The sequence below is a fragment of the Vibrio sp. 10N.261.55.A7 genome (assembly GCF_002877365.1).
Classification (GTDB): domain Bacteria; phylum Pseudomonadota; class Gammaproteobacteria; order Enterobacterales; family Vibrionaceae; genus Vibrio.
This window is the reverse complement of sequence record NZ_MCWZ01000278.1, coordinates 1-48,569: the sequence shown is the minus strand read 5'-3', so window position 1 is coordinate 48,569 and position 48,569 is coordinate 1. Positions and strand designations below refer to the sequence as shown.

Annotated in this window: 52 protein-coding genes and 1 pseudogene; 16 read left to right on the top strand and 37 right to left on the bottom strand. The window is 44.2% G+C overall.

The window, feature by feature from the left end:
- The first annotated feature begins 163 nt into the window (after nucleotides 1-163).
- On the top strand, nucleotides 164-1,021 hold the full coding sequence (locus BCU12_RS13120; protein WP_102404696.1) for a MurR/RpiR family transcriptional regulator: 858 nt from the start codon (nucleotides 164-166) through the stop codon (nucleotides 1,019-1,021).
- A 50-nt stretch (nucleotides 1,022-1,071) separates the two neighbouring features.
- Here the strand turns inward: BCU12_RS13120 and BCU12_RS13115 are convergent, their stop codons facing one another.
- Together BCU12_RS13115 and BCU12_RS13110 are read right to left on the bottom strand one after the other, a co-directional pair.
- Nucleotides 1,072-2,304, bottom strand: coding sequence for an iron-containing alcohol dehydrogenase (locus BCU12_RS13115; RefSeq protein ID WP_102404695.1), 1,233 nt, complete (start codon nucleotides 2,302-2,304; stop codon nucleotides 1,072-1,074).
- A gap of 929 nt (nucleotides 2,305-3,233) precedes the next feature.
- Nucleotides 3,234-3,476 (bottom strand): annotated as a pseudogene (locus BCU12_RS13110) (hypothetical protein); the annotation flags it as partial.
- Nucleotides 3,477-3,652: 176 nt separating this feature from the next.
- Here BCU12_RS13110 and BCU12_RS13105 point away from each other — a divergent pair.
- Entirely contained in the window at nucleotides 3,653-4,159 is a 507-nt protein-coding gene (locus tag BCU12_RS13105; protein ID WP_102404694.1) for a hypothetical protein, read from the top strand.
- Nucleotides 4,160-4,198: 39 nt separating this feature from the next.
- Here BCU12_RS13105 and BCU12_RS13100 read toward each other — a convergent pair whose 3' ends face one another.
- The 23 genes from BCU12_RS13100 to BCU12_RS12990 form a co-directional block, all read right to left on the bottom strand.
- Nucleotides 4,199-5,842, bottom strand: a complete 1,644-nt coding sequence (locus tag BCU12_RS13100) for a hypothetical protein (protein WP_102404693.1) — start codon at nucleotides 5,840-5,842, stop codon at nucleotides 4,199-4,201.
- A gap of 12 nt (nucleotides 5,843-5,854) precedes the next feature.
- Entirely contained in the window at nucleotides 5,855-6,334 is a 480-nt protein-coding gene (locus tag BCU12_RS13095; protein ID WP_241909831.1) for a DNA-binding protein, read from the bottom strand.
- The gene (locus BCU12_RS13090; RefSeq protein ID WP_102404692.1) at nucleotides 6,334-7,218 is read right to left on the bottom strand and encodes a hypothetical protein; all 885 of its coding nucleotides are present in this window, start codon (nucleotides 7,216-7,218) and stop codon (nucleotides 6,334-6,336) included. Before BCU12_RS13090 ends, BCU12_RS13095 begins: the two co-directional genes overlap by 1 nt.
- Nucleotides 7,219-7,228: 10 nt before the next feature.
- Nucleotides 7,229-7,555, bottom strand: coding sequence for a hypothetical protein (locus tag BCU12_RS13085; RefSeq protein ID WP_102404691.1), 327 nt, complete (start codon nucleotides 7,553-7,555; stop codon nucleotides 7,229-7,231).
- Nucleotides 7,555-9,084: a phage tail protein gene (locus BCU12_RS13080; RefSeq protein WP_102404690.1), complete on the bottom strand. Its 1,530-nt coding sequence runs from the start codon at nucleotides 9,082-9,084 to the stop codon at nucleotides 7,555-7,557. The genes BCU12_RS13085 and BCU12_RS13080 overlap by 1 nt, the downstream gene beginning before the upstream one ends.
- The gene (locus BCU12_RS13075; protein ID WP_102404689.1) at nucleotides 9,081-9,746 is read right to left on the bottom strand and encodes a phage tail protein; all 666 of its coding nucleotides are present in this window, start codon (nucleotides 9,744-9,746) and stop codon (nucleotides 9,081-9,083) included. Before BCU12_RS13075 ends, BCU12_RS13080 begins: the two co-directional genes overlap by 4 nt.
- Nucleotides 9,743-10,945 (bottom strand): baseplate J/gp47 family protein, encoded by a 1,203-nt coding sequence (locus tag BCU12_RS13070; RefSeq protein WP_102404688.1) that lies wholly within the window; start codon nucleotides 10,943-10,945, stop codon nucleotides 9,743-9,745. The genes BCU12_RS13075 and BCU12_RS13070 overlap by 4 nt, the downstream gene beginning before the upstream one ends.
- Nucleotides 10,942-11,289 carry a DUF2590 family protein gene (locus tag BCU12_RS13065; RefSeq protein ID WP_102404687.1) on the bottom strand — a complete coding sequence of 116 codons (348 nt, stop codon included), beginning with the start codon at nucleotides 11,287-11,289 and terminating at the stop codon, nucleotides 10,942-10,944. Before BCU12_RS13065 ends, BCU12_RS13070 begins: the two co-directional genes overlap by 4 nt.
- Nucleotides 11,279-13,048 carry a phage tail tape measure protein gene (locus tag BCU12_RS13060; RefSeq protein WP_102404686.1) on the bottom strand — a complete coding sequence of 590 codons (1,770 nt, stop codon included), beginning with the start codon at nucleotides 13,046-13,048 and terminating at the stop codon, nucleotides 11,279-11,281. Before BCU12_RS13060 ends, BCU12_RS13065 begins: the two co-directional genes overlap by 11 nt.
- Before the next feature lie 198 nt (nucleotides 13,049-13,246).
- The gene (locus BCU12_RS13055; RefSeq protein WP_102404685.1) at nucleotides 13,247-13,531 is read right to left on the bottom strand and encodes a putative phage tail assembly chaperone; all 285 of its coding nucleotides are present in this window, start codon (nucleotides 13,529-13,531) and stop codon (nucleotides 13,247-13,249) included.
- The gene (locus BCU12_RS13050; RefSeq protein ID WP_241909830.1) at nucleotides 13,524-13,742 is read right to left on the bottom strand and encodes a hypothetical protein; all 219 of its coding nucleotides are present in this window, start codon (nucleotides 13,740-13,742) and stop codon (nucleotides 13,524-13,526) included. Before BCU12_RS13050 ends, BCU12_RS13055 begins: the two co-directional genes overlap by 8 nt.
- Before the next feature lie 22 nt (nucleotides 13,743-13,764).
- Nucleotides 13,765-14,106, bottom strand: a complete 342-nt coding sequence (locus tag BCU12_RS13045) for a hypothetical protein (protein WP_102404683.1) — start codon at nucleotides 14,104-14,106, stop codon at nucleotides 13,765-13,767.
- Nucleotides 14,081-14,659, bottom strand: a complete 579-nt coding sequence (locus BCU12_RS13040) for a lysozyme (protein ID WP_102404682.1) — start codon at nucleotides 14,657-14,659, stop codon at nucleotides 14,081-14,083. The genes BCU12_RS13045 and BCU12_RS13040 overlap by 26 nt, the downstream gene beginning before the upstream one ends.
- A complete protein-coding gene (locus BCU12_RS13035; protein WP_102404681.1) occupies nucleotides 14,646-14,858 on the bottom strand; it encodes a hypothetical protein in 213 nt (70 codons plus the stop codon). The genes BCU12_RS13040 and BCU12_RS13035 overlap by 14 nt, the downstream gene beginning before the upstream one ends.
- Nucleotides 14,855-15,073: a TraR/DksA C4-type zinc finger protein gene (locus BCU12_RS13030; protein ID WP_102404680.1), complete on the bottom strand. Its 219-nt coding sequence runs from the start codon at nucleotides 15,071-15,073 to the stop codon at nucleotides 14,855-14,857. Before BCU12_RS13030 ends, BCU12_RS13035 begins: the two co-directional genes overlap by 4 nt.
- Nucleotides 15,074-15,099: 26 nt before the next feature.
- On the bottom strand, nucleotides 15,100-15,549 hold the full coding sequence (locus BCU12_RS13025) for a phage protein (RefSeq protein WP_102404679.1): 450 nt from the start codon (nucleotides 15,547-15,549) through the stop codon (nucleotides 15,100-15,102).
- On the bottom strand, nucleotides 15,549-16,661 hold the full coding sequence (locus BCU12_RS13020; RefSeq protein WP_102404678.1) for a DUF2586 domain-containing protein: 1,113 nt from the start codon (nucleotides 16,659-16,661) through the stop codon (nucleotides 15,549-15,551). The genes BCU12_RS13025 and BCU12_RS13020 overlap by 1 nt, the downstream gene beginning before the upstream one ends.
- A 1-nt stretch (nucleotide 16,662) precedes the next feature.
- The gene (locus BCU12_RS13015; RefSeq protein ID WP_102404677.1) at nucleotides 16,663-17,322 is read right to left on the bottom strand and encodes a phage virion morphogenesis protein; all 660 of its coding nucleotides are present in this window, start codon (nucleotides 17,320-17,322) and stop codon (nucleotides 16,663-16,665) included.
- On the bottom strand, nucleotides 17,309-17,860 hold the full coding sequence (locus BCU12_RS13010; RefSeq protein ID WP_102404676.1) for a phage tail protein: 552 nt from the start codon (nucleotides 17,858-17,860) through the stop codon (nucleotides 17,309-17,311). The genes BCU12_RS13015 and BCU12_RS13010 overlap by 14 nt, the downstream gene beginning before the upstream one ends.
- Complete coding sequence (locus tag BCU12_RS13005) at nucleotides 17,857-18,318, bottom strand: head completion/stabilization protein (RefSeq protein WP_102404675.1); 462 nt, start codon at nucleotides 18,316-18,318, stop codon at nucleotides 17,857-17,859. The genes BCU12_RS13010 and BCU12_RS13005 overlap by 4 nt, the downstream gene beginning before the upstream one ends.
- Nucleotides 18,319-18,444: 126 nt before the next feature.
- A complete protein-coding gene (gene gpM / locus BCU12_RS13000) occupies nucleotides 18,445-19,185 on the bottom strand; it encodes a phage terminase small subunit (protein WP_102404674.1) in 741 nt (246 codons plus the stop codon).
- Between the two features lie 47 nt (nucleotides 19,186-19,232).
- On the bottom strand, nucleotides 19,233-20,246 hold the full coding sequence (locus tag BCU12_RS12995; protein ID WP_102404673.1) for a phage major capsid protein, P2 family: 1,014 nt from the start codon (nucleotides 20,244-20,246) through the stop codon (nucleotides 19,233-19,235).
- A complete protein-coding gene (locus BCU12_RS12990; protein ID WP_102404672.1) occupies nucleotides 20,246-21,118 on the bottom strand; it encodes a GPO family capsid scaffolding protein in 873 nt (290 codons plus the stop codon). Before BCU12_RS12990 ends, BCU12_RS12995 begins: the two co-directional genes overlap by 1 nt.
- A 218-nt stretch (nucleotides 21,119-21,336) precedes the next feature.
- On the opposite strand from BCU12_RS12990, the gene BCU12_RS12985 reads away from it, so the two are divergent.
- The 3 genes from BCU12_RS12985 to BCU12_RS12975 all read left to right on the top strand — a co-directional run bounded on the left by BCU12_RS12985 (nucleotide 21,337) and on the right by BCU12_RS12975 (nucleotide 26,215).
- A complete protein-coding gene (locus BCU12_RS12985) occupies nucleotides 21,337-23,130 on the top strand; it encodes a terminase family protein (protein WP_102404671.1) in 1,794 nt (597 codons plus the stop codon).
- Between the two features lie 14 nt (nucleotides 23,131-23,144).
- Nucleotides 23,145-24,191 (top strand): phage portal protein, encoded by a 1,047-nt coding sequence (locus tag BCU12_RS12980; RefSeq protein ID WP_198599327.1) that lies wholly within the window; start codon nucleotides 23,145-23,147, stop codon nucleotides 24,189-24,191.
- 218 nt (nucleotides 24,192-24,409) lie between these two features.
- Entirely contained in the window at nucleotides 24,410-26,215 is a 1,806-nt protein-coding gene (locus BCU12_RS12975) for an acyltransferase (protein ID WP_102404670.1), read from the top strand.
- Nucleotides 26,216-26,366: 151 nt separating this feature from the next.
- On the opposite strand, the gene BCU12_RS12970 is transcribed toward BCU12_RS12975, so the two are convergent.
- Nucleotides 26,367-26,633 carry a hypothetical protein gene (locus BCU12_RS12970; protein ID WP_133153883.1) on the bottom strand — a complete coding sequence of 89 codons (267 nt, stop codon included), beginning with the start codon at nucleotides 26,631-26,633 and terminating at the stop codon, nucleotides 26,367-26,369.
- Nucleotides 26,634-26,793: 160 nt separating this feature from the next.
- On the opposite strand from BCU12_RS12970, the gene BCU12_RS12965 reads away from it, so the two are divergent.
- A complete protein-coding gene (locus tag BCU12_RS12965) occupies nucleotides 26,794-27,045 on the top strand; it encodes an ogr/Delta-like zinc finger family protein (protein WP_102404668.1) in 252 nt (83 codons plus the stop codon).
- A gap of 6 nt (nucleotides 27,046-27,051) precedes the next feature.
- Here BCU12_RS12965 and BCU12_RS12960 read toward each other — a convergent pair whose 3' ends face one another.
- Nucleotides 27,052-27,720, bottom strand: a complete 669-nt coding sequence (locus tag BCU12_RS12960) for a BRO family protein (protein WP_241909829.1) — start codon at nucleotides 27,718-27,720, stop codon at nucleotides 27,052-27,054.
- A 498-nt stretch (nucleotides 27,721-28,218) separates the two neighbouring features.
- Here BCU12_RS12960 and BCU12_RS12955 point away from each other — a divergent pair, with 498 nt between their 5' ends.
- Both BCU12_RS12955 and BCU12_RS12950 read left to right on the top strand, forming a co-directional pair.
- Nucleotides 28,219-29,025, top strand: a complete 807-nt coding sequence (locus BCU12_RS12955; protein ID WP_102404666.1) for a hypothetical protein — start codon at nucleotides 28,219-28,221, stop codon at nucleotides 29,023-29,025.
- A 1-nt stretch (nucleotide 29,026) separates the two neighbouring features.
- On the top strand, nucleotides 29,027-29,416 hold the full coding sequence (locus BCU12_RS12950; protein WP_102404665.1) for a hypothetical protein: 390 nt from the start codon (nucleotides 29,027-29,029) through the stop codon (nucleotides 29,414-29,416).
- A 59-nt stretch (nucleotides 29,417-29,475) separates the two neighbouring features.
- On the opposite strand, the gene BCU12_RS12945 is transcribed toward BCU12_RS12950, so the two are convergent.
- From BCU12_RS12945 to BCU12_RS12925, 5 genes are all read right to left on the bottom strand, one after another.
- Nucleotides 29,476-32,088: a replication endonuclease gene (locus tag BCU12_RS12945; RefSeq protein ID WP_102404664.1), complete on the bottom strand. Its 2,613-nt coding sequence runs from the start codon at nucleotides 32,086-32,088 to the stop codon at nucleotides 29,476-29,478.
- Complete coding sequence (locus BCU12_RS12940; RefSeq protein ID WP_102404663.1) at nucleotides 32,085-32,327, bottom strand: hypothetical protein; 243 nt, start codon at nucleotides 32,325-32,327, stop codon at nucleotides 32,085-32,087. Before BCU12_RS12940 ends, BCU12_RS12945 begins: the two co-directional genes overlap by 4 nt.
- A complete protein-coding gene (locus tag BCU12_RS12935) occupies nucleotides 32,324-32,548 on the bottom strand; it encodes a hypothetical protein (RefSeq protein WP_102404662.1) in 225 nt (74 codons plus the stop codon). The genes BCU12_RS12940 and BCU12_RS12935 overlap by 4 nt, the downstream gene beginning before the upstream one ends.
- Nucleotides 32,545-32,928, bottom strand: coding sequence for a hypothetical protein (locus tag BCU12_RS12930; RefSeq protein WP_241909828.1), 384 nt, complete (start codon nucleotides 32,926-32,928; stop codon nucleotides 32,545-32,547). Before BCU12_RS12930 ends, BCU12_RS12935 begins: the two co-directional genes overlap by 4 nt.
- A 94-nt stretch (nucleotides 32,929-33,022) precedes the next feature.
- On the bottom strand, nucleotides 33,023-33,298 hold the full coding sequence (locus BCU12_RS12925) for a hypothetical protein (protein WP_102404661.1): 276 nt from the start codon (nucleotides 33,296-33,298) through the stop codon (nucleotides 33,023-33,025).
- 204 nt (nucleotides 33,299-33,502) lie between these two features.
- Here BCU12_RS12925 and BCU12_RS12920 point away from each other — a divergent pair, with 204 nt between their 5' ends.
- Nucleotides 33,503-33,967 carry a hypothetical protein gene (locus BCU12_RS12920; RefSeq protein WP_102404660.1) on the top strand — a complete coding sequence of 155 codons (465 nt, stop codon included), beginning with the start codon at nucleotides 33,503-33,505 and terminating at the stop codon, nucleotides 33,965-33,967.
- Nucleotides 33,968-33,980: 13 nt separating this feature from the next.
- Here BCU12_RS12920 and BCU12_RS12915 read toward each other — a convergent pair whose 3' ends face one another.
- Both BCU12_RS12915 and BCU12_RS12910 read right to left on the bottom strand, forming a co-directional pair.
- A complete protein-coding gene (locus BCU12_RS12915; RefSeq protein WP_102404659.1) occupies nucleotides 33,981-34,520 on the bottom strand; it encodes a phage regulatory CII family protein in 540 nt (179 codons plus the stop codon).
- Nucleotides 34,521-34,629: 109 nt separating this feature from the next.
- Nucleotides 34,630-34,842: a hypothetical protein gene (locus BCU12_RS12910; RefSeq protein ID WP_102404658.1), complete on the bottom strand. Its 213-nt coding sequence runs from the start codon at nucleotides 34,840-34,842 to the stop codon at nucleotides 34,630-34,632.
- Nucleotides 34,843-35,006: 164 nt separating this feature from the next.
- Here BCU12_RS12910 and BCU12_RS12905 point away from each other — a divergent pair, with 164 nt between their 5' ends.
- The 7 genes from BCU12_RS12905 (at nucleotide 35,007) to BCU12_RS12875 (ending at nucleotide 43,596) form a co-directional block, all read left to right on the top strand.
- Complete coding sequence (locus tag BCU12_RS12905) at nucleotides 35,007-35,675, top strand: phage repressor protein CI (protein WP_102404697.1); 669 nt, start codon at nucleotides 35,007-35,009, stop codon at nucleotides 35,673-35,675.
- Between the two features lie 16 nt (nucleotides 35,676-35,691).
- The gene (locus BCU12_RS12900) at nucleotides 35,692-37,026 is read left to right on the top strand and encodes a hypothetical protein (protein ID WP_102404657.1); all 1,335 of its coding nucleotides are present in this window, start codon (nucleotides 35,692-35,694) and stop codon (nucleotides 37,024-37,026) included.
- A gap of 57 nt (nucleotides 37,027-37,083) precedes the next feature.
- Nucleotides 37,084-37,854 (top strand): hypothetical protein, encoded by a 771-nt coding sequence (locus BCU12_RS23620; RefSeq protein WP_241909827.1) that lies wholly within the window; start codon nucleotides 37,084-37,086, stop codon nucleotides 37,852-37,854.
- 62 nt (nucleotides 37,855-37,916) lie between these two features.
- Nucleotides 37,917-39,908 (top strand): AAA family ATPase, encoded by a 1,992-nt coding sequence (locus BCU12_RS12890; protein WP_102404656.1) that lies wholly within the window; start codon nucleotides 37,917-37,919, stop codon nucleotides 39,906-39,908.
- Between the two features lie 138 nt (nucleotides 39,909-40,046).
- Nucleotides 40,047-41,069, top strand: coding sequence for a tyrosine-type recombinase/integrase (locus tag BCU12_RS12885; protein ID WP_102404655.1), 1,023 nt, complete (start codon nucleotides 40,047-40,049; stop codon nucleotides 41,067-41,069).
- Nucleotides 41,070-41,482: 413 nt separating this feature from the next.
- Entirely contained in the window at nucleotides 41,483-41,746 is a 264-nt protein-coding gene (locus BCU12_RS12880) for a GrxA family glutaredoxin (protein WP_102404654.1), read from the top strand.
- 167 nt (nucleotides 41,747-41,913) lie between these two features.
- Nucleotides 41,914-43,596, top strand: coding sequence for an aspartate:alanine antiporter (locus tag BCU12_RS12875; RefSeq protein WP_102404653.1), 1,683 nt, complete (start codon nucleotides 41,914-41,916; stop codon nucleotides 43,594-43,596).
- Nucleotides 43,597-43,711: 115 nt separating this feature from the next.
- Here the strand turns inward: BCU12_RS12875 and fabV are convergent, their stop codons facing one another.
- From fabV to BCU12_RS12860, 3 genes are all read right to left on the bottom strand, one after another.
- Nucleotides 43,712-44,914, bottom strand: coding sequence for an enoyl-ACP reductase FabV (gene fabV / locus BCU12_RS12870; RefSeq protein WP_102404652.1), 1,203 nt, complete (start codon nucleotides 44,912-44,914; stop codon nucleotides 43,712-43,714).
- Between the two features lie 278 nt (nucleotides 44,915-45,192).
- A complete protein-coding gene (locus BCU12_RS12865; RefSeq protein ID WP_102404651.1) occupies nucleotides 45,193-47,475 on the bottom strand; it encodes an acyl-CoA dehydrogenase in 2,283 nt (760 codons plus the stop codon).
- An 88-nt stretch (nucleotides 47,476-47,563) separates the two neighbouring features.
- Nucleotides 47,564-48,190, bottom strand: coding sequence for a TetR/AcrR family transcriptional regulator (locus BCU12_RS12860; RefSeq protein WP_102404650.1), 627 nt, complete (start codon nucleotides 48,188-48,190; stop codon nucleotides 47,564-47,566).
- Between the last annotated feature and the right edge of the window lie 379 nt (nucleotides 48,191-48,569).

Below are 48,569 nucleotides of genomic sequence, written 5' to 3'. Positions count from 1 at the left end.
AGTTTGAGGTTTGTCATATTCTCACCAATTGCTCACAGGTAAACCTTTTGCTTAGGTTTATACTAATTTTATGGCGCTGAGCTTTATTTTTAACCTTAACTTTACACATTACCGTTGAGTTAAAAAAATATCAGCGAGTTGTTCTCTAGCCCTCGTGAACACTATGAATACATTAGAAAAAATTCAAAAAAATCTAGAAAATTTCAGCAAATCAGAGCGTAAAGTAGCTGAGGTCATCATGGCTTCACCACAAACTGCTATTCACTCTAGTATTGCTACGCTTGCCAAAATGGCCGATGTAAGTGAACCAACCGTTAATCGATTCTGTCGCCGACTAGATACTAAGGGTTTTCCAGACTTCAAGCTGCACTTGGCTCAAAGCCTTGCAAATGGAACACCTTACGTTAATCGTAATGTTGAAGAAGATGACGGACCTGACGCCTATACCCACAAAATCTTTGAATCGACGATGGCTTGCCTTGATGTGGCCAAAAATAGCTTAGATTCGATGCAAGTAAATCGTGCCGTTGATCTTTTAACGCAAGCTAAACGAATTTCATTCTTTGGACTAGGCGCTTCATCAGCCGTGGCTAAAGACGCACAGAATAAGTTTATTCGTTTCAACATCCCTATTACTTGTTTCGAAGATGTCGTCATGCAGCGCATGAGCTGTATCAACAGCTCAGACAATGATGTCATCGTGCTGGTTTCTCATACTGGTCGAACAAAAAGCTTGGTTGAGATTGCGCATTTAGCTCGTGAGAATGGCGCGACCGTTATTTCGATCACAGCGAAAGATTCGCCACTTGATAAAGCAAGCTCTCTCTCTATTACGCTCGATGTTCCTGAAGACACCGACGTCTACATGCCTATGGCCAGTCGTGTAGTACAAATGACAGTGATTGATGTACTCGCAACTGGCTTTACGCTACGTCGCGGTACAGGCTTCAGAGAGAACCTACGACGAGTTAAAGATGCATTAAAAGACTCGCGGTTTGATAAATTAAGTCAATACCAATAATAAAAACGGAGCGCTGAGCTCCGTTTTTATTTTCAACTTAACAACCGCCGTCAGATTTGATTTTCCTCTAACGGGTCAGACATGATTTCAACACTGCTAACGCGCTCTAAATGTTCCTCGTTGCACATTGAAGAGCAACTACATACTTGATTTAGAATGTAAGTCAGTCGCTCCTTGGTGAGCGGTAAAGGGTTTCCTTTAATAGCATTCGACATAAGTGCATCTTCGGCAACGTCTTCAAAAGAGGTTGAACAAACACCGAACTCACTCAGTTTTGGCAATTCAAGCTTATCAAGCATCATTCTCACCCATAAAACCCCGTCTTCAACATGCACATTTGTGCGTCCTGTTACGATCTGTGCGAGTCGCATGTAACGCTGTAAAACATCCTGACGCCCATACTCTTTGGCCACCTTTATATTTTCTTTCATCACGAACGGTGCAAGTTGACCCGTTATAACACTGTGTGGAGCATTAAGCTTGCCACCTAACGCAGAAGCAAGGCCATGGGCGGCACCCAGCTTCGCATTCGTAATTGCCATTCCCCCTAACATAGCGGCAAATGAGAGATCAGCCCTTGCTGAAGAGTCATCATGACGACAGGCAGCAATCACCGCACCAGAGAGCTTCCTTAACCCCTCTTCACACACCATATCCGTTAATGGGTTTGGGTCTCCACAGACATACGCCTCCATTAGATGGGTAAAGACATCCATCGCACCTCTACCGGATGTATAAGGGTCGGTTCCATACGTTAATGTGGGATCAACAATCGCGACATCGGCTAACATTTCGGGGCTACGTAGACTCACTTTTACTTTATCTTGTCCTGAGCGAAGCACTGCGTTTCGAGTCACTTCAGAACCAGTACTAGCGGTTGTGGGAATGGCGATAAATGGGAGAGGTTTAGTTTTTAAAGGTACATTTCGACCCACGACTTCGACATAGTCATAAACGCTTCCTTGATTAGGAATAATGGCAGCAAGTGCCTTTCCCATATCAATGACACTGCCGCCGCCAATACTCACCACCATATCGGGTTTGAATTTCCGCCCAACGACAGAGGTTTCCTCAATCATGGTGATATTCGGCTCACCTGAAATGCTGACATGCTGATAGCGCATATTCTGGGACTTAAGGTAAGAAAGTAGCGGAGCAGAACGAGACTGATCTTTCCCTGTGACCAATAAAACACTGTAACCAAATTGGTTAAGTACTGATAATGATGATTGTAAAGCCCCCTCTCCAAAAATGATTCGAGTCGATGTCATGAATTGAAACATAAGTACCTCCTTGAGGTAAAATTAAATTCATTTAAAACAAAAACTTATATTCATTAAAAATCCCTACAGCATATCAATGGCGATAAAGTGGCGATGACTTTTAACATCGCTCACTTAACGCACATGTTTTGCCAACACGAAGTCTTGTTCTTTAAATCTAACCATCGGATATGGATAAGCGAAGTAACATTCATAATTGCAGTTGGTACAGATATGTGGCCATTGCGCCGGAGCCGTTTGAATAACTTTGCGTTTGGTGTCCACTCTAAAAACTCCCTTCTCGCACTCTGTACAATGGAACTCAACTAGTTCCGCTTCTACTTTCCTAGATTTTTTCATCGATACTTGGGGATTATTGGTTCTATAACCCCATTATAACCAAGTGATTTTGCCAAACTGCGTTCATTGTTCGAATTTTCAATTTTGAAAAAACGCCTAAGTGAAGAAATAGGTGTGTAGCCTATGCGGGATATGGGTTTATGGCTTATTCATGCGATCTTTAGTTTATCCATTCTGATCATTAAAAATATGACCCAATCAACACAAATACATATAAATCAGTTAGTTAACAATATCGCCCATTTCCAAATTGATCCTTAGATGCCTGTTTTTTTCAAAACAGATCATTGATTGAAATTTTATTTGATGGCTTTCACTGTGTTTTGTGGGGCTTAAAGCGTGGCTGAGAGCCTTTGTTGGATAAGGTTTCGTGCTTGGTTTGGGTATGGGCTACCCCTACCGATATTGCGCATCTCCAAAAGTGCACAAAAAAGGGCCCAAAAACATCGCAGGCGGGTGTGGAGGAGCGCCGATTCGGTGGGTGGATGGGTCGATTCGGTGAGCTTTGTGGAGTGCATGGCAGATGGTGTGCAATAGGCATAAGAAAGCGCAGCTGTTAGGGCTGCGCTTGATTGGGTAAGCTTTGGTGGTTAGGTCTTGGTAATTGGGTCCAGCCTTCCCTTAAGCTCCCCACTATCACCACCGTGGCCAGTAATAGCGCTGGCTTGATTCGGTGCTTTGGTTGAAGCTGTGCCAGCGAGTATTCCACCATGTGTGTGGCTTGCCAATGTATCGGCCAGTTCTTTTACTACCAGTATCAATTCAGAGAGTAATATCAGCACATTTTCGTCTTTTGAGCCTATCCATGTCTTTGGGGCTTGTAGCCATTGGTAATTTATTAATGCATTGATTATGTAATCAACTTGTGACGAAAAATAGGGTTTCCTCAAAGTTAAAGCATTCACATTCAACATTCCTCACACTTTTCAATACCAAACCTACTCGCCGTTACAATATATGCAAGCATCTGTATTGGTTATATATTCATAGAAATTCAATCGGTAGTATTATGAAAGTAGTAGAAGAAAAAGGCATTTTGGAAAGTATTTCATCTGGAAAGGTTATTCTCGGAAATAGCAATAATATGAACACCGTCTCATTCATAAAGTTTAATGATAAACGATACGGGCCCGTTCTATTTGATAATCATCTTGAACCAGCGATGAAACAAGGTGGTGAAATGACTATAAACATGCTGAAGAAGCCAGCGGGTTGGTTCGTAGCGTCAATAAAAATGGAAAACGGAGAAACCTACGCTAGTAACGACAAGCTACCAAAGCGTTTCTCGATTATAAATTCTCTTTATATCCTAGGGGGATTACTTGTTATATTTTCGATTATTGGTGGTTTTGCTGCTAACTTGCTCAATGTGAAGTTCGAATCATTTTGGATTATTGCGGTTTTAGTCTTTCTATCATCGATCATATATCCAATTCACTTCCTGAAAAATGAACTCAAAGAACGCTCCGTCTTTAATAATTTAGTTGATAAATATGGAAGTAATGATCTTCTATAGTTTGAGTTAAATGCGCTAAAAGTCCTATTCATATTTTTCTTAGGACTTTTTGGTAATCCCATCCACCCGTCCTTTTAGCTCCCCACTGTCACCACCATGGCCAGTGATAGCGCTGGCTTGATTCGGTGCTTTGGTTGAAGCTGTGCCAGCGAGTATTCCACCATGCGTGTGGCTTGCCAATGTATCGGCCAGTTCTTTTACTACCTGCATCAATTCAGAGAGTAATATCAGCACATTTTCTTCTTTCGAACCTATCCATGTCTTTGGGGCTTGCATCCATTGATGATCGGCAGCAATGCTTCGGCGTACCTTACCAATGGTTTCGATGAGATCACCGGCTGATGCGGTGTGCATATTGCCAAGTGTTCCAAGTTCTATGTTGTCGCCTGCCAGTAATTCAATAGCGCCCAATGCTTCAATGAGCTTTTTGCCTATGATGTTCTCTAAGCTGTGCTCTGAAATATTGAGTGTGTGCGAACCTAATTCACCTTGGTAATGTGTGGCTTCGTCGTGCTTTCGGTAGGCTTTTTGGTTTTGTTGTTGGTCTGTCTGTTCGATGGTATTGCCTGCAGGGTCAACTCGCTTTGATACTTCTTCGCGTTGCTGTTGCAGTTGTTCACCTGGCTCTATGGTTGGCAGTGCGAACTCTCTGCCGTAAATAGCGCGAATAATGGGTAAATCGTTACGGCCATAAGCGAAGGCAATTTCAACAATGGTACCTTCTAGCGGGTAACCCAACACGCCAGCTTCATGGCCGACCATTGTGATCGGCAAAGGAATGGATTTATACAACGGCACTTTGGTATCCACTTGCATGTTGTCGGTTAGTAACTGCACATCAACGGCATGGCGAGGGCGAAACGGGTCATTGATTTGGCCTGATGTAGATTCATCACGCACCGCTTTGATTTGCCCAAAACGTGGAAGGTGATGCCCTGCTGCAAGCTCTGGGAACTCTTTCATCATTTCTTTTCGCTTGGGTGACTGCTCGGTTTGGCTCTCCTCCCAAGTCACGGTCATCTCGTCGTTAATTAGGTCAATGCGTTTCACTCGTTTGCCATTGACGATGGCCCCTGGCCTTAACATTGGGAACGGCGCAAAGGTGATGGCATTCCCCGCTTGTTTGATGGTGAGTTCTTGAGGCAGTGTCACGTTCTTATCAAAGAATCGGCTGTGCTCAAATGCACCGACATACACGGTTTGGTCTGTGTTTTGAAACCAAATGAAATCAGGCACATTGAAGGCTTTGCCTATGGCTTTTAGACACTGATAACCCGTGCCTTGAGAAGTGAAATTAGGGATTTGTTTGTCGATATAACTGGCGTTCTCTGGCAGCACGAAGCTTAGGCCAACTTGCTTACCCAAATAATTCAAAACATCGCGCATGGTCGGGTGTTCAATAGAAACAGGCCAACGCTTTGATAATATCGCGCAGTGCTCTTTCACCAGTATTTTATGGCTGCCGTTTGTGCTTGGGTACACCTTGTCAATGGTGCCTTCAAACCACAGCTTGGTGCTCTCATCGTAGCCAATATCAAATCGAACAGAGCCAAATCGTTGAGGCTTCGTTTCATGCTGATAGGTAAAAATGGCAGAGCTGCCAATGGTGTGAAGTAAGCTAACTTGGTTGGTTGCCAATGTGACTTCTTCCCCACCGACGAACAGGCGTTTTTCTAGCTTCATGCGTTCCCTTATTTAGTTAAGCGCCTCGTCTGCGTCTTTTAGGGCTTGAGCGTGGGCATTGTTTTCTGTTTGAGCTGGGCTACTTTGCTCACGGGCGCGAATCTCTTTTTGTTCGGCGGCTGAATTTTGCTCTCTGAGTGAAAAGCTAATTACCCAAGCCAATAGCCGATCATGAGATTCAGACGACAGTTTGCCTTCAAACTTCACTTCACGAATTTTGTATAACTTGGCGTCTCGGTTACCAATGCGGAATATCTTTCGATCACCGTTATCTTGTTTCATCGAGAACAGTTCATACAAACGAGTTAGCTGAACTTCATTTTTGAAAGCGATGGTGCCCGATACATCTACCTTCACACCTTTTTCGCCCTGCTCTGATGAAGCCGTAGATGAAGATTGACCACTCATGTCTTTGGCTTTGAATTGCTTAGAGCAGTTTACTTTGAGGTTTTGAAGCGGTAACAGCTCACCGTCGAGTGATAGCATTTTCATTACCCCGCATTGAGTAGTTGTTCGAAAAACGTCAGCGGCTCATGGCTTAACATCAGGCTCATGATGGTGTGCTGATGGGTATTAGGCATGGCCGTGTTTTGCAGTTGGGTCGCAATACTTTCTGGTGTACCTGAGAATTTCACCGCCCAAACACTGCCCTGCAAGGTTTTTAGTGCGTTGATGTCGGCTTTTAGCTTGGCCATAACGTTCGCTCGTTTTATTGCTAGTGCACTGAGTTTACCGATCACGTTCGTTGCATCACTGGCTAACGATTCCAAAGTGGCAATTTGCGCGGCTTGATGGCGTTCGTAGTCGTAAAGTGGCAGAGCATTCACTGTGGCTTTGGGTTTAAAGCGCGGCTGAATAATGGGCGAAGGCACATGCAGTTTGTCACGTTCATGAGTTGTCAGTGCGATAGCTTGGCGGCTTGTTTGCATCCAATCTGGCAAGGTAAACATCTGGGTAATACTTGAAAGGCTAGTCGCAAAGCTTTCTTTATTCGAAGCGCTTAACATCACCGCTATACAGTGAAGATAACCAACTGACCTATGGGTATCTGTTTGATCACGTAGTTTGGCGGTCAAGGTGTCACGGGCATTATTAGGGGTAAGGTAATAACCAGATTCCAACTTTTGACCGACTTCGTATTGATAAGGCGTGGCAGAAATGACGGTACCTTGTTGAATCAAACTATTGAGATCATCACGAAGCCCATTCAATACCCCCGCTTCCACGCTTAATGGGTGACGCCCATAATCGGCGTCACTTTCAAGTGTTGTTAACCGGCTTAATGCATTATTCATTTCAGTGCCAATTTGGTCGGTGACCGTTTCAGCACGGGTTTGAATGGTTTGGGCGTTGGTTGGCCACGTGATTGGGGTCATTATCTAGCCCTTACTCTGGTCTTACTGGCTGCTCGCCAACAATCTCTAAGGTACCATCTTTATCAACATCGCGGACATGGTCTCGACAAGCTCTCGCGTAGGTGTGGATATCATCGAGTGTGGCCAGTGCTCGGCGGTCTGAGCTTGCGTGAAGTTTTAGCTGTAAGTCACACCAGTTAAGTTCAGAGACCATTTCTGACTGTCTGGCTTGTGCGAGTTGTTCGGCTGTTAGAGGCTGGTTTCTGTACTCCGACCACTCTTTTTCTGTCATTGGTCTAGCGCCTTCGAAAATAAAGCCCTTTACCTCACCTGTTTCGTCATTTATATAATGTTTCATCACCTTAGTTCCCTCCAAGCTACAGGGCCCGTTTTTCCTGTTGATTTTAATTCATATGTAGAATTGTTAGGGATTGGGTAGGATATGCAAGATGAGCCGTTAGAATATAATCCTGTTGCAGCCTCAACACCATCAACCTCTAACGTAAATGTATCACCAATTCCGGCGGCCGCGCCTAGATAGATTGATACGAATATCTCAACCCCTGTATCATTCCTTTCTGGCACATCAAGCGCACGATCTGCTGTTACATTCTTTGTGGCTCTTGATCTCATTAGCAAAATGTAACTAGACTCGAGTGACACTTCATCCCCTAAACTTGGCCAAATCCCTTGTACTTCACTTACACCAGGGAACATGTGCGCACCTGCGTCAGCTAAATTCACATCAATGTGGGTATTACCTGTTTCAATCGTTAACGAAACGCCCGTTTGGTCTTGGGTGTTGTCGAGTCGCTTCACCCCAAAGTAGTCATCTGGGAATTCACCATCAATGGTGCGTCGGTAGGTTCCTGTTCCTGATAGCTCTTTGCCTGTTTTGGTAATCACACATTCCGTGAATGCCAAAATACCTGCTGTAATTTCTTGCCCTGCTGGGTAGGTGTATTGGGTAGAACTTGGTATCGGGTGACCGTCTTTACCAGCTACATTAAAGTTTTGGTTGCCCAACAAGCGGTTTTGAACTTGGGTTTCACTTGGGCGAACCGCAAAGCTGCGCCAATCCTCCACTAATCCCCCATCATCCAGCCCAGCCAATCTAGCCACATAATGCTGCTTGCCACTGCCATCAATGTAATCAGCTAATGGGGTTTGAGACACTTTAAGTTCAACGTAGTTAACCCATTTAGATGTGGGGCTGCCGTCTCGGTACACGTCCACGTAAATACCGTTTGGGTAATTGGTGATAGTGAGCATCTGCTCGTCAGCCAGAACAGCGCGAAGGCCACCGATGTAAACCACACCTGGGGTTACCTTATATTTGGTTGGGTCACCTTGGCGCTCTACGTCAAAGCCATCGACAAACGCGGTGTGGCCGTAGTTATCTAAGCAGGCTAAGCGGTGGTCTTCGTCTACCCCGTTCATTCGTGCTGAATAGTCAATTTGCCAAGTGGCAGCATCAATGGTGATATTGGCAATATTTGCCGCGCCCAAATATTGATGCATGAGAGACTTGGTTAACGCCTGCCCTAGCAGCTTAGTTTGGTCGGCTGTATGCACCACCATTCCGCATGATTTAGGTGTGGTTTTGTCGTGCATATAAATGGCATTGAACGTGAACTCTTCGACATCATTGACAATGACCACGGAATGCACCAAGGCGTTGTCACCTAACTTACCCACCTGATCCATGTTTTGCTGATACACCCAAAGTGCTGGGTCGGGTAAGCCTTGCGTTCGGTCAATGGGCGTACCTGGGTCAAGATCAGGAATGTAGGCGAACACCATCTCGTTCATGTCGGTGGGCTCACCCACTGCAACCTGATTTCGCATGTAGGTTTCAAATTCTAGTGGTAAGGCTGTTTGGGTCATTGGTCTTGCTCTGCCATAGCGACGCTATAAAGTTGATGGCTATGCATAATTGGTAGCGGTAGCTGCTCTAGTTCTGTTTTTAGGTTTGAGTCACCGGCTGAATACATCACAAACACGTGACCAAACTGGCCGTGGTTTATCAATAGTTCTGATGGGTAACTCACTTCAAAGCGGTAGCGCCTGCAGGTACGCCCGTATTGTTCAATTAGGGTTTGAACCAGTTGGGCATCGTTGGCCATGTCGCTGTCGGTCAGTTCAATGGTGCAAACATCCCACTCAATTGGGTCTTGGCGTTCTTTGAAATCGACAATACCCACACCAAGGCGTTCAAATATGCGAATAAACCCTGCCACGCTGCCTGCGTCTTTGGCATTAATGGCGGCGTATTTCACACGCTTTCGGTAAAGCTCTAAAGGCTCACCGTTGAAACGAACAATGTCTCTGTCCCACGCCATCACATTGAGTAGTGACATGCTGCAAGTCAGGGCATCTGCTTGGCCGATTGGGTAAAGCATCCACTGATACACACGGTTGAAGAAGCGTTGAACGCCTAGCGTTAGCCAGTAGGGTTCTTTCTTCTCATCGGGGATGGTTTCACCGTCTTGCCACCATGGCAGTGCTATTTTGATCATCTTGTCTTGTAAGAAATCAGGAATATTCATTCACTCACCTCTTCAATGGTCAGGCTCTCTAGGCGCGGTTGCTCTAGCACAGAAATGATGTCTTCTTGCACCTGACCATCAACGGTAAAACGAACCGACTCAACGTCTGCCAAATCGGTATGAATTTCACTGCCCAGTTTCGACAGGGAAAAACGGCTTTGCGGTCGCGTTCGGGTCATCTTAGGGTAAGCGGCGGACTCACGAAATACAGCGCGAATGCGGTTTTCAACCTCGGCCAGTGCGGCTGCTTTGGTTTGGTCTTCCATCACCGATACCAAAACCACTTCGGCTTTCATGGTCACCGACTTATCTGGAATGGCTGTACACGTAAGCACATCACCATGCCCGTGGTGACCATTGGTCATGATGTGAGTATTCAGGTCATTCAAAATGGATTGAGGGGTTTGGCCGACTTCCATCAAAATGTAAGCGTTCGCAGTACCTGGTGTAATATGCCCCGTATTTTGAAAGAACACGTTGTCACTGCGAATCCCTGCCACACTGGCAATGATAGAGCGATACACATCATCAATATGCCAAGCGCCTGAACTGGTATAGGCATTTTGTAAGCGAAGCGCTAATTCGTCATCGGCTTCAATATCTGCGCCTAATGTGGTGATGTAATCAGGCTTATTCTCGGCAGAAACAATGCCGCTTATCTCTTCGGGGACCACGCTGTAATACCCTGCTGCAAGGTTGAACGCTTGCCCTTCCAATTCAGCAATACATGGCACAAAGCCAGTTAATTGCCCTGCAGGAATAACAGTTTGCTCAAGCACGAACAGCCGATACACCACACCGTCAATGGGTGGGCTTTGAATGGTAATGCCTGCATCTACGGTTGTATCATCATCAATATTGGCCTTGGTTAATGTAACGCCACCTTGCATTTTCACGGCTGCCTTCGGCTCTACGTCTAGCTCCCATGCTTTCAGCTCTAAACCCCAACGGGCTGCGGTTGCCACGTACATATTGGGCAATACATGCAGTGCTAGAACGGTGTTGATGAGGTAATAAACAGGCGCTACAACGGCTGATTTAACCCAACGCCAAAACGGGCTCATGTCCGAGTCATTTGATATGTTGCTGCCTGCCGCTTCTACATCGTCTTCAAGTTGCGAAGTCAACGCTTCTTCTGTGGTTGGAATGCCCTCTTGTTTAAGAACATCGACAAAATCAACGGTTGGGCGTTGGCTCATGGGGTCACCTCAATATTGATGCTTTCTTCATAGTCATAAGCTTGGCCTGTGAGTTGAACGGTTAGGCTTTCTCGGTCAAGGCCATAAACCTCACTGGCCGTGACGGTTCCAGGTATGACTCGTTCGTCTTGTTCCGCTTTTTGTTCTATTTGCACTAACACATCAGCCCGTAACGTTGGGTTACGCTCGGCCACTAACATACGGGCCAAGCCCGATTCCATAATGCGGTGTTTAATGTCTTGGGCGATGGAATAGAGATCGCTGGCTTGCTCGGCTTGTTGGCCTGCGTCCATGTTCCAGCCACCCTCAATGACTTTGATGTCGATATGCGCTTTATCCGGCACTGAGTTCCTCCCACTCACCCATCTGTTCTGGGGTGAATCCACCTTCCGTTGAAATGTTGACTTCACCAATGTGGGTTTGGCTGCCCATTTGGGTTGTTGGTTGTGCGGTCAGGTTCTGCACCATTTGCGGTGGCAACTGCGCGTTACTTTTCATTTGAGAAGGCGCCATAAACTCTTCGGCAGTTGGCAATGGCTTGCGTTCTATTTCTTGAACTACGGTTGCCGCTTCAAGTTCTGGGCTGCCTGAACTGCTTAGGTCAATATCAATGCCCGGTATCATGTTGAGTTTGTCGATCACCCAATCAATGGTGTCTGACAAGAATTTGAATACAGCGGTGTCACCAAAGGAGGCTTTGAGATCATCCCAGAAATAGGCAACTCCTGCGATTGCAGCCCCTAATGCCAAAAAGAACCACCCGATAGGTGTAGCCAATAACGCTGCACCCAACATGTAAATTCCGTTAATTAGCCCTAGTGATGCAAAGCGAGTGAGGACTAATACACTTTTCAAAACCCCTAACGTCACGGCCCAACCGCCTGCCACCATTTGGCCAATACCCATCGCTAACGAAAGACCGGCAACAACGCCACCCAATGAAAGGGCTGCGATGGCAGCATACCCAAGCAGTTCGGTTAACCATGGGAATTGTTCAGTCCAACCTGTTAACCACATCATGCCGTCGGCGAGTCCTCCGACTAAGGCATTAATGGAAGGAAGAACGGCACCAAATACGGCAGCACGAACAGCGAACCAAGTGGATTGGAGTCGCTCCCATTGGTCGGTCATACTTGCGGCCATCTCTTCAGCTTTGCTCATACCTTGTACTTGGCCAAGGGTATCAATGCTAGACGCTAAGCCATCAGTATCAGCCATTAATAGTTTGATCATGGCTGTGGCTTCTTTGGTGCCAAAGGCTTTGTCTAACTCGGCAGATTCCGCCACGCTTAACGTTTCACCATATTTGCCTTTCAGCTCTTGCAATATGTCGAGCATAGGCAGCATTTGCCCATGACTATCGGTAAAGCTTAAGCCTAAGTCGTCTTGCGCTTTAGCTACGCCCCCTAAGAACGCTCGATACTTAGTACCTGCTTCGCTACCACTCATGGTGGATTGGAGTGTGCCAAGAATTGCCATTTGTTCTTCCATGGCAATTCCTGCTGCGGTTGCATTCGCCCCAACACTGGTGAAAGCGCTGCTCATGCCTGCCCCTGTGGTTTTGAACATTTCAACCGATTGGGCGGTCATTCCAGCTACTTGTTTCGACCATATGCCAGTGCCCATTTCATCTGCAGAATTTTTGAATATTCCGTACATGGTGCCCATGTAGTTGGTAATGGTGGCGGCATCGGCTTTGGTCGCATAGGCTAGAACGGCTGAACTTTTGGTTATGTCAGCGAGTTCATTCCCGTTAATGTCTCCAAACGCTGATTTAATATCGTAAGAAGCAGCAATCATTTCTGTGGCCGATTTACCATATTTGGCCGAGGTTATAAGGGCGGTTTTAGACAGCATTTTTAAATCATCTTCTACCACCCCAAGCGATGCCACTTCACCGAGCTTTCTATCCATTTCAATGGCTGGCATTAATGCGTTTTGAACGGCGACACCTGCCGCGACGATACCAGCGGCACCCATCCCGACATTTTGAACGCCTTTTTTTCCAAGATCCGATGCGTTGGTCATCTCTTTCGTGATGCCTTGCAAGGGCTTGGTTACCTGATCAATCAGGCTCATTTGCATTAATAGCTTCTGGTCCATTGAATACTCGTCACTTCTTACTGAATAGATTCGCTATCGCGTTTTGCACCGCTACTTCTGTGCGCTTTTGTTCTCGTTTGTCTAGCCATATGGCTCTGGCTAGGGTTTGTTCATCGTCTTCCCCGTTGGGAAAGTAGTGCTGTCGCAGGGTGAAAGCTTGTTCGACTCCATTACTTTCGATGCTTTCAACCCGCTTAGTTAGTTTTTTAGGGTGATAACAATGTCGCCTTTGGCGTTACTGCTCACCATGCCGTACAGCTCCATGACTAAATGCGGCACAGTATCAAGCAGCGCTATGAGTTCGTCTTTTTGCTCAGACTTCACACTGCGTGTTAGGTAGTTGTATGCAGGCACAACCTTGTTGTCTGGCATCACCTCATTGGAATAGTTGTTCGCCTCAATTACACCAGGCGTAAACGTAAAGTCAGTTTCGCCAATCGTTAGAACAACTGGTTTTGCTGTGAATGCTGGGGTTTTACTCATGGTCTTGTCCTTTGATTTGCTGTTCATTTATAGAAAGTGATTGACGCGCTTCATGCTGAGCACGCCATTGAAAATATTGTTCGGGTTGTTCAGCGCATTCACTGAGTGCGGCTTTTAATTTCGGTATGTCTTCGGTGACCACTTCAGGCCATGTGCCACGAACGGCAGGTTTTTCACACGGAACAATTAGCCCTGCAGGTGGCAGTTTCACGATCACTCGAGTTTCTACGGGTTCAATACGGCTGCCGCAACCGCTCAGTAACATCAATAGGAATGTCACACTCAATGTTTTCCATTTGCTGTTGCAGTTGCTCGATTTCATCTTGCAGCACCTTCTTGGCCTGTTGGCTTTGTCGCTCGCGATTAACCAGCAAGCGGTTCATGGCTTCGTTGTCTGTGGTGAGCGTTTCAATAGTGGTTTGACTCACCAAATTGGCTGTTAATGCGCTTGCCAGTTTGTGTTCTGCGGTTTCTCGCTTGGCGTCTGACGTTTCGAGCTTCATCCACAACACCGCGAGCGCAAGTAGCACTAAGGCAAGTGAACCCCACTTAATCCACTTGATGGCAGCGATCATGTTCTAGCCCTCGTCGGGTTATTAGCCCTGGCAGCTTTACTCCACCGCCATACACCCATCTAGGTAATTGGTCACAAGCGTTTTGGTAATTACCCGTCAGTATGTGTTTATAAATTTGGGTACTGGTTTGATTCGGGTTACGCCTAAATCGAGTACAGCCCGTATTAAATGCAAACGAAGTAAAGGCGTCGAACTGGCCTTGGGTCATAGTTACGCCACTGGTTTGTTCGGCTTTGCGAACGCATTTTTCCGCGTTGGCAATATTCTTCACCCAGTCTTTGGCTATTTGCTCATGACTCACGGTTTCATTAGGTGAAAATTGTGTGTTGCCAATGCCATTAGTCACTAATCCTGCGGGGCAAACATAGGGGCTTTTTCGGCACCCTTCTGCGTTGCCGATGATCTCTAATGCCATTGGGCTAACACGTAGTGTGGTCACCACTTCATTTTGAATGACGACCTCACCAACGGGTTGCGAATTTAAAACGGCGCTACCTGTTACTAGGCCAATAACGGCGGCAACAGAGCAAATTATTTTGTTAGTCAGTTTCATTGATGGTGACTCCCTTTTCAGAGGCAATTTTTTGCATTTGGCGTTTGTGCCAAACATTCAAACCAAGAGCGATGAGGCCCAACAATAACGAGAGGGTGAAATACCACTGCTCATACGACATCTTGCTGATGGTCATTCCAAACAAAGACATGATGTAAACAAACGCGTTGGTCAGTTTGTCGAACCACTCTTTCATCATAAAAGCCCCTTATCGGCTAATGCTTGGCAGTGAATGCAGTAGTCACAGCCTTGGCTTGCTTCTCGTCGTGCCTGCGGTATTTTCTCGCCACACTCATTGCACTTATGTGCGCTGATTTTGTTGGCGTTCTGGCTGGCTCTTTTCAGTTGAGTCGCTAATGCCACTTCTGTGAATTGAGTTTCCAAGCCGCTTGCGTGGTCGAGTAAATCTGTCATCTTCTGTCCTTAGTTAGTGCATACGCTTAGATGATGTGCTGCGTGTCGCTCGTGCTGAGGTAAGAGACACCATCAATTTTCACGAACAATGGGCTAGTCACTAAGCCGGACATTTTGAACTTCGATGCATCAGTACTGGACGGGTCGATGTTTAGAATGTCCTGTACTTTCCACTTCACACCAAAAGCTTCGACTTTCTTCTCTTCGTCGCCTGTATTGGCATAACAAACGATGTCGTCGAGTGGGAGATCGCGATAGCTACCCGCAGACTTAGCCGCGTTATGTACAACTTTGAAGTACTTGGCGGTGAGTTCCAGTTCCACTTCTGCGCTCACTTTGCCGTCAGTATGACCATCGGGAACGCCACCACTGTATGCCGTTTCACTTTCGTCAGTAATAGTGAGCGTTAGCGATTCAACCTGAACAAACTCACCCAGAATGCTGTTTGAAAAATTACGTCCTGAAATACGGCTCATTAGATGAACTCCTTCGGTTTGATGGTGATGTACACGGTGATTTTCACAGGGCAGTCATACGGTTGAACTTTCATGCCAATTTCGACTTCTTGGTTGGTCACCCACTTGATGCTGATGTCGTCTTCTTCTGGCGGTAAGATTTCACCAGGGTCACCCGTTAACGCCATGCTGCGTAGGTCTTGAGAAAAGTAATTCTTGGCCGCTTCGGTTGAAGCAGGGGTTGAATTGAACTTACGATCACCAATTCGAGCAATCGCACGAACTCGAACAAAACGGGCTGCTTTCATTGCCACGCGAATGTGGCGAATGTCTTGAAAATCACCGCCTGGCACATCGAGTGTGTTGCCCGTTGTCCAGTATTGACCTGGATAGTCTGGGTAATCCATTGGCACAGAGAACCGCGCTGTTTCAAGAGCTTTTAGGTGCGAGAGTTGTAGGCTCTTGCCATCTTTGTCTTTTAAGAATTCAGTCAGGCCAAGAACGCTGCCCGTCATGACACGCGCAGGGGAATCAGCAATGGATACTTCACCATTCGCCAATCGGCCTGCGTATTTGCCTAGGGTGTCTAACGATTTATGAACGGTAGGTACCACGGTGATGTATTCACTCGCCACGTCTTTGGGGATCGTCACGGTGTCTGCAATCCACGTTTCCCATGTTTTCCCAGTTTCTGCCGTTGCATCAATGGCAGGCGTTCTCGCCATCACAAAGGTTTCGCGGCCCAGTTGCGCTTTAAGTTCTGTGCGCAAAGCAATGGCGCTTTCGAGAAAGGCTTTATCAGTGGCAGGGATATGGATCACCATGCCCTCAAAGCTTGAGACTTCGTTGGCGATTTTTACGTAGTCTTGCCAGTTGTCGCCCTCGTTCAAGATGAGTACGCCACCTGTCCAGTTCTGTTTGGCATTCAGCTGCGCCGCTTTCACGTTGGCTAGATACTCAGGTGAGGCGGTTTTAAGGTCTTCATCAAGGTCTGAGGTGGAATCAACAAGGTACAAAGGGCGGTTATCACCCGAAACAGTGCCATAGCCTACGTATAGGAAATGTCTGTCGAGCACACCAATCGGCCCTTGCATAAGGTTTTGAATAATGATGGTAACGGTTGGCCATGCCATGTTAGCTGCTCCTGTTTCGGTTAAGTTCTTTTTTGATCATCATTGCCATTCGTTTTGGGCTAATGCCGATCAGTTGTCGTTCTGGTCTTTCAATTTGCCAATCACGCGCTGGCGTTTTGTTTTCCAACTCTTGAATTGTTTTGGCTGCTTGGCCAACCGTCATGTGTTCGGTCATCCATTTCAACGTGGGCTTCTTGCCCCTTTTTTGCCTGCCTTCTGGTTTAAGTCGAAAACCTAAATCACGAAGCTGTTTGGCTTGTTCTCTAGTGGCCTTGTCTGTCTTTTTGGGCTCTTTGTTTCTTGCAGCTTGTCGTCTTCGTTTACTCAAGCCACTTCTTTCTGCAATTCCATAATGGTGCTGACGTGCCACTCGGCCTCGGGCTGATGGCCAACCCACATATAGATCGCGATTACTGTTTTTCTGAAAGTGCTTAACTTTTCGGGTAAAGCCTTGTAGTACTTTCTTCTTGCCGTTCTTGCGCTTTTTCCAAGGGCTGCCATCTGGGTTTCGCTGAGCTCGAATGTTCGCTTTGGTCTTCTTTACAAGTTGAGCGCCTAATTTTCTGTACAATCTTGTTCTGGTTTTTCTGTCGAGCATCAAAAGTTCAATTTGCTCTTTGGCTCTTAAAAAGCTGCGTTCGTCGGCTTTAACCTGGAGCATTGTCAAACGCTTCATCTTTTATGAGCACAACATCTTTCAACTTCTCGGCTATCCAAATCTCGTGTTCTTCAATCCGGTACTGCTTTCCACGCCAGTAGATTGGCCCTTGTGGGTCTTCAATCACTTTCACAGGTTCTTCAAGCATGACTTCGATGATCACTTCTGCGCTTTTGTTGTTGTCTTCCAGTACGATTTCGATTTCTGGGTCTGGCAGTTCGCTAAGGTTTTCTTCGCGTGAGCTGTCGTTATCCATCAGCCAAGCAGCAACGTTGGCGAACAGTACCGCTGGGTCATAATCTTGATACGGGAAGCGGTCAAAATAGAGCTCGGCTTTATAGCGTTGGGTCATAATTTCAAAGCTGCCGTTACCCATGAAATTCGTCGAAAGTACGAGTTCAATTTCATGCATTTCGGTGGTCATCAACTTGGCAATTTTTTCGCCCAATATTTGAGAGAGAAACGCTTTTAAGTCGCGTAGCTTGTAACCGGCTTGATATTGCGGTGTGGTTTCTTGGTTGCTCAACTCAGTGCTGCTCATATCAAGGCCACACTTGCGCGGCCTTTGCCGTACATGTTGCGAATAATGCGCGTGCATTCAGCCAATAGCTCTTGCTTGGTTTCATCTGCGCGTTCGGCAAGGTGATCACCTTCTTTTCGAGTGGTCACGGTAGAAAAATCAGGCAGTAAATCGGCTTTAGCTCTGGCGAATACCGCAGCTTCGTATTGAATAACGACTTGGTTTTTCAATTCAATCATCGGGTAAGCCGGTATGTTTTCGGCTTTGTCGTGACCTGCTTCTACATAGCGCTGCTTCAACCTGGTGAGGTCGATATTGCATGATGAAATGGCATTGGTTAATGCAAAGGCGATGCGGTCATCATCTTGCGCAGGCGGTGTGCCGCGACGACGTTCAAAGTCACCGACATTCAAATCAGGCCAAAAGCCATCATTGGTGATGGTGGTGTCTTGGTAATCGCTGCCTGAGCCGTTGAACATTGCGCTTTCCTTTAAATAAGTGAGCCTCTAGCCACTGGGTCGACGGGTTAACAACTTGCTTTCTCTTAGAAAAGGTTAAAAGCGGTTGCACCCTCGCCAGCCGAGGCTCGGCGGCGTAGGAGTCGGTTACAGGTTATTACCTGTTTGTAAGGCTTTAATTCGGGCTTTTACTTCGCCTAACTTGGTGTCTACCCCAACTTTGATGTACACATTTCGGGCTTTTTCCATCAAGGCTTGGGCTTTTTCTAGGTCTTCTACTTTGCCAATGTGGCTAGGTTTTACTTTGCCATCGTCATTGGTGATCAATGCGTACGCAGCGAATTTAAGCCAAGGGCCATACTGCTTTTCGGGTACTTCCCATTCTTTGCTTTCTAGCTTTTCATCCACAATGTCGTAATAAGGCTGAAATGATTGTCCAAGCTTGTATTGCTTTTCTGCCCATTCAAAGACGCTGCGAACCACGAAGGTTGGCCACGCGCATTTGAATCGTTCAGGTGTTGGGATGTTGCTTGCAATGGCTTGCTCACACCAGGCCATTGCCGTTTCAAATTCTTCTACATCGAATAACCATACGATCAGGTCGCTGAACATTGGGTTTTCGTAGTTTTCGCCTGACTCTAGGTAGGCTTCCACCATTGGTTGATATTTAGGAATCAATACCGAACGTTTGTGGTCTATTTTTTGCGAGATAGAGGCAAGTTCTTTTAGGGCGAGTTTGTCTTGCTCAAACTCAACCAGTGCAATGTGCAAGCTGTTTGAAGATGCCGAGAGTTCTCCACTCACGGAATCAACATGGGCTACCGATTTGGTGTTGTTGGCGATGCGTTCAAGAATGGCATCACGTTGGCGTTTCAATGGGCTTCCCATGCTGTTTCCTTTCTTGGTTAGTTGTTGTTACTGATGCTAAGGATTAGTTACGCTACAGGTACTGGGGCAGCGATGGTGACGGCTTCGATAGCAGCGAACTTCTCAAAGCGACCAACCGCGTAACCTTCCATACGCAAATAAGATGTTTCAAATCGTTTGCGGTCTTCTTCATTGCGTGATTTACGCCACTGTGTCCCCTTCTGCGTGAGCACTTGCAAGTTCTTCAGCGTGGTAATCCACATTGCTTTGGGAGGGAAATAAGGAGGTGTGTACGCTTTACGACCATTGATTGTCTTCGCGAGGCTTTGAGCCGCTTTATGTTCAGTAGGTGTATTAGCCGACTCCAATAAGCGGTGCTGCTCTGCAGCAACAAGATCTCGGCCAACCAGCACAACCAAGTCTTCATCACCTTGGAATACTTCGTGAATCGTCGTGTTTTCCAAATCGTTTGCTAGAGAATCAAGGTTTTTGTAGGAGTCTTCCGCTTGCCCTGTAGGGTCAAGCACGGCTGACGATAAAACTTGTCCTGCTGCTTTTTCTTTAACGATTGTCAGCCAACCTTTGTTCACATCTTGACCTAGCGGGTTTGTACTTGGATCTGTATCGCCACTCGCAATGCTAGTGCCATGAAAACCAATTCGAAGAATGTCTAACCCGAAGTTACGAGTAATGGCATTGTTCATCAGCTTTGCCCACTCACCTTTACTGCCCGAGTTCGCCCACTGTGTCATTGTTTGCCAGTTAATAAATGCGCCCGAATCAGTTTCAGTAAGCTCATAGGTATGCCCATTTTGACCGAGTTCGGCATAGAAACGGTCGTTTTGCTTACGACCCGTGACTAAGCCACTGTCACCAACATCGACAACTTGTCCTTTTATTTGGTCTACCGTAAGCATGGCAATCATGCTTAGGAACCCAACAGATTGGAGAATGCCTTGGCGCAGTTTTGTTTCCATTGGAGGAGATATATTGAACTGCTTAGACACGTCCACAACTGCGTTAGCGCTCGCTAGTGCTTGGCAATATTCTTCAAGATACTTAGTAGAAATAGCATTCAGCATTATGCAACCTCCATAGTGTTACCTGAACCACCCGATGCATCTGGGCGCTGCTCTGGCGCTTCGTCGTTAACAAGAGAATTGAACTTAGTTTCAAGCTCTTTTACTTGCTCTGTTAAAGGCTTTAGTTGCTCAGTTAATGCAGCAGAGAACTGTTCTACGGTTGCACCTTCTGGCTTCACATCTGGCGTTTCTAGTTCGCCACCCTCTTGCTGCGCGAACTCTTGTTTAAGTTCGTCCGTCAGCTCTTGTTTTAGCTCACCTTTGAAAACGCTGAACTGCGCTCGCAAGGCTGCCTTGAGTTGCTCTTCGGTCACATCGGTGTCCTCTGCTATTGATGGAGTTTCTGGCTCATCATCGCCAGATGAGAAAAACTCTTTGCACACAGACATAAACTTTTCTGTGCGGGTGAAGCACTCATCCAGATCAATCTCTTCTAAATGACTGCATTCAAGTTGAGTGGTTTCGCCTTGTTGGCGGTTAAACTGAAGGAGCGAAGTACCTGTGGAGGCTGGGGAGTCAGTCACAGCTAGGCCCATCAAGTAGCAACGCCCTTCACCCTGAAAGTCAGGTTCAGGTTCTATTGAGGTGAATAGCTTTTGACCTAGCTTGTTTGCTTCCAGTAGGTATTGATTAGGGAGGAGCTTTGCAAAGAGACGCAGTTTTCCACCTTGCTCTTCGGCTTTAACTTCAACCACTCGCCCCCAATTCGCACCAAAACCACTAAATCTACGATGCTCTGGCCAAATCATTGCTGGGGAATGGTCAAGTGAATAGCTTTCCGCCATTTGGGTAATCCAGTCTCTCTGAATTTTTCGCCCGTCTACGGTTGGCCCTTCGGTGGCGATAATCTTCCAATCACTGATCTTTGGCATTGGGCTACCTATCCTTTACCTTTCGCATTAAAGCTAAATTGCTATTCAAATCGTTCGTGTAAAGCAAACATACGCTTATAAATAGTGCGTTTCATTGGGTTTTGTTCGGGTCAATTCGGATATGAGCCAAAACCGAATTGGTCAGAATTTTTCTTTGCGATTGAGTGTGTTATCGGGGCGTATAGTGCTGATATGTCTTAATCAACTGGGTCTATTTAGTGGCTTACAGCAAGGAAACCAAAGAGTCGGCCAAGCAGCTTTATGTGCGCGGTACGCCTCCGAAAGAAATTGCCAAACAGCTAGATATAAACAGCGAGCGTATTATTTACACCTGGGCTGAAAAGTTTGGGTGGGCGTTGCTGCTTGATGAGTTGTCGATTGAGCAAATGGTCAATCGTCGCCTGGCGGTGCTGATTGATAAAGACGAAAAAAGCGATCAGCAGTTAAAGGAACTCGACAAGCTTGTTGATCACCATGTTAGATTGCTGAAAGCCAATGCGGATGCCAAAGCGAAAATAGAGCGCGCTACCCGTGGTGATGAGTCGCCAGAACCTCAAAGCTCAAGAGGCGAGAAACAAAACAGCAGCCAAGGACAGAAAAAGCGCAGCAGCAAAAAGAAGATAAAGAATGACATCAGTGAGCTCAATGAAGAGAGCTTTGCCGATTGGCACAATTCGCTTTATGCCTTCCAACAGGTGATGCGTGAAAACCTGCATCAACGTATTCGTAATATTCTTAAATCTCGCCAAATTGGTGCGACTTACTACTTTTCAGGTGAAGCATTAGAGAACGCGATTCTTACGGGTGACGATCAGCTGTTTCTTTCAGCGTCTCGCGCCCAAGCTGAAGTGTTCCGTTCTTACATCATTCGTATTGCCAAAGAATTTTGGGACATCGAGTTAACCGGCAACCCTATCGTTCTATCAAACGGGGCTACGCTGCGCTTTTTGTCCACCAATGGTAAAACGGCTCAATCGTATTCTGGCCACCTTTATACCGATGAGTATTTCTGGATTGGTAACTTCACTGAAGTGAAGAAGGTCTCTTCTGCCATTGCTACGCATAAGAAGTGGCGCAGAACCTACTTTTCTACACCATCAAGCAAAATGCACCCCGCCTATTCGTTTTGGACGGGCGATGCTTGGCGCGGCGATAAGGAGTCTCGTAAGCATGTACCGTTTCCGTCTTTTGATGATTACCGTAACGGCGGGGCTCTTTGTCCTGATAAGCATTGGCGTTATGTCATCACCATGAAAGATGCGGTTAATTCTGGCTTTGACCTGGCCGACATCGAGGAGCTGCGCGACGAATACAGCGATGCCGATTTTAAGAACCTGTTTATGTGTGTGTTTGTTGATGGTGCCAATTCGATATTCGCATTCAATAAGATCACCAAGTGCATGGTGGATTCAGCGCACTGGCAAGACTTTAAACCAAAAGAGAAACGGCCTTTTGGTCACCGAGAAGTGTGGCTGGGGTATGACCCTTCACGAACGCGAGACAATGCGTGTTTGATGGTGATTGCGCCACCTGAAGTACCTGGCGAAAAATTCCGTATTCTTGAAAAGCATTACTGGAAGGGGCTGAACTTTCAATACCAAGCCAAGCAAATTGGCGAGGTGTTCAAGCGCTACAACGTGACGTATTTGGGCATTGATACCACGGGCATAGGCGCAGGGGTTTATGACTTACTGAAAGCGCAACACCCTCGAGAAGCGGTGGCTATTCACTACTCCAACGAAACCAAAAACCGCTTAGTGATGAAGATGATTGATGTGATTGACGATGGCCGTTTGCAGTTTGATGCCGAACACAATGATGTGGCTATGGCGTTTATGGCGATTAAGCGAGTTTCAACCAAATCAGGCAATGATATGACGTTTAAGGCTGACCGTAGCGAATTGGTGGGCCATGCGGATGCGTTCTGGGCCATTTCTCACGCTTTGGATAATGAGCCGTTAAACCACGACAACCCAACCAAATCTAAGTATGTGCTGCAAAGCGCAGCGTAATATAGGAAAGCAACATGACTGAAGTATTGACGACACAAGATGAAGCCAATCATGAATTGAAAGCAGGCAATAATGAAAACAAGACGACCTGCTTTTCGTTCGATAATCCGCAAGCCGTGGATTCTTCATCATGGATGACTGACTACTGTGAACTGTTTTACAACGATATGGACGATTACTGGGAAACACCTATTTCGCTTAAGGGGCTTGCGGACATTTCCAACGTGAATGGTCATCATGGCTCTTTGCTTAAAGCACGGTCTAATTATGTGTCGGCTCGGTTCATTAAGGGCGGCGGCATGGCTCCTGATCAACTTAATCGTGCAAGTTGGGATTATTTTGGCTTTGGCCACTTTGGATTAGTAAAAATACGCAACCGACTTGGCAAAGTAATCGCCCTTGCCCCCCTGCCTATGATGCACATTAGAAAGCGTAAGAACGGTGACTTTGTGCAACTGCTTCGTGATGATGAGCAAAAAACGTTTAGAGCGAAAGATGTCATCTTTGCAGGGCAGTATGACCCACAACAACAGATTTATGGATTGCCAGATTATTTGGGCAGCCTGCAAAGCGCATTGCTCAACCGTGATGCTACGCTGTTTCGCCGCGCTTACTATAAAAATGGTGCTCACATGGGTTACATTTTCTATACCAGTGACCCAAACCTAAGTGACGAAGATGATGAGCGTATGCAAGAGGCTCTGCAAGGGGCGAAAGGGCCGGGCAATTTCCGTTCTATGTATATCAATATTCCCAATGGGAAAGAGAAAGGTGTTCAGATCATTCCAGTGGGTGACATTGCCACTAAAGACGATTTTGAAAGAGTGAAGAACATTTCAACACAAGATGTATTTGCAGGTCACCGTTTCCCCGCAGGCATGGGGGGCATGATGCCAGAAGTAGGCACAAACATGCCTGACCCGATTAAAGTCAGCACAGTTTACGATAAATATGAGGTGGTACCCGTGTGTAAGGTGTTTATGCGAGCGGTGAATAATGACCCTGAAATACCTAAGCATTTGAAGTTCGAGTTTGATGTGAATATCGGCTATGGGGAATAAACAGTCTGAGCAAGAACAATATACACTTTTTTAGCATCATATATTTACCTTCCCATCGCTATAGTGAGCTCTGTGTTAGACAAACTAATACACACCTTAGTAGGATGCCTTTCGTAGTCATATTGTTCAGGTAGTGTTCTAATGCGTCCTCAATACCTATTGCTATCTGTAATCTAATCTATAAAATGCAAACCACTATTTCTAAACTAACGTAACAAATGATATATAGACATGACATCAACGGATTGAGAGCGATAGCGGTCATTGCTGTGATTTTTTTCCATTTCGACCCAGAATGGATACCAGGGGGATTTTCAGGGGTAGATGTTTTTTTTGTTATTTCTGGCTTCCTTATGACAGGAATAATATTTAAAGGATTTGATTCTGGTGACTTTAATTTACTATATTTCTACCGTTCACGATCCAAAAGAATAATACCACCTCTTGCCTTTCTATGTTTAGTTATTTTATTAGTTGGATCTGTACTATTTTTCGATATTTCATACCAACTTTTAGTAAAACATGCACTCAGTAGTTTAGGGTTTTTCTCTAACTTCATATATTGGTCAGAGGCAGGGTACTTTGATGTATCCTCAAGTGAAAAATTATTTCTTCATACATGGTCATTGTCCGTCGAATGGCAATTTTATATCATCTTCCCTTTAATTTTAGTCATTCTAAAACGCTTTTTATCGATTAAAAATCTAAAGCGTTCAATCATTGCCGGTACAATATTAGGGTTTATCGTTAGTGTTGTAGCAACGATTTACTGGCCTGATGCTTCTTACTACCTTTTACCGACAAGGGCTTGGGAAATGATGGCTGGAGGCGTAGCTTTTATTTACCCTTGGAGCATTTCCAAACTCAAGAGAAGAATCACTGAAGTATTAGGAATTTGCCTAATCACTTTATCATTTGTATTTGTATCTAGTGATTCTAGTTGGCCTGGGTATCTTGCTTTACTTCCTGTTATAGGCACTTACCTAGTAATTATTTCTAATCAACAATCTAGCTATATTACAAATAACCTATTTTCACAATATATAGGGAGAATTTCTTATTCACTTTACCTTTGGCATTGGCCTGTGGCTAAACTGATAGGCTATCTATACATAAGTTCACCTTTTTTGGAATTTTTCATATACATTTCAACAACACTAATTGCATCAACAATAAGTTACCTCTTTATAGAACTTTCAATTAATCGTAAAAAACTTATTCTAATTTCATTGCCATTGCTTGCTTTGCCTTTTTATAGCGCAAAAAAAGATCTAACTATAGATTACAATTCTCAACAGTTTGATATGGGAATAGAGATGACTTATCGCGTAGATGATTTTTCTAGATTACAGTGGCTAGAGGATGATAGGAAGAAGGTTTTAGTAATTGGAGACTCTCACTCAACAAGATGGGCTTCAGCTTTGGCAGTATCTTATCCTAATATTGCATTCAATGTACTTAGTTATCTTGGTTGTAATATGACAATTATTGAGAGTGAAAATAAAATTGAAAATAACGTCGTTCTTAAAAAGTATGAAAAAGAATGTGAGTTTTCGGAAAAGATTCTTAATGACCATCAAATGAGAGAAAGCTATGATTTGATTGTACTTGCTTCATTTCAACCACTCTCCTATGCTTCCAATCAATGGCGATTTGACCTTCCAAAAGTGTTTGGGGATACCAAGTGGTTAATTCTAGGTAACTACTATCAACTAGAATTTGGAGCTTCTTGTAGAAACATGTCGATAGTTATTCCTCAAAATTGCATAAAACAAGCTATATACCCAGAAAATTCTAAATCTTATAAAGAAGAGATCTATTATGACAAATTTGATTGGAAAAAGAGCGAATACTTCAACTTAATTGAATATGTCTGCGGTTTTGATAAAGATAGATGTCCGTATGAATCTAATGGATATCGAATGATGGACGACTGGAACCACCATCATATGTTCTTTATTCGAAAACTTATCGGAATATCTAAAGAACACTTTGATCGAGCCTTATATGAAACAGGAACATAGGCCTTAATTTTATAACTCAATACCCTCACACGAAATTTGATAATATACTCGACCTAGACATATTAGATAAATTGAATATTATATTCCTGTCTCGTCCTAAAATACATTGACAATTTTTAGTAAGCCAGTAACGCAAGTTGCTGGCTTTTTGTTAGCACTTAAATGCGGTGGGTTCGGCTTCTGCGGCCATTTCGATGATGGAATGAATCGCTTGCCGCTGTGAGGTATTGATTTCACCTTCGTAGTTTGCGATCGCTAAATTCATCAGCTTAACACCTATGGCTTTGTGCCTTTCAGTGGCTTCGCTCTGGGCCATTCCATCGATAATTATCCCTAACGCTTGCTGTAATTCATTTCCATTTTTCAACAACATAGCACCTCCTAACCAAATGACCACATAAGAATACTGTATATTCATACAGTGATCCACAGGTGTTTTTTATCATGCTAAAGGTTGAGAGATAACTCACTAAGTTGTTACGTAGGTATTACTTGATAAAAAGCCGCATACTGTACAAATATGCAGCTTTTTTGTATTCTCAAGAGGTCAGTCAAATATAAAAAGCTAGGTTTAAAATATGCGTATAATTTGCAACGAGTGCGGGGCAAAAGCCCGTATTCAAAAAACAAACCGCCTTTCCCCCTCCCATGCCGATAGTTACTGTTCTTGTTCCGACCCTGAATGTGGCCATACGTTTGTGGTGAATGTGAGTTTTTCGCACTCACTTAGCCCAAGCGCAAAAACCACCTCTCAAATGGCGCTGTCTTTGGTGAAAGCGCTGCCGCCAGAACAGCGGGCCGAACTGCAGCAGCAACTTTCTATGGTTTAAGCTCTTCTATTCAAAGAATGCGCTCTTTGAATGACACCGAGCGCAGAACTTGATCACCTGTTCCCACAGCTCTTCTATATCCCTCGCCTCAAAATACCCTAAATCCCCAAGTTGCTTTGCTTGGTAGATAGTTTGTTGATTACGATCGGCAAACAAAAACGTTCCGCAGTATTTATTGCCTTTAGGTTGAATAGAGAAAGAGAGGTAATGCGCGAACGTGCCAAACATTGGGAAAGTTGAACGGTTCCAATTGGAGTGATAGTGCGTTGGCCAAGGTGACGTTGTAGAGATGCACTGGGGTATTGTTGGAAGTGAGTCTGTCACGACAGACTGGGTTTCATTATCGAGGACATCGAGTACCCACTTTCTGAACTGCTTGGCTATTGCTGTTCGGCTGAACATAGCAATAAGGTGTGCGCCACGTAGGGAAAATATTCTGACTGTTTTTTGGTAGTTTCCTGAGAGGGTCAACTTGACCTCCTCAGTCATTCCATTCGCGAACTCTTCTTTATTTCGTGCGTATACACGGCTAATAGAATTGGAATTCGCGTAACCTAACGCATTAGCGATTTCACTGGCGGTAAGCCAAAGTTGGTTGTTTTGTTCTACAACATCGAAATGTGTATTTTGGAAAGTAAGTGCTGAAGTCATCATGACCTCCTTGGAATGATTCATCTAAATCACCACGAAAAGGTCTCAATCTTTGGGTGGTGAACTGAACAAGGTTGAGACTACCGCTTCCAAGGATACGGCCAGCCGAAGCTGCCTTGCCCAGCCCACCATAATACTGATAGTACGGTTTCTATACGAAACGACTATGTTTAGATGTGGCTAAGCCATACACATAAAAAAACCAGCAAAACGCTGGCACTATATGTGCCTTGGAAATAAAGCGGGGTCTCAATCCCGACACTGGATTTTGCCAGTGCACAGATAGGTTAGCGGATGTGATCTATAATAGTCAATAGACGAGGGAAGCTGATGAAAGCTGATAAGTGTGGATATGTGTGCATATTTGACACAACATAAATTGTCCACTCTTGACATTTACTGTATAGTCAGCGACCTTAAATATCGTATATATTATATTTAATATTTGGTCCCTTATCACGCTCATATTGTAGTTGAGCTCTTTAGATAGCCTAGATTTACTAGGACACACAAGGATTTACATTGCAGATCGCGGCATTACCTAAAACAAACGAATTACTAGAGTCGTTGATGGAAGCAATTTCTTCTGAAACAACCCTAAGTGAGTTTGAAATTGCCTATTACAAAAGAGAAGCAGAGCAGTTAGCCAATCAGTGCGAAACGCACTTAGTCCTAACTCTTTTGTATACGTCGTTACGTCAGCAAAAAAGCACCTTATTACATGCTCATGAAGCTTTGCGACTTAATTATGATAATGAGCAGGCTGTTTATGGCAACATCATTTGGGCTTTGAGCTACGTAGGAGCAAGTAAATCTGTCTATGATCTAATTAGCAGCATGGATTTAAACTATTGCTCACCCTTGATTATAGAGAACGTTATTTGCGCTAGCCATTTTTTCAATGATTTTAACCTTTCTAGTAGGGCTATTTCAGTACTTGAAGAAAAAGGCGTGGATCCTGATGATAAGGATATCTTGATGATTCGTTCCAATTTAACTATTAAACAGCAGTATTTGAACATCGCTTCTGAAGTTTTTAATGTAACTGAAGATAACTTAAAATTAGTTTCTCTGTTAGCTGCTGAAGTATTAGAAGATATGGAAGGTTTGGGTAAAACAGTTTCCCGTAACTCTTATCTAACAATAGTACCAGAGTCAGAGCATTTAGATGTTGTCTTCGAGGTAACCGGCGAACCTGAAGTTATTTTTGATTTAAACTGGGCATTAACCGAAAAGCTAATAGAGCATGATCAAATATCTAATGGCATGGTAGCTCGTTTTGATATCTGCGATCAAAACAAAATTTTAGTTGACGGAGGACCCGTTTGATATGCCAATTACTCCTCAAGAATTAGTAGATCATGCAGACAAAATATTAAACGATAGTTCTTCAGAAGTTGCTTATAGAACGGCTGTAAGTAAAAGCTACTATGCAATGTATCACTCCGTATTAGATATTTTGGAAAACAAGCCTCCTCAATACAACGGTCAAGGAGTGCATGCTTCATTGATTAGTTACCTAGCCTCACATGATGTAAAAACATCAGAAACACATGACGCGAACACCCTTAAATCACTATCCTATATATTGGCCCAATACAAATCAAAACGAGCATTAGCTGACTATCAACTTCTAGACACAGTAACTGAAGCTCATGCAATTGAATCTCTTAATGCAGCTAAAAAATTGAAATCTCGCTGTGATTCTTTGACAACATAAGATTGTTTTTTACTTTTCCATCAGGGGTAATACCATAGAAAATACAGCTTTTCGCTTGATCAAAACAACCATAAATCCGGCTGCTGGTACTCCTCTATCTTAATCGCTTGATAATGACTCCCCACCATTGGAATAGGCACGGCTTCGCCCAACCAGCTCAAATCGGGTTCATGTTTGGTGTGATAAACGAGGTTGTCGGGCGTTCTTTCGGTTTCACCTTGCCGCAGCTTGATGCTTTTCTCTTTAGATAGTGAAATCCAGTGCCCTTTGAACAGATCATTTCTAAAGCTATCGTCTAATTCATATTCATCAATTAACCGACTTATCTCATTTTCAATGAGAGGGCTTAACTCCCGTTCCTGATGCGGTATTTTTGGCCGCGTACAGTTATTGACAGAACTCCGAGAGGCATCAGAGATGCCATGAAGATCAAGAGCGCCCCCTTCAGCTTCCGTTTTCGATACAAAGCTGATCACTCTCTTCTTGAATTTCCATGTGGAAGGGCAAGGCGTTGGCTTGTCGAACTCGTAAGTGACTTGTTTCTCTGTCTTGGGTTCAGCTGGCTTTTGTTTGCCAATCGTCCACTTTTTGGTTCGAGTTTTAACGAGTACACCAGAGGCATCAAAACCCTCTAGCTTACGAACGGTTTCACCATGCGGAGAGGCAAAAGGCAGCTCTTCATAGCTGTTAGTAATTAGCAAATCATCACGCGCAACGAACGGCCCACCCTGCCCCATAATGTAGCCATGCCAATCACCATGGTCGGCGGCTTTTAAGGTGTTGGTAATGCTTGCATTGGCACTTTTGAAGCGAGATTCATAGTTATCACCAATCACTTCCATTAACTCTAAATTGGTGAGAATTTTGGCAGGTTTCAGTGGGCCCATGAGTTGGCAGTGAATCAAATCGTATAGGCACATGAGTTCATTTCGCGATTGCATGAACACGTATTCCATGAAGGCTTTTTTGTTTTGACTAGCAAACCGCCTTAGTTCGCGATAAGTAGTAACTGGCGCACCACCGAAGAATTGAAACTGGCGAATCGCCCACCGAGACTTCCACGCACTCACATTCTTGGCCATCTCGCTCACGGGCTTGCCCGTTTCATCCGACACTTCACCGTCCATTGCGTAGCCATCAATATTCTTTGATATGTATTTTGCGATATAACCTGTGGCCGTTCCTTTTTCTTTATCTATTGAACCAAAGTCACAACGGGCGCTGTAATCTAAAGGCCCCACGTACGGCGCTTTTCTAAAAGGCTTTTGCTGCTCTTTTAAAAACTGGGGATGGAGTTCACTTCTGTCTTCTTCAGTAGCATAAGAAATGAAGGTTTCACGAACGCCGCTAACGTCTTCTGGTTTCACCCAAATCAGCAAGTGCCAATGTGGAGTACCATCGTGATGAGGCTCGGCTACGCGAACACCAAACCAACGAAGACCGTCACGGCCTAGCTTGGAGCGAATACGTGTCCATACATCGTTTAAGTAGGCTTGCGCTTGTTTTGGGCTAGCCCCATTCCAATGATTGATGAAACCACCCTTTTTATAACTGTTATGATATTTGGCCGGAGTGGTTAAAGTTAGAAACAATCCTTGTAAACCCAGCTCATTACCAATGTCTTCACAACCTCGGCAACGAACCATCAATTCATGTCGACGAATAGCTGGGTTCGACACGCTTTTTAGCACCATGTCATCAAGCTGTACCTCTTCACCCGTTTCCTCATCCGTCAGTAACATTCTCTGAATCGCATCCCAGTTACGTTTTTGCTGCGCTTTGTGCTCTCGAATGCAGTCCCAACTCGCATAAGGTGATGCTTTAGAGCTGACTTGGCCTATAGCAATGGCCAGATGTTCACGCATGACTTTTCGATGACTCGCCAACCGACCTAACCACCACTTTTCACAGATCATTCTTGATAAGTCATTCGCGGCTGACAACGGGGTTTGTTTCTTGTATTTACGGGGGGCATTCATGCCAAAGGTAACGGTGACGAAATTGGCGATCTCTTCATAGGTGAGCACCATACTTTCATCGGTTTCGTCTTCAGTAGTTGCTGGGTATTTAGGCGCGACAACGTTCATCCAGTATTGATTGACGATTTCAGCAATGCGGCTTGCCATTTCTTTGATTTCGTCTTGTTCGAGCTCGGCCAATAAGCGATTGGCTACTGGCGTTCTGTCTTTGTCGACTTGGTCAAAGTCGAACTTGAGCTGTTTTCTTTTGAAGTCTTCTGGGTTGCCTTCCTCTTTAAAGAACACGGGGTGAAAACCATCGTCGTCACTTTCATGCTCTTTAGACAGCAAGGCCACTTTCTGAGAGGTTGGTAAATGTTTGTATTTGGTGAGAACCTTACGAACACGTTCAACGGCAGGCTGCATTCGTTGGCTCAAGTAACGGTTGGCTTTGGCGTAGCCCTGCTTTTCACCAATATCGATGTAACGCTTTGAGAAGTATTTGCCCAGGTAAGTTGGCAGATTGGCAAAGTATTGTTTGCGCCATTCGTGATTGATAGCGTTGGCATCGTAGAGGTCGCGTTCTAGAAAATTGAGGTTTTCTGGTTCTTGCGTTTTGGGTTGGTAGCCATGGGCAATACACGCAACGTCTTCATTGATTGGTTGCGTGTATCCATAGCGTTTTATGACAGGGTTGTAGTGGTTGGGTATCAATGTGAAGCCATCCCTAAAGCCAAACACCAAAGCTTTGGTAACCGATCAGGAAAACGAATACTGATGCCTTTTTTAAACAGGCCTGTGTTTTTAAAGCGTTGGTCTGCTTTTATGACCGCCTCTTCAATCGTTAAGCCTCGCGCAAGTCGGTTCTTTATCGTTCCAACAGGAATGCCATATTTCATGGCGATTGCAGGAACACCTTCAATACCGTTGAGTTCGTGCTTTTGGTTTCTCATAATTCTTCAAACTCCTGTGCATTAACCACCATGAACCCACCGGTATCACCGCCTTTTACAATCACGCCATTGATGGTGTGTTGGCAGTTCAATTTTTCACAAGCGTTGTCGATTGCGAGCTGCTCCGTTTCATACTCACCAAGGTCTAGGTTCATCACCAAACCTTGTTCGTTTTTCACCACACCACCGCCACTGTTTAGATAGGCTGCTAGGTATCTCATGCGCTTATCTCCGCGATTGTTTCAACTTCTTCACGGGCTTCGATGATCAACTCGGTAAGTTTTGATTCGATGGACAAAAGTTGTTCCAGTGCACCGTCATCCGTAATAAAAACGTCTTCGCTAAATAGGCGGCCATACCGTTTTAAGCTGTAGTCTTGCTCAGCGCTTATAGCGCGAACATGGAACTTGTTCACATGAGCTGAGAACTCAGTGAACACATGAATCACGTCGATATTTGCCATTGCCAGTACATTAATGGCGTGAACAATGTCGAACACTTCTCGGTTTCCATACTGGTTGGCTAATTCTTGTTGCTGAGAACTGATTACTTCACCAATGATTTGGTGGGCTTGGGTAAGCTTTTCGGTGTGCATTTCCATATTTTTGCTCCTACGCTTGGAATAATTGAGCGAAAAAAGCCCCTATTCCGAAGGAATACAGCAGGGGCAAACTATCGCTGGCTAAGGGATGGGGTTACGACCAACGCTCGCTGATGCGAATGGCTTTGGCGTCGATGATATTAATCAATCGGGTGATGCGTGACTGCTCGCGTGGCGAATCGGTTTTTGCGTATGCGCTTTGAAGTTGCTGACGTTCTTGGCGAAGGTTGACCAGTTGGTCTTCCTTCAATTGCGCTTTTACTTTCGCAAGGCGCTCTAAGCCTTTACTTTTTTGCTCTGAATTTAACGAGTAACAAGTCATATCAGGGCATGGGCGATGGATTGCGTTTTCTAATAGTTCAACTGACATATAAACCTCCGTTAAACTGGTTTTGATAAACCAGACCAGTAACTGGCTCGTGTAGCAGTGCGACCCAATACACGGTAGAATCTTATTGCGGCTCAATAACTAAGTAGGAATTCACATGGATAACTCAGAAAAATTTAAAGACCATAACCCTCCTAAACCTACCCCGCCAAAAGATGGTGGGTGATAAACTAAAGGACTCAAAATATGGACAGGCAAGATCAAGAATTTACGGCTGAATACAGCAGCTGTACTGAAGAGATGTTGAATGTTTTTTGGCGACGCATAGACGTTTGCATTAACATCGCACTGATAATGTTGGGTACCTCGATCGTAGCCACTTTCGGCCTCGATATATTTGTAGGCTTTCTTGTCGCATTTCTCGCCGCAATCAATGTCGTCATCCAGCCTTTGAAAAAGGCTATTTGTGCGGATGCTCAAAGCGGAAGATTTAGAGATATAATCAATCGCAAACACAAACTGAACGATGATGAATTGATAGAAGCTCTCACCTCTGTTCGAGATACGAATAGCGGAGAGATCGGGATGTTGAAGCCACTTGCCTATAACCGAGCAGCTATTCGAATGGGGTTGAAACCCAATCATAGTTACACCTTCATTAATCGCATCGCTGGATTGTTCATTGGTGACACTCCTGAATACAAAGCCTGACATCATTTATTCCTTATAAACCAGGTAAAGTCATACCGCTGCTAAGCACATCCGAGCCAATTTGCATCAAAGGCTGTAGCGCTGTGTTGCGGTTTTCGAGTTCAGATACCATCAGCACCAAATTCCCTATGGCCATTTGAGCTAATGCTATGGTTCTGCGCTTTTTACTGCGTGGGACGCGAGGTTGCTTGGCCAGCTCTAAGGCTTTTTTGCTCATTTCACCTGCAAGAATGTTGTTTTCGAGCACACGTTCTACGGTGGTTTTATTACCCTCGCCCATTGGAATTTGAGCGATCACTACACCTGCATCACCAACGAGGGTATTTAGAATGGTGTAGTCGTTTGCGGCTTTGCACAGCAGCGCCATGTCTACCGCACTGAGAATGTGTGGCTGCTCTGGGTTGAGCTTGTTGCGCAGCATCGTTCCGCTCTTTATTCCAATCTCTTTTGCTAACGCTTCCATGTTGTGGTTGATTGCGAAATCGCAACATACAGCGTTAAAAGATTGCTGTTTGCGTTCACGTAGTTCGCACATGGCGACTTGATCACCCATGTTTGATACTCCTAAAGCAATGGAGGAACGAAAATGACAACTAAGGCAAAGACATGAAGCCAAAGTGGGCAGTAGGTTTTCGTTGGAATAAAGCGAGCCAAGCGCATGATTAACCTAGGACTTCTAGCGCTTCACGTGCGGCTATTTCGTTCATAGCCACCATGTTGATCATTGGCTTTTCGCGAGGTTTGTCTTTCTTTTTGATGATGACCTTGCCGGAATCGACCTGATCACGAAGGGTGGTGTACTTAATGCCTGTTAGCTCCATGTACTTGTCATACGTAACAAAAGGCGCTTCGGACGGTTGGGTATGAATTAACATAGTGTTATCCTTTCATATGTTGTGCGTACTGGCTTTGGTCGGCATCGTTCGCACTTCGTTAGTTGATAACAAGATATTAGTTTGGTAAACACCAAAGATCAATCGTCATTTGCCGACATTTGATTATCTTTCACCGATCAATATCACACAAAGTGAATGTAATGATGAAAAAAGAAGACAAGTTACTGGCATTTGACTACCTAAAAGGTTCGGATTTCACCGAAAACCTGAAATATTTAACTAAAAGCAAAACCTTCGCAGATCTTTCTGAGTTGCTTGACGTACAAAAGTCCACTTTTAGTACATGGAACACACACGACAGAACGTCACACGAGCTTATGGTGCGTTTGCATTTGCGTTTGGGCATTCCAATAGCCGAACTTGCACTAAGCGAAGAAGAGCGCAAAAACCTACCCAATACGCCAGCACCTCAAGCGGCAGATGTTGCGGTTAATGACTTTTTGTCGGACCTAACTGACGAGAACCCACAGCACCAAACGGTGATTCTAAATAGTTTCTGTTTAACTAACGGCAAGTTGATTGATACGGGCAAAGTACCCTACGCAGTTCGCCGCATGAACAGTTTCAATTTGAAGGTTGAGCACACCATAGAAGTAGAAACTAACGAAGCGGTTTACCTATTAGATAAGAGCACCACCGACGCAGTGAGTGGCGACTATTTGATTGATGTAGACGGCAGGCTTTCTATTAACCAAATTCAACGATTACCAGGCAGAAAACTGGCCGTAGCATTTGGCGATAGCACGCTCGAAGTAGCAGAGCACGATATTAAGGTTATTGGCCGAGTGGCCGTGACGCTGAATAAGCAATAATTGTAGGTAATAACTGATGCCTGAAGTTACATTTAACATGAGTCCGGACACAATCGGGCGAGTCCGACATTTGATTGAAATCTGTCAGATTGAGCTGACTACTATAAAAAAACGTCAGTTCAAGATTAATGACGTTGATGTTGATTTATTTCCACTAGATGAAATTATTAGCCGTGCCACATCCCTGATACTAGGTGCAAAAAGAGTACAGTTATCTCATACTTCGGAACGGGAACAATACGAATTCAATATATCTGAAGTGGAACAGTTAATAGACCAAAACGCCGCTTTCATCGAACTAGAAAACGATCTTTTAGAGATGTTTGGACAATCCTTAAAATCATTTAGAGAGCTAATATCTCTTTTCTATGATTTTTATGATCGCAATGTTAACAGTAAAAAAAATAGAACTTCTGGTCTGCTCAAACAACTGGAAGTAAGGCAAAAAGAAGTCACAGATAAAAGCAAAACAATACTAGACAATTTGGAATCAAACGCAGAAAAACTACGAGTAGAGGCCAAACGATCTCAAAGAAAGCTTCTGGATGACCTAAGCAATGAGGTCGCCAATAAGCTCAGTGAATCCAATACTGAATTCAAGAAAATGAGTTCCGAATTAACTCGTTCTCTCAATAGACATAGCAATCAATTACAGCAAGAAATTACCGATAAGTCACTCTCAAGACTAGACCAAGAAGTAGGTAGTGCTGTTATCAGTGCAACTACTCATATCGAGAAAAAAGAAACTGAAGTACTAAAGAACATCCGTTCAGAAGTAGAAGGCTTATCTAACAAAGTTTCAGAACACATTAATGAATTTGTTGTTCTAAATGATGCCTTGAGAAACACACTTAACTTTGTTTCATCCGACGCATTAGCCGACTCTTCCCTAGCGCATGCGAAGGAAGAGAAAAAAACGGCTGATGACTTAAGGTCATATGGTGTGGTTTGGCTCTTTATTTCTATCTTGTTATTTTTAGGGACTTTTGATTATGACAAGCTAGTAGATGCTGAAGGGATACCGCAATATACCCTGATACTACTGCGTTCATTCTTCCTCATCGTTGGTATTACACCTGCATTTTACTTACTTAGAGAGTCAGCAAGGCACAGAACCGATGAAAGAAGATACCGACAAAAAGGCATTCAACTTGCCACCATCGATGGTTACTTTGCTGAGTTCGATAAAAACGAAAGAAACATCAGTAAGAAAGAGCTTTCAAAACACTACTTCCATGGTGCAGACCACTTCGTTGATAGTACGTCAGTCGATAACGTACAAAATAGCTATAGCAAGGTGTTCGACACAGTATTGAAACAAGCCAATAGTAAAAGCCAGTCAGTGAAATAATAGCAGCAGCACTTCTTCAGAGGTGCTGCTTAGTTAAGTTAATCGAAGGAAAACCACATGGAGCTATTCGGATTACTCAGCATTCTACTGCTGTACATTTTGTACAAGATTCAACAAAAGAAGTTTCGTGAGCGATTGGTTGACCCTAAGTATTGGCGAGAACTCGTGAATGAAGGTAACTTGTCGAAAGAGAAGCAAGAAGCGCTGTGCAAACGCTACAACCTCCCCCATTTTGAGAATGACCAGAAAGCAAAACATGTAAACAACTGGGCTGAAAACCTCACCTCAGTTTGGACAGGTGACGCCCACGACCTAGCCTTTGAATACCCCGATTCTGACGGTGACAAAATCGAAAGAAAGGTTGCGGTAAGCGAAGTGTTAATGAATGACGAAGGCATGTTCTACATAAAGGGCTTCTGTTATGACAAGCAAGAAGACCGCCATTTCAACGTTGGCAAGATGGACAACATCACCTTTAATGGTGGGCAGTATGGTTTCTCGGACTGGTGTCATTCGGTACTTTCAGTAAACCTTTTCAGTGTTTTACCCAAACGGTCAGTTTCAAACATTTCGACCGTGCTGTGGGAAGGGAAATGCCCTGCTACCACTTTCACTTACCGAGATGAAGGCCGTGAACGCTTAACCGTTTACCCTACCCGCTTGGAAGTAAATGGCACATACAGAAACCTGATTGCGACGAAAGAGAACGGTGTCACTAAAACGTTCTTCGTTCAGAACATTGACACCATGCTCGACACTGAAGGCCACAAGAAGAAGCACTTTGATGAGTGGGTTGAGGGTGTTTTGTTGGGTGAGAGTTCTACATAAAGCATTTTAGCGGTTCTTTCTAATATTAATCCTTTTCACAAGTTTAAAGCGGCTTTTTAATCATGTCAGACGATCTACAAAACTACAGCCAGTTAATTAATAAAATTAGAATCCCTAACTTCTCTAACGAAGGATTCAAATCAAACATAAGCTATACTCGTCCTGGTGTTTCAGAGGATATAGATTGGAATTGGCAATTGGAAAACCTTCGGCCAATAAACCTTTTTATTGGGCCAAATAATTCTGGTAAAAGTAGATTATTGAGATTGATTTTCACATCGAATTTGAACTCTATAGATTCCGATACTTTTTCTGTTTGGGATGCCATAGATAGCCTTCTTGACGATCAACTAGACCATCTTCTAAAGAGTAACCTAGTAAATAATGGTTTTAGCTCTCGCTTAGCATCAAAAATTCGACAAGACATATACACCAATCACACTAGTGAAACAAATTACAGTCATATTCATCATTTAGCCGAGAGTTTGGCAAATCAAAACTCTACTCACGTCAATGCCCCTCTTAGAACCAAGTACTCCAAAGAATTTGTTGCAGCACTTTTTCATACGTTAGAAAACCCGTTGTTTGACTTTCTATGCCAGTATAGTGATAGGTCATTTCGAAAGACCTACATTCCACTGCTGCGAGGCTTACGTACTCTTTCTGATACTGACGTTTACTTAAATAGAACTCGCTCTGATTACTTTAATGTCACTAATATGATGTCTAAAGCAAACACTGGAGCGAATCCAGATGATGAGATTTCCATTTTTACAGGGCATAGCTTATACCGTGATTTAACACGGGCATTACTTGGAAATCACCAACTAAGACAAAGTGTTCGAGACTACGAGACATTTTTATCTCAGCAGTTCTTTGAGAACGAAGAAATTGCATTAGTACCACGCCTAAGTTCAGACTCAGACCCAGAAACAAATTCTGACAATAACGTTGTGTATATGAAGATAGGTGATAAAGCTGAACGACCGATTTACGATCTAGGAGATGGCTTGCAAACTGTCATCATGCTGACTGTACAAGCATTCTTGAATGAAGAGCCAACCATGTTCTTTATAGAAGAGCCTGAGCAAAATGTTCATGCCGGCCTACAAAGAGCTATTATTGAAGCCTTTCGCCTTCGTCCTCAACACATGTATTTCATGACCACGCATTCGAATCACTTTATCGATATGGCTCAAGAATTCGATGATGTTTCTCTTCAACGAGTTCATCAAGAAGTCAACGACGGAAAAGAAGTCACCGTTGTAGAAAGTTCAGAAGCAAACATGTCGATTCTTCAATCATTAGGTGTGCGCGCTTCATCAGTGCTTACCGCCAACTGTTCGATTTGGGTTGAAGGCGTAACGGATAAGCTGTATTTACGAACTTACCTTGCCAAATTCATCCAAGAACTTGAATTAACAGATAAACCTAGAGCGGACAAGCTCAAAAGATATCAAGAAAATTTGCACTATATCTTCACGGAATATCAGGGCAGTAATATTACCCACTGGGCATTTAATGACGATGACGATGTAGATGCAGGCTCCACTCAAACTCCAGCAAAAAAACTAAGCCAAAACATACTGTTAATTGCTGACGGAGACATCAGAACTTCAGGAAACAGAGTAAAAAAACTAGAAAAAGCTCTAGAATCGAACTTCTATTTGTTGGACTGGAAAGAGATAGAGAACTATATCCCTAAAGAAATCATAGTAAAGACTGCGGAAAAACGATGGGAAACATTTAATAGCGATAAAAACGACTACCAAATCATTTTTCCAAACATCCTTGCGAACGCAAATTTTGAACAGAAAGACAGTGGTATTGGTAAAATTCTAGAGCTGTATATGAAAATAAAAAAAGATGCTGAAGGGAAAGGCACTGCCAAGAGAAAGTTCTATGAGGCTGATAACGGAAGCATTAAAGACAAGGTTAGATTTTGCGAAACTGCTATTGACATTATGACTACAGATATAGATTGGGAATTAACGGATAAATTAAACGATATGTGTGAAAAGATTTGCTCACATATAGAAACGCATAATAAGTAAGAGAGAAACATAAGAGTCAGGTCTTATCATATGGCTGCTTTTCTTTTCCTGTTCTGTTCCCAAAACACAACTTCAAACATTGCTCGTAGTTTTCACTCAACTTACACTGTTTTTATAACCAGTATAAGTTGAGTGTTTATGTCGATTCGCAACCTTAAAGACGGTACCAAGAAACCATGGCTTTGTGAGTGCTACCCACAAGGCCGAAGTGGTAAGCGCGTTCGTAAGCGGTTTGCTACCAAGGGCGAAGCGACGGCCTATGAAAAGTTTGTTTTAAAAGAAATCGATGACAAGCCTTGGCTTGGTGAAAAAGCCGATCATAGGCGGTTAAGTGAGATTGTCGATTTGTGGTTCGTGCTGCACGGTAAGAACTTAAAATCGGGTGAACATACAAAAGGCCGAATGCAACACATAGTCACGGCATTGGGTGACCCGCTCGCTTCTCAAATCACACCTAAGCAGCTAGCCCATTACCGAGCCAACCGAACCTTTCAACAAGGTAAGAATCCGCAAAAAGAGATTGCCATAAGTTCTAACAATCGTGATATGACGTGCTTGAAAGCGGTCTTCAATAAGTTAATTGAGTTTAAAGAATGGCAACAACCTAACCCACTGGATGGCATCAAAAACATTAAAACCCCTGAATCAGAGCTGACCTTTTTAAGACAAGGCCAAATCATCAAGCTGTTTGATGTGATTAAAGCCAGTGACTATGCCGATGACCTGAGAATTGTGTTTATGATTTGCCTAGCGACTGGTGCACGAATCAATGAGGCTATTTTGCTTAAAGGTGAGCATGTATTCGATAACAAGGTGACGTATGTGAACACCAAGGGTAAACGCAACCGAACGTTGCCAATATCCCAAACCCTGTATGACGACATTAACCCGCAGAAGTCAGGCCGTTTATTCACCTGTAATTATAAAATTGCCCACAAGTGGCTAGTGCGTGCCCTACCCGATTTACCCAATGGCCAAGCAACACATGTTCTTCGCCATACTTTCGCGACCAATTTCATGCGAAATGGTGGCAACATCCTCGATTTAAAAGAAGCGTTAGGCCATTCGAAGATTGAACAAACTATGGTTTACGCGCACTTCTCTCCTAACCATCTGGAGTCTGTTGTTAGGCTCAACCCAATCGCAAACCTCACCCTTTAAATGGCGACAAAGTGGCGACGTTCGTCAGCTTTTCTCGGTGTTATCCATTGTTCTTCGTTTTCGTTGGTTTTATTAACTACTTGAAATGTATTGTAAAGCTAGGATTTACGGGGGTTGGTGAAATGTTGAGATGTCATGAATTGGAACATACTGCACCTCTCTGTATTTTGAACTCATTTTAGCTTGCACCTATCCCATGAGAATTAGTTTGACCCAGTGCAACTTGCTGCAATTCTCTGTTTGAATGTCCGATATTTTTGCGGCATATCACGTTGATGAGAACAAATAATAAACACGAAGATCGAGGTCGAAAGTTTGATAGGTATAACCTATTGGAGTGAGAGGCAATTGCTTCTTTATTTCCATAAAAGATTGGGGCATAGTTGCAGCATCAGAATTAAGGAGAAAAGATTATGTTCGTGGTTATTTTTGGTCGCCCAGCTTGTCCATATTGTGTTCGTGCTAAAGAGCACGCGGAAACACTGAAAGCAAAACGTGACGATTTCAATTATCGCTATGTGGATATCCACGCTGAGGGTATTAGCAAAGCCGATTTAGAGAAAACAGTGGGTAAGCCAGTAGAAACTGTTCCTCAAATTTTTGTCGACCAAGACCATATCGGCGGATGTGATGAATTCGAAATCTACGCGAAAGAAAATCTAGGCCTTTTTGATTAATAAAACGGTTCTAATGATTGAATACTTAACCTGCCCATGACGGCAGGTTTTGTTTATTTGCCTTATGTGAACTAATTGCAAAATATAAAAAATCTCACTTATATTTTAAGACGAATCCGCTACAATCCCCCACTCAAACCTTTCTACCCTGGCAACAAGAGCCAACCGTGAATATAGACGTAATACAACTACTCGAGCAAAACCCAATCTTACTCATCTTCGTTGCACTCGCAACTGGTCTCGCTTTTGGAAAAATCCGATTTGGAAGCCTCCAATTAGGCAACTCTATTGGTGTTCTAATCGCTTCATTGATCATGGGACACTTAGGGTTTTCATTTAATCCAGAGGCGTTAGCCATTGGTTTCATGCTATTCATCTACTGTGTTGGCATAGAAGCCGGCCCTAACTTTTTCGGGATTTTCTTCCGGGATGGAAAACACTACTTTATTTTAAGTTTGGTTGTTCTCACCACAGCGCTAGCAATTACACACTTTGCCACGCATTACTTTGGCCTCGACTACGGTCTATCGGCAGGGATGATGGCAGGGGCTCTTACTGCGACGCCAGTCTTAGTTGGCGCTCAAGATGCCATTAATACTGGGCTTGCGACAATTCCTCGTAATATGGATTTATCGCTAGTGATGGAGAATCTATCTGTCGGTTACGCCATGGCTTATCTTGTGGGCCTCATCAGTATGATCACATTCGCTAAGCTGCTCCCTAAGTTGCAGAAGCAGAACCTCTCCGACTCGGCTCAGCAAATCGCAAAAGAACGTGGCCTTGGTACTTCAGGGCAGCGAAAAGTATATCTTCCAATTATACGAGCCTACCGTGTTGGTCCAGAGCTTATTGATTGGACTGATGGAAAAAACCTCCGCGAGTTAGGCATTTACCGTCAAACGGGGTGTTATATCGAGAGAATTCGCAGAAATGGCATTCTCGCCCACCCAGATGGCGATGCCATTTTACAAGAAGGGGATGAGATTGCCTTAGTGGGTTTCCCTGATAGTCACGCTCGCCTTGACCCTAGCTTTAGAAACGGTAAAGAGGTGTTTGATCGTAACTTACTCGATCTCCGTATCGTTGAAGAAGAGATTGTCGTGAAAAGTGACAGCATGGTCGGGAAAAGGCTCTCTGAGCTTAACCTCTCCGAGTTTGGCTGTTTCTTAAACCGCGTTGTTCGCGCACAGATTGAAATGCCAATGGACTTGGATATCGTCCTTGCAAAGGGTGATGTTCTTCAAGTGAGCGGCGAAAAGAGTCGAGTTCTTGGCCTTGCTGAAAAGATCGGGTTTATATCGATACACAGTCAAATTGCCGATCTGCTCGCTTTCTGCAGCTTCTTTATTCTTGGGCTTATGTTTGGCTTGATCACCATGACATTTGGCCAAGTGTCATTTGGCCTTGGTAACGCTGTGGGGCTCCTATTATCAGGCATTACGCTTGGATTCCTTAGAGCCAACCACCCTACTTTCGGCTATGTTCCGCAAGGGGCTTTAAACATGGTTAAAGATCTCGGGCTAATGATATTCATGGTCGGGATCGGTTTAAGCGCAGGGGGTAAAATATTTGAACACCTGACGCAAGTCGGGCCTCAGATCATAGGCTTTGCATTTGTCGTCAGTGTTGTACCCGTTGTTATCGCTTACCTTGTTGGCGCATACGTACTTAAAATGAACCGAGCGCTGCTGTTTGGCGCGATTATTGGCGCTAGAACCTGTGCACCGGCTATGGACATCGTTAATGATTATGCCAAATCAACCATCCCTGCACTGGGTTATGCAGGCACCTATGCCATCGCCAATATCTTGATGACCCTTGCAGGTACAGTGATGATAATCCTAAGTTGATGGGCTATGGCTGAAGATGTTCACGCCCATATAAAGTAGAAAAACCTCACTCCAAAAAAAAACAAAAAAGGCGCTCAATGAGCGCCTTTTATTCTAACTTCGTCTACACGAGAAATTAGATAGCAGTGATGTCTGATTCAACCGCTGGGTTAACATCCGCGTCATAATCAACGCCTTCAACACCAAAGCCGAACAGTTTTAAGAACTCTTCTTTATATTCAACATAATCTGTTAGCTCTTTAAGGTTCTCTGTTGTAACTTGAGGCCAAAGCTCACGACAGTGTTTTTGAATATCTTCACGAAGTTCCCAGTCATCTAGACGTAGACGGTTTTTGTCATCCACTTCCGGCGCGCTGCCATCTTCTTTATATAGACGCTGGCTGAACATACGATAGATTTGCTCCATACAACCTTCATGCACACCTTCTTCACGCATCTTCTTGAAGACCATCGCGATGTATAGAGGCATAACAGGAATGGCAGAGCTCGCTTGAGTAACAACAGACTTAAGAACAGCAACATTTGCACTGCCGCCCGTTGCTGAAAGCTTAGCGTTCAGCTCTGTCGCTGCGCGATCAAGATCCATCTTCGCTTTGCCTAATGCGCCATCCCAGTAGATTGGCCATGTTAGCTCTGTACCAATGTAGCTGTATGCTACCGTCTTACAACCGTCAGCGAGAACACCAGCATCAGACAGTGCGTTCATCCAAAGTTCCCAATCTTCACCGCCCATTACAGTCACAGTGTCTTTGATTTCTTCTTCAGTCGCAGGCTCGACAGACGCTTCAATGATTTGATCTTTGTTTGTATCAACAGCCGTCGCTGTGTACGTCTCACCGATAGGCTTCAGTGAAGAGCGAATAAGTTCGCCTGTGTCAGGTAATTTACGAACTGGAGATGCCAGAGAGTAAACCACCATATCGATTTGACCTAAATCTTCTTTAATCAAATCAATTGTTTTTTGTTTGGCTTCATTTGAGAAAGCATCGCCATTCAGGCTTTTCGCGTAAAGACCTTCTTCACGAGCGAGCTTTTCAAACGCTACTGAGTTGTAGAAACCTGCTGTGCCTGGCTTTTTCTCAGTCCCTTCTTTTTCGAAGAAAACACCGATAGTAGAAGCGCCACCGCCAAATGCTGCAGCAACACGAGAAGATAAACCGTAACCACTTGAAGAACCAACCACCAATACACGTTTTGGTGCATTTTTAATTGGACCTTGTGCTTTAGTGTAGGCAATTTGTTCTTTTACATTAGCTTCACAGCCCACAGGGTGTGTTGTGGTACAGATAAATCCACGAATTCGAGGTTTGATGATCATATTCAGCTTCCTTAAAAAATCCCCGATAGGATAAAAGGTTCAAGACTAAATCGCATCTTATTTCTGTCAAAACAGAGAGATTCACTCAGTGGTTGGATGTCTTTAAGCCTTATTATTGCTCTAAATTTCTAAATCCACCGAAGTTAGAAATGCGATGGTCTCTTGTTAATCTTATTCACGACTAGCGAAGATAGTACTCTTTCATTGACTATCCTCGGTATTACACGGATCAAAAAGGCTCCCGAAGGAGCCTTAAAATCTAGTGTACTGTCTTAAACCTATGCCGCTGTGGTGAGCTTCGGCTTATTGTTTTTATGAGTTCTTACCTCACTGTAGTCATGACTAAAATCATCAACTTGAATGGCTTTATAACGAAGCTTATCGGCAGCGACGATTTCATCGACCTCATCTTGCGTTAACACATCAGCGGCCAATGCTTGAGCCAGCTTCTCTGCCAGTGGCGCTTTTCGTACGACTGTTCCCGCTTTGACGGCTTTATTCAGCTTACGCTCAAGGCTCTTAATGCCATACATAGCCAAGAACGCTTTCTCCATCAAACCTACGCTATCGTCTTCACTTTCGCCAACATAACAAAGATGAGTCAATCTATCTCTACACGCTCCAGGGGTCATCACACTTTCAGCCAGTTTCACCGCCAGATCATCACTCGGTTTCTCAAAGCGATTACCAATAGGGAACACAAGTAACTTCAGTAAGCGACCCACCATTTTTTGAGGGAAGTTTCGGTACGCTTCTTCTAAAGCATTCGCACCTTTGTGGAAACAGTGCTGAATCGCATAGTGAACATAATCCAAATCTTGTTGCTGGCGACCTTCATCCTCGTATTTTTTCAATACCGCTGACGCCATGTAAAGATAACTCAAGCCATCACCAAGTCGAGCAGAGATCATCTCTTTGCGTTTTAAATCACCACCCAGCGTCAGCATTGCAAAGTCGGCACTCACCGCTAATGCTCGGCTAAGGCGAGTGAGATCTTTATAGTAAACCTGAGTAGGGCCACTCATATCCGCTTTTATAAAGCGAGAGCCTGTTAGTCCAGCACCAAACGCACCAAGCGTGTTCTTCGTCGCGTGGCTAATGTGTTTGAACAACAACTTATCGAACTCTTTCGCGCCTTCTTTTTCATCTGGATTCGCCGCAGCTTCCATTTCTTTTAGAACGTATGGGTGACAACGTGTTGCGCCTTGCCCAAAGATCATCAAGTTACGAGTGAGAATGTTGGCACCCTCTACCGTAATGGCCACTGGCACACCAAGATAAGCCGACGTCAGATAGTTCATCGGGCCTTCTTGAATCGCACGACCAGAGTGAATATCCATCGAATCATTGAGAATGGTACGAGCCATTTCAGTCATGTGATACTTAGCGATCGCAGTGACTATGCCTGGCTTTTCTTTCATATCCAAAGAAGTGGTTGTTAAGGTTCTCGTCGCTTCCAGCAAATACGTTAATCCACCAATGCGCCCAAGTGCTTCTGCTACACCTTCAAACTTACCGATAGACATACCAAACTGTTTACGAACATAAGCGTAAGCACCTGTTGTACGAGATGTGAGATGACCTAGCGCTGTGCCGAGTGCTGGCAAAGAAATACCGCGCCCTGCTGATAGACACTCCACCAGCATCCTCCAGCCTTTACCCGCATATTCAGAGCCGCCAATTAGCCACTCAATCGGAATAAAGACATCATTTCCTCGTGTTGGGCCATTCATGAACGCCAACCCAATCGGGTCATGACGTTCACCCACTTCGACTCCTTCATGTGAAGTAGGAATGAGCGCACAGGTAATACCCAGTTCTTTTTTGTCACCCAGTAGCCCTTCAGGGTCGTTAAGCTTAAAAGCCAAACCAAGAACAGTAGAAACTGGCGCTAAGGTAATGTAACGCTTGTTCCAGTTCAGACGTATGCCCAGCACTTCTTTGCCTTCATGCATGCCGTAACAAACCGTCCCTTGGTCTGGAATTCCGCCTGCATCTGAGCCTGCTTCCGGGCCTGTTAATGCGAAACAAGGAATGTCGGTCCCGTCGGCAAGGCGAGGCAACCAGTAGTCCTTTTGATCTTGAGTGCCATAGTGAGAGATAAGCTCACCTGGCCCCAACGAGTTAGGAACCATGACAGTCACCGCTGCGCTAATACTGCGTGTCGCAATGCGAGAAACAATCGTTGAGTTAGCTAAAGCAGAAAACTCTCGGCCACCATATTGCTTAGAGATAATGAGCGAGAAGAATCGCTCTTTACGTAGGAAATCCCACACTTCTTTTGGTAAATCGCGGTCTTTCTTCACAATTTGGTAGTCATCGAGCATGGACATCAGCGTTTCAAGTTCATTGTCCATGAACGCTTGCTCTTCATTCGTCAGGCTTGGTGCTGGATACTGATGAAGCTTAGTAAAATCTGGCTTTCCAGAAAATAGCTCCCCGTCCCACCAAACACTGCCTGCTTCCATCGCTTCTTTTTCTGTGTCAGATAGCGGTGGCAGAACTTTTTTGAAAAATTTGAACGCTGGGTCACTTACCCATTTTCTTCTTAGAGAGCACATATTCAGATCCTTTTGTTCACGTGTAAGTGTGTTTTTATATTTATTATGTTTTATCTATCTTTAGTTTAGTCAGTCGGCCACATCTTGTTTAATCTGCTGCGACGCCAGCTGATAAATACGGTATGAGCATGTCGACCACGGCTTTCGCGTCGACCTTACTTCCAAAATCATTTTCTGCAATTTCCGCTAACGCTTGGCTAGAAGCCATGGTGAAAACGCACGTTCCTAGCGTAAAATGAAGACGCCAAAATAGGGTCTCTTGGTTTAAATTGGGGTTGGCTTTCAATACCGATTGAGTAAAAAGAGACAACACTTCCTGATAGCGAGTAGTAATAAACCAGCGCAAGTGGCCTTGTACATCGGTATAACCGCGTCCTATCAACAACATAAATCGGCTGGTGCCATCGGGTCTTACGCTATTTAACGAACGCAATGGCTGACGCAAAGATTCAAACACATCCGCAACGGCGTATTCTTCACGCGTATTAAGCGACTCAAGCGAATCCTGTAGAGCGGGCATAAACGCTTCTAAGTATCGATCGAGCACAGCTCTTACGAGCGTTTTCTTATCACCAAAGTGATAATTTACAGACGCAAGGTTAACCCCCGCTTTACTGGTAATCGTTCTTAATGAGGTATCATTAAAGCCTTGCTCAGAAAAAAGCACTTCAGCCACATCTAGAATTTTATTTTTGGTATCGCTCTTGGCTGCCATTTCAATCACTCGTATTAAACATCTGTTTGAAATATACCGTTCGATTACAAGGTTAACAAGCCATTAACATCACATTTATCGATATTGGTCTGACCAGATTGCAGGGTGTTTGGGTAATTACTTGAAAATAATAGAAATTAAAAAAAGAGCATTTTTTATTGGCGTTTTATGGAACTGTTTCGAAAAAGGCGAGTCTCAATAAGTGTAGAAAGCAGGGATTTAAAGAGTTTTTCTGGCCGTCAAACTTGATTTTATACTGCGACTACAATTCAAGCTGCTTTTTCATTTTATTGACTCCTATGTTTGTATCAGCCCAGAACCTTTTTGTTCTGGGCTTTTTTTAGGTTCATCGCGACTTTCCGGGGAAAGCCGCTTTTAT

Excerpts from the sequence above, each read along its gene's own strand:
- BCU12_RS13120 (WP_102404696.1), top strand. The coding sequence starts at position 164 with ATGAATACATTAGAAAAAATTCAAAAAAATCTAGAAAATTTCAGCAAA.
- BCU12_RS13115 (WP_102404695.1), bottom strand. The coding sequence starts at position 2,304 with ATGTTTCAATTCATGACATCGACTCGAATCATTTTTGGAGAGGGGGCT.
- BCU12_RS13105 (WP_102404694.1), top strand. The coding sequence starts at position 3,653 with ATGAAAGTAGTAGAAGAAAAAGGCATTTTGGAAAGTATTTCATCTGGA.
- BCU12_RS13100 (WP_102404693.1), bottom strand. The coding sequence starts at position 5,842 with ATGAAGCTAGAAAAACGCCTGTTCGTCGGTGGGGAAGAAGTCACATTG.
- BCU12_RS13095 (WP_241909831.1), bottom strand. The coding sequence starts at position 6,334 with ATGAAAATGCTATCACTCGACGGTGAGCTGTTACCGCTTCAAAACCTC.
- BCU12_RS13090 (WP_102404692.1), bottom strand. The coding sequence starts at position 7,218 with ATGACCCCAATCACGTGGCCAACCAACGCCCAAACCATTCAAACCCGT.
- BCU12_RS13085 (WP_102404691.1), bottom strand. The coding sequence starts at position 7,555 with ATGAAACATTATATAAATGACGAAACAGGTGAGGTAAAGGGCTTTATT.
- BCU12_RS13080 (WP_102404690.1), bottom strand. The coding sequence starts at position 9,084 with ATGACCCAAACAGCCTTACCACTAGAATTTGAAACCTACATGCGAAAT.
- BCU12_RS13075 (WP_102404689.1), bottom strand. The coding sequence starts at position 9,746 with ATGAATATTCCTGATTTCTTACAAGACAAGATGATCAAAATAGCACTG.
- BCU12_RS13070 (WP_102404688.1), bottom strand. The coding sequence starts at position 10,945 with ATGAGCCAACGCCCAACCGTTGATTTTGTCGATGTTCTTAAACAAGAG.
- BCU12_RS13060 (WP_102404686.1), bottom strand. The coding sequence starts at position 13,048 with ATGGACCAGAAGCTATTAATGCAAATGAGCCTGATTGATCAGGTAACC.
- BCU12_RS13055 (WP_102404685.1), bottom strand. The coding sequence starts at position 13,531 with ATGAGTAAAACCCCAGCATTCACAGCAAAACCAGTTGTTCTAACGATT.
- BCU12_RS13045 (WP_102404683.1), bottom strand. The coding sequence starts at position 14,106 with ATGATCGCTGCCATCAAGTGGATTAAGTGGGGTTCACTTGCCTTAGTG.
- BCU12_RS13040 (WP_102404682.1), bottom strand. The coding sequence starts at position 14,659 with ATGAAACTGACTAACAAAATAATTTGCTCTGTTGCCGCCGTTATTGGC.
- BCU12_RS13035 (WP_102404681.1), bottom strand. The coding sequence starts at position 14,858 with ATGATGAAAGAGTGGTTCGACAAACTGACCAACGCGTTTGTTTACATC.
- BCU12_RS13030 (WP_102404680.1), bottom strand. The coding sequence starts at position 15,073 with ATGACAGATTTACTCGACCACGCAAGCGGCTTGGAAACTCAATTCACA.
- BCU12_RS13025 (WP_102404679.1), bottom strand. The coding sequence starts at position 15,549 with ATGAGCCGTATTTCAGGACGTAATTTTTCAAACAGCATTCTGGGTGAG.
- BCU12_RS13020 (WP_102404678.1), bottom strand. The coding sequence starts at position 16,661 with ATGGCATGGCCAACCGTTACCATCATTATTCAAAACCTTATGCAAGGG.
- BCU12_RS13015 (WP_102404677.1), bottom strand. The coding sequence starts at position 17,322 with ATGCTCCAGGTTAAAGCCGACGAACGCAGCTTTTTAAGAGCCAAAGAG.
- BCU12_RS13010 (WP_102404676.1), bottom strand. The coding sequence starts at position 17,860 with ATGAGCAGCACTGAGTTGAGCAACCAAGAAACCACACCGCAATATCAA.
- BCU12_RS13005 (WP_102404675.1), bottom strand. The coding sequence starts at position 18,318 with ATGTTCAACGGCTCAGGCAGCGATTACCAAGACACCACCATCACCAAT.
- gpM (WP_102404674.1), bottom strand. The coding sequence starts at position 19,185 with ATGGGAAGCCCATTGAAACGCCAACGTGATGCCATTCTTGAACGCATC.
- BCU12_RS12995 (WP_102404673.1), bottom strand. The coding sequence starts at position 20,246 with ATGCTGAATGCTATTTCTACTAAGTATCTTGAAGAATATTGCCAAGCA.
- BCU12_RS12990 (WP_102404672.1), bottom strand. The coding sequence starts at position 21,118 with ATGCCAAAGATCAGTGATTGGAAGATTATCGCCACCGAAGGGCCAACC.
- BCU12_RS12980 (WP_198599327.1), top strand. The coding sequence starts at position 23,145 with ATGACTGAAGTATTGACGACACAAGATGAAGCCAATCATGAATTGAAA.
- BCU12_RS12975 (WP_102404670.1), top strand. The coding sequence starts at position 24,410 with ATGATATATAGACATGACATCAACGGATTGAGAGCGATAGCGGTCATT.
- BCU12_RS12970 (WP_133153883.1), bottom strand. The coding sequence starts at position 26,633 with ATGAATATACAGTATTCTTATGTGGTCATTTGGTTAGGAGGTGCTATG.
- BCU12_RS12965 (WP_102404668.1), top strand. The coding sequence starts at position 26,794 with ATGCGTATAATTTGCAACGAGTGCGGGGCAAAAGCCCGTATTCAAAAA.
- BCU12_RS12960 (WP_241909829.1), bottom strand. The coding sequence starts at position 27,720 with ATGAATCATTCCAAGGAGGTCATGATGACTTCAGCACTTACTTTCCAA.
- BCU12_RS12950 (WP_102404665.1), top strand. The coding sequence starts at position 29,027 with ATGCCAATTACTCCTCAAGAATTAGTAGATCATGCAGACAAAATATTA.
- BCU12_RS12940 (WP_102404663.1), bottom strand. The coding sequence starts at position 32,327 with ATGAGAAACCAAAAGCACGAACTCAACGGTATTGAAGGTGTTCCTGCA.
- BCU12_RS12935 (WP_102404662.1), bottom strand. The coding sequence starts at position 32,548 with ATGAGATACCTAGCAGCCTATCTAAACAGTGGCGGTGGTGTGGTGAAA.
- BCU12_RS12930 (WP_241909828.1), bottom strand. The coding sequence starts at position 32,928 with ATGGAAATGCACACCGAAAAGCTTACCCAAGCCCACCAAATCATTGGT.
- BCU12_RS12925 (WP_102404661.1), bottom strand. The coding sequence starts at position 33,298 with ATGTCAGTTGAACTATTAGAAAACGCAATCCATCGCCCATGCCCTGAT.
- BCU12_RS12920 (WP_102404660.1), top strand. The coding sequence starts at position 33,503 with ATGGACAGGCAAGATCAAGAATTTACGGCTGAATACAGCAGCTGTACT.
- BCU12_RS12915 (WP_102404659.1), bottom strand. The coding sequence starts at position 34,520 with ATGGGTGATCAAGTCGCCATGTGCGAACTACGTGAACGCAAACAGCAA.
- BCU12_RS12910 (WP_102404658.1), bottom strand. The coding sequence starts at position 34,842 with ATGTTAATTCATACCCAACCGTCCGAAGCGCCTTTTGTTACGTATGAC.
- BCU12_RS12905 (WP_102404697.1), top strand. The coding sequence starts at position 35,007 with ATGAAAAAAGAAGACAAGTTACTGGCATTTGACTACCTAAAAGGTTCG.
- BCU12_RS12900 (WP_102404657.1), top strand. The coding sequence starts at position 35,692 with ATGCCTGAAGTTACATTTAACATGAGTCCGGACACAATCGGGCGAGTC.
- BCU12_RS23620 (WP_241909827.1), top strand. The coding sequence starts at position 37,084 with ATGGAGCTATTCGGATTACTCAGCATTCTACTGCTGTACATTTTGTAC.
- BCU12_RS12890 (WP_102404656.1), top strand. The coding sequence starts at position 37,917 with ATGTCAGACGATCTACAAAACTACAGCCAGTTAATTAATAAAATTAGA.
- BCU12_RS12885 (WP_102404655.1), top strand. The coding sequence starts at position 40,047 with ATGTCGATTCGCAACCTTAAAGACGGTACCAAGAAACCATGGCTTTGT.
- BCU12_RS12880 (WP_102404654.1), top strand. The coding sequence starts at position 41,483 with ATGTTCGTGGTTATTTTTGGTCGCCCAGCTTGTCCATATTGTGTTCGT.
- fabV (WP_102404652.1), bottom strand. The coding sequence starts at position 44,914 with ATGATCATCAAACCTCGAATTCGTGGATTTATCTGTACCACAACACAC.
- BCU12_RS12865 (WP_102404651.1), bottom strand. The coding sequence starts at position 47,475 with ATGTGCTCTCTAAGAAGAAAATGGGTAAGTGACCCAGCGTTCAAATTT.
- BCU12_RS12860 (WP_102404650.1), bottom strand. The coding sequence starts at position 48,190 with ATGGCAGCCAAGAGCGATACCAAAAATAAAATTCTAGATGTGGCTGAA.